Origin of the sequence: Paenibacillus chungangensis, from assembly GCF_042675905.1 — a bacterium.
Classification (GTDB): Bacteria; Bacillota; Bacilli; order Paenibacillales; family Paenibacillaceae; genus Pristimantibacillus; species Pristimantibacillus chungangensis.
Map to the genome: position 1 here is coordinate 230,686 of NZ_JBHTJZ010000005.1, position 57,671 is coordinate 288,356.

Sequence of the window (57,671 nt, forward strand, 5' to 3'; positions counted from 1 at the left end):
CCGTTCATCTGGCTGCTCTACAAGCTGAATTATATCGAGGGGAGACGAGACTAGTGAGGGACAACAAGCCTCGCACAGCCATTCAGCAGCAGATGTATACACGGGAGAGGCGCGGCATATTCCGGTCGACGGAAGGCTACGACACGATTGCCAAGTCGGATGGACTGGACTCCATCTTTGTGAAGAAGGTGCTCCATCCGCTCTGCGTCTACGATGCACCGGCTGCTCTGGCGACCGATGGGGTGAAGGAGGAGAGCGCCTACCCCGAATCGCTTCATCTGCTTCATCTGGACGGCGGCACCGTCGTGCTGGGCAGAAGCGTCTATAAGGGAGCCGATTTCACCGGTTTGCGCAGCACCTTCTTCACGCATAATTACATCCTCCCTGGCGGGGAGCTTCAAGCGAACGATTACCGAAGCTGGCTGTCGGCGGAATTCGTCGATACGTATGCCATCGAGAGCGGGACGGAGCTTCGTGAGCTGGACGCGCTGCCCCAAGCCGCTCCGGGCATAGAAGATGAAGCGGCCAGCTCCATTCTGGCGTCACTGGGATTCCAGGCGCGGGAGTTCAAAGCGCTGCTGCATGCCATGATGCAGTCATTGGCCGGGAAGAAGAAGGTCTATGTCGCGCTGGATGTGCCGATCTCCCGGCTGTCCCATGAGGCGAAGCGGCTGCTCGTCGTCTTGTATCGCTGCTTGCCCCGTGCGTATCGCGAGACACTGGGGTTCATGACCTATTCCAAAGAGCCTGTTAGCCGGAAAGGCATTCATCTGACGTTCGTGGAACCGGGCAGCCTGCGCGCCGGCGACAGAGAGACGGAGAAGGAATTCGTGTTCGATATGACAAGCGGACGCATCATGAATATTGATATGGAGAAGCTTCACTATCCGTTCCTTGTGTACGCATGGTCGGCTGTGGAAAGTAACTTCGAATGGGAAGGCTTTCATCCATTTGCGGATCAGATGCTGGAAGGAATGGACAGTACGTGCGCGCTTGCTCCCTCCACCTATCATGATCTGGCTGAGCTGTATGCTGCCGCGGAGTACGGGGAAGAGCGCTTGGGTGAGCTTGACAGTTCGTTGCTAAGTCGATCCCTTCCTTATTTGCGCACTCCTGGCGCGATGGAGAACAAGGTTCAGCTGCACGACTTGCTGTTGGCGCGATTCGATCTCCACTACGACAAGCTGCTGCAAGGAGAGATTCCGCAAGAGGACATTTTATCGTTATATCTCCAATACTACGGCATCGTGGGCAAGCTGATGGAGAACAAGCTTGTCGGATTCATGGTGCTGGCTGTCACCAATGCATACAAGACCGGGGATGAAGACGCTGTCGCCCGTCTCTATGACGTGATTGAGAGCGACGAGATGCTGGGCCTGGCCTTCTTCTCGAAGGTCGTGGCGGAGGCGAGGTTCGCCGACAAGCTGTTCTTTCCTTATCTGGCCCGGAAGCTGAAGGAAGTGCAGCTGCACAACTGGATCGGGCTGCTGATGGAATGGGGCCGAAGCTTTCCGCGCCTTTTCCAGTACGAGCAGCTGTATGCAACAGCCCGGCACAGCCTTGGCGCCAAGCTGGCGAAGGAGCGGCACAGACTGGCCGCGGCCGACCTGTTGGTTCAGCAGCTGCTGCAAGTCGAGGCAGGCGCCAAGCACGGCGGGAGCAAGGCGGATATTGGCGCAGTGGGCCTGGGCAAGGAGCTGGAGCTCGCCGTGTACGATACGCTGCTGGCGGGCATCTCATTCGACAGATTGACGAGACACGAGCTGGCCAATGCCGAATTTCTGGGCGATTCGGGTCGGCTGCGGCGCTGGAATGAAGGTCTGCAAGATCCGGGACGCATGGCGGCTTCGCGGAAGCTGAGGGCACTCTACGCTTGGTTCGTGCTGAAGGAGAGCGGAGAGTCGCTTCTTCGCGGATTGGATCAGGACGAGGCTTGCAGCTTGCAAGAGATTGGACGAGACCTGCTGGCAAGAGACTTGCGCGAAGACGAGTTCGAAGGACTGATTCCGGCCTTTCTGCAAGGCCCGTCATGGGATTTGGTCGATTTTGACGGCTTATTTCAGTTTTTGCATGAGCATTGCGCGGAGAAGGAGACGATTTACCGATTTATCCTTTGGACCGAGACGAGCCCTTACTTCATGCGAGCCAGAGGCTTTGTGCCCGCATACCGCACAGCGCTTCAACGCTACTTCACCAAGCATGACCGAACCGCTCTGAAGTCCAGGGCGAATTGGAAGAACAGCTTCAATGGAAGCGGAGATCGGCTGAAGGCGGCATTAAAGGAGATTCAGCTGGAGCTGTCATCGCCGCTCGTTCGCTTGCTTCGCAATAACCGAAGGGGTACGCTGCTGCTGTCCGTAGCCGGGGTGGGCGTCGCGCTGGTAGCGGCGGGGATCGTGACGGCGTTATCCGGCAAGGATGAACAGACCATGACGCCAGATCAGCCGTCCACCACGGAAGTCTCACCCGTTCCTACGCCAGATACTGTGCAGGAACCGGGAATAACGCAGCAGCCAACAGAAGGAACAGGCGCTTCGCCTACTCCTTCTGCAGGAATAAGGCGGCAATTCAACTGACACGCTAGTTGCCTGTTCCTGCATTGTCGGCGGGAAATCGCAGCAGGAACGATGCTCCGCCTTCTCTGCGATTGCTCGCCGTAATCTGTCCTCGGCTTCGTTCCACAATTGCCCGCGAGATCGCCAGTCCAAGTCCCGTCTCGCCGTGGGCACCCTTCGAGAATCGTTGGAATAATCTCGGCAGCAACGACTCAGCAATTCCTTCTCCGTCATCTGCAATTTCTAGCTGAACGTTGTGTTCCCCAATCCAGGCACGTACCCAGATCGTACTCTTCGCGTAGCGAGCTGAGTTGGCGGCAATATTGAGCAGAGCCTGCAGCAGCTTCTCCCGATCTCCGGCGATGCCCGCCGACGAGACGTTGTCAGCAATGTCCGTCTGCAGCTCTAGCCCCCTCATCAAGAGTAAAGGCTGAAGCCGATCCGCCAGTTCCTGAATCAGAGTGGTAACCTTCACGGGCTCCGTACGGAAAATCCCTTCTTCACTTTCCAGCTTGGCGAGAAGAATCATTTCGGTGACGATGCTTTTCAGCCGTTCGCATTCCTTGACGATGATATCCAGCCCTTTTTCTGCCTTTTCCCCCGTGAATATCCCGTCTTTCATGCCTTCCGCATAACCTTGTATGGACATGAGCGGCGTCTTCAGCTCATGGGATGCATTTTGGAAAAATTGCTTTTGACTCTTTTCATATTGTGCAAGCACGGCAGCCAACTGACTAACGCTTTGAGCGACTTCGCCAATTTCACCATCCGCTTTAATTAGCTTCACTTCGGAAAAACGACGGGTTTCTACTTTCTTTAATTCCTGCCTTAGACGGGTAAGCGGAGTGACAAGACGCCTCGTAATCAACATGCTGATCAGGAAGGTTAGCGCCGCACCGATTACCAATATGAGCAGCATGCGCCTGAACAGGGCTATCCACATCTCTTTAATCTCACTTAGCGGCATAGCGACAGTAAGTGAGATGGCAGGCATGACCTCGCCGTTGGCGGAAATCGCAGAAGCGGGTATTGTCTCCACGATGTAATCGCCATCCCCGCCTTGCCAGACATTCTGTTGCTTGTCCTGTATACCGGAATTGCCTAGCAACGCATTAGCTTTCTCCTCCGGCAACGTGCTATAGAGGACTTGGTTGGCGGGTGAGGTTATAATGGCCTCTATCTTGCTCCCCGATAAGATGTTCTGAAGCGGAAGCTGCTGTGCTGGCTTGGCCGGCGTCAACGGAATTGCCGCTATCTCGGGCAACGTCAATTCCATAAGCAGGCTTCCCTGCTCACGCATGTCCTTCCGTTGACCTTCAATTAACGTATTGAGCAGCAACGGATAGATCAGCACGACCGTGATGGCGAGAATGCAGACGATTAACAGTCCGATGGATAGATTCAGCCTGACCAGCAATTTCATCGTTGTCCCTGCTTTCCTTGATCCCGCAGCCGGTAGCCGTGGCCCCACACGGTATCGATCGGCAAGTCGATTATTTTTTTGCGCAGCCGCTTGATCAGATCGTCGATGGCTCTATCGCTGCCGAAATAATCGCTTCCCCACACAAGACTCAACAGTTCGTCCCGGGAAAACGCTCGGTTCGGATGCTCGGCGAGCACTTCAAGCAGCTTGAATTCCTTAATGGTCATAACGATTTCCCGTTCGCACCAAAAAACGCGCCGTTCCTCCATGACAAGCCGCAAATGGCCGCTCTCCAGCATCCGCTGCTGTGGCGTAGGATCTTCTTTACTCTGCTTGATGGAGTCGTATCGCTTGAATAGACGATTCACCCTGGCTACCAATTCGCGAGGGCTGAACGGCTTGGTCATGTAATCATCTCCACCTAGCTCCAGACCGAGAATTCTGTCTACTTCCTCATCCTTGGCAGAGATAATAATAATAGGCACCTCGGCCTCCTTGCGAATCAGCTTGCACAGCTCCAGTCCGCTCATGCCGGGCAACATGATATCCAGTATCCACATGTCTGGAGGGGTATTCCTCCATAGCTCAATAGCTGCCTCCGCAGTAGCCAGCCCGACTGTCCGGTAGCCTTCTTTCTCCAAGTAGGCTTCCACGATTTCCCGTATATGTGTGTCGTCTTCTACAACGACGATTCGGTGCGAGTTCACATTACCGTCCTCCACATCTGCATGCTTTCCTTTCTCCTCATTGTAGCAAAAATGAAGTGCTGCTTGTCCGATTCCACACTTTTTCCACACCATTTCCAAGCCTGTGCCAATTATGAAAGCTACACTGGACATGCGCAGTCGGGGAGAAAGGAGGGTTCCGCCATGTTCAAGCAGCGTCTGGCGCGCAAGGAGTTTGCAGTTGCCATATGGTTCCTGGCCCCAAGCTTTATCGGTTTTTCCCTGTTCTATCTGATTCCGTTCGGTCAGAGCATCTTCACATCGTTCGGGGATCGACTTGGCGGCGCTGGCGTTACATTAACCCATTACAAGGAATTGTTCTTGAGTGCATCGTTTCGGAAAGCCGCTGCAAATACGTTTTGGTTTACGCTCATTAGCGTTCCCTTGTTAGTGGCATTGTCGTTAGGTGCTGCCTTGCTGTTGAATCAACGGGTGTTCATCCGACAATGGCTTCGCGCCGCTTACGTTATGCCGCTGGTCGTGCCCGTCGCATCCATCGTCATGGTGTGGCAGATCTTGTTCGATTGGAACGGTGTGTGGAATGCGTGGCTTGATTCTCTGGGTTTCGGCAGAATCGATTGGATGAAGTCTCAATGGGCCGGACTGATTATTGTGCTGATCTATATATGGAAAAACATCGGGTACAATATCGTATTGTTTTTGGCCGGCTTGCAGAGCATACCGGGTCAATATTACGAGATTTCCGATTTGGAAGGGGCAAGCGCATTGCGCAAGCTGTTCGGGATAACGCTCGTTTATTTGACACCTACCGCATTTTTGGTCGTGCTAATGTCCGTGCTGGGCTCGTTCAAAGTGTTCAGGGAAGTATATCTAGTTGCAGGTGCCTACCCGCATGACCGGATATACATGCTGCAGCACTATATGAACAACATGTTCCTGTCGCTTGACATCCAGAAGCTTTCGGCTGCTGCGGTGTTGATGGCGGCATGTATTTTTGTGCTAATTGTTGGATTGTTCCGGATTGAACGAAAGTTCCGTTCATTTATGGAGTGACGGAGGTGAGGAGATGAGAGGGAAGGAAGCGGCTGGTCCTCTGCTGCGCTCCGCATTGCTCATAGCGGCAGCGCTTGTCATGCTGGTGCCAGTACTGTTCACGGTTGTTAATTCCTTAATGACGGAACGTGAAATGATGGCCAACTACAACATGCTGGGACGGAACGACACTAGCGAGTTTGTCAATATGAAGTGGATTCCGGATTGGGTGTCCTTCGCACAATTTCACAAAGTATTGATTGAGACACCGGTATTTCTGCGCATGTTCTGGAACTCCGCAGCTTTAACGCTGCCCATTGTGGCAGGACAGACTGTCGTAGCGGCGCTTGCGGCTTTTGCGCTTGGCAAATTGCGTTTCCCCGGGCGCGACAAATTGTTTTTCATTTACTTGATGACGATGCTGATGCCGTTTCAAGTGACGCTTGTACCCAACTATATGATGGCGGACAAGCTAGAGCTGTTGAATACGCCAAGCTCCATCCTATTACCGGGCATTTTCAGCGCATTCGGCGTCTTTCTTCTACGCCAGTTCATGCTTCATATTCATTTTGCGTTCATTGAAGCGGCCAAGATGGACGGAGCCGGTTACTTGCGTATTTTTATGTTGATTGTTTTGCCTATGGTGAAGCCGGGAATCGCCGCGCTTATCGTCTTATTGTTCGCCGATTATTGGAATATGGTGGAACAGCCGCTCATTTTTTTGCAGGATGCGGGAATGCAGCCCTTATCTCTATTCCTGTCGCGAATTCACGATGAACTGCTGGGCGTGTCGTTCGCTGCTTCCGTGGTCTATATGGCGCCGATGCTGTTATTGTTCTTGGTCGCGGAGCGACATTTTATAGAGGGCATCCAGCTTTCGGGCGTGAAGGGATAAGCTGCGATGCGAGATATGGATTGGCGCAAGCAAGGAGGACAGAGAGATGAATGTACAGATGAATCGGCAGCGTGCCGCAAGCATTGCTTTGGTGTTGTTCTTTGTTCTGCTGGCGGTTCTGACCTTGTTCAGCAATACGCTGCAATCATTCAACCTGCCCAAGGTCACGACCGAGAAGCCGGTGCAGAAGGCGTTGTACCATACCATCAAAGGGAGCGGCACAATATCTGCAAAGCATCAGATGGAGCTGACGGGCGAGAGCGGATGGAAGGTAAGGAAGGTGCATGTGGAAGAAGGTGATATCGTCGAGGAGGGCAAGGTGCTTATATCGTTCTCTAATGATGATGCGGAGGCAGCTCTATTGGATATGGAAGCGCAGTTGAAGAAGCGGCAGTTGCTGCGGGAAGCACTGCAGGAGCAATTCGTTGCGGCCAGTCAAGCCGGAGACGAGCTGGCGGTTCGCAAGGCGAAGCGAGATATTGAGATCGATTCGTTGGATATGGAGGTCGCAGAGCGTCAATTCGTACGGATGCGCGACGAGCTGAAGGCACAGCGGGAATTGACCGCTCCCTTCCATGGAAGGGTCTCCCTTCTACAAGCAAGAGAGGGAGTGGCGATTCCACAAGGGCAGTCAGCGTTGACCTTGTCCGCGATAGAGGAAGGATATCAGTTGTCCTTCCAGGTCAGCGAAGAGCAAGCGGAGCTTCTGGAGATCGGAGAGAAGGTGAAGGTGGCTGTTAGCGGAGCTAAGGAGTGGCAACTGCAAGGAGCCATTACCTCCATTGCGCAGTCGACGCCTAATCGGTCTGGAGGAGGCAGCGGATTGACAGGCGGGGATTCCGACAATGTCGGCTCTCCCCGAACAGTTGTCCTTGACTTGTCCGATAGTGAGATTACAGGAGGCGAGCGCGCTTTCGTATCCTTGCAGAAGCAGGCCAAGGAGCAAGGCTTGGTCATTCCGAAGTCGTTGCTGCGGCAAGACGGCAAGGGCAGCTATGTATTCGTCGTCCGCGAGCACAAGAGTGCGCTAGGAAATACGTATACAGCGGAGAAGGCCTATGTGACTACAGGCGATAAAAATGAAAACGAAGTTGTCGTGCTTGGCGGGCTGTTCCCGCAAGACGATGTAATCTCGGACATGAGCGAGCCGTTGCAGAACGGCAATCCAATCAGATTCCAATAGAGGTGAAGCAAAATGAAGAAAATGTGGACTCTTGCTCTGGCAACGATGTTGACGCTGTCAGCCTGCTCGGGAACGAATAATGGCAATGGACAGGGGAGTGAGGAAGATGGCAATGCCAAGGATGGCGTATCAACGGTCGAGATTGCTGTCATGCATACGAGCCGGTTCTTGGAATCTGCTGTGCAGCAGTTCGAGCAGGCTAATTCCAATATTGATATTGTACTGAAGGAACATATGGCGTTGCCGGAAGTCAGCGGCACGATGATGAAAGCTATATCGCAAGCGGATGTGGAGAAGTATGTCCAGAGCGTCACGACGAGCCTCTTGTCCGGCAAGGGCTCCGATCTTATTCTGATGGATAATCTTCCGGAGGACAAGTTAATCGACAAGGGATTATTAGTCGACTTGAATGGACTAATGGCGAGTGATGCCTCATTTCAGAGGAGCGATTATTATGAGAACATAATGGGAGCTTCCGAACATAACGGAGCGTTGTATGCGATGCCGTTCTCTTATACAATCGGTGTCGTATATGGGAATGCGGATCTGATGAATCAGTTCTATGTAGAAGTCGATGACGGCGCCTGGACATGGGAGCAGATGAGGGAGATATCTCATCAATTGAAGGAGCAAGCCGGCTCGGAATATCAACTGTTCATTAATTTGTTCTCGAATTCATTGCTTTATGAATATATCGCGAGCAATTATTCATGGCTGGTGCAGGACGAACAAGCTAATTTCGACAGTGACCGCTTCAGGTCAATAATGAAAAATATCAAGTCGCTTTATGATGAAGGGGTATTGAAAGAGGATTTTACGTATGATTATGATAAAGCGCTGTTCCGAATGGGAAGCTTGTCAGGGATAGGAGCCGATTCTTTCAATCAAACTATCCTTCGCGTTCCAGCCTTAGAGGACGAGGGGAGAGGGAGCAGATTCCAGCCATCCTTGGAACTGGGGTTGAATAGTCAGTCTACCGTACAAGCTGAAGCATGGGCATTCATGAAGTATCTCCTGTCGGAAGAGATGCAATCATCCTCGGAGTTTATCGGAATTCCAATGCATAAGGGCGTTGTTGCAGAGGAACTGCAGCAAGCTTCGGAATCCGTCGATGCGCATCAGAAGGAGCAGGTCGATGCTGTGAAGATGTTGTTGGAAGAGAAGGGAGAACGAATGGGAAGCGATAGTAAGGTGGCTTCCATTGCAATGGAAGAATTCGCGGCTTACATGAGCGGGCAGAAGTCTGCGGAGGCAGTCAGCGAGATCATTCAGAATCGGGTCATGACCTATTTGAATGAATAAACTAGAATAATAGGTCGCAATTGAAGAATACACCTTCTTTAATGGCATGGCATTTGTAACGGGACTTGCAATGCTATACTATAAAAGTAGGTGTATTTATTGTTGAATTCTACAGAAGTTGAGGTCATCCATCCAATGAGAGAACGATATATAGAATGTGCCGCTGCTTGGTACGAGAAGGCCGAACAGAAGGCTGCAGGCTATTTTGCGGCCCTATTCGACCAGGTACAACAGAGGGCTTATCAAGCTACCTTGAAGGAAGACATACAACAATGGAGGAAGTTGCGCGACCGGCTGCCTTTGCTTGCCAGAGGCTATCGCAAGCCTGACTCCAAGCACTACGACCGTTTTATACGATGGATGATTGAACAAGGGAAGCTGGACGATTATTTGGATCGAAGCGTCTCTTATATTTATATGCGAGATTTGGGGAAGTCGTTGGCTTCGCCGGATACGTCTGATCGTGTGCAGCGGGTCGTCGACAGCGTCAAGAAGCAGCTAACAAGTTCTGCAAGTGGGGAAGAGCATCCTTCCTTCTTCAGCTTGGCGGGATTTTATCGATGGGCGCAAAAGGAGGGAGTCGAGAATGCCGCCATCTGGGTCGTCGGTAAGCTTAAGGCAGTATCCGCGCACATTCCCAGGGAGATGAATGCGGAGCATGCACAGCGTAAACTGATCAAGATTATTGCTGGCGTCGTCCTGCATGTTATGGATGAGATGGATGGTAGAAGGAATCAAGTTGAACGTTCGCGACGGCTTGACGAAGCGATCAGGCTAGGTTATTCATACGGATTGACGTATCCATTCATAGACGATTTGATCGATTCCGGGATTCTCGGTCCCGAAGGGGGTGCGCAATATTCTGCGATGATTCGCGAAGCACTGCTAACAGGCGAAGTGCCGGAGACGGGGGAGTGGCCTGGCCCTCACAGGCAATTGATGCAATTCGTCCATTCGGAGCTATCGGAAGCCTTTCTTTACATGAAGGCGTATCAGCGTATGCCTGAAGCACGTCAGTCGTTCTTCGAGCAGACGTATGTTTTTTTTCAATCGCAGCATGAAGATCGGATTAGAAGCTTAACGGACGGAGATTTAACGAATGAAGAGCTGTATGTGCCGGTTATTTTAAAGTCCTCCTCCTCCAGATTGATTGTACGACATGTCATTGGCGCCACCGAAGATGAAGCTTTTGATTTGCATACCTTCTGTTATGGCATCTATAATCAGCTCGCGGATGATTTTACGGATTTATTTGACGACTTGGATGCCGAAGCAGTGACGCCATTCACGTATTATTGGACCTATCACGCGAAGCGCCCGGACTTGCTGAATCCGTTCGAGTTGTATTGGGCCGTTATCCATTATCTGATTCATCATGTGTACGATTCGGATGCCAAGACACGTTCCATCATTCTGGATCGCGCCTGCAATGGGCTCAAGCGGCGAAGGGATCGGCTGGGCGAACAGAAGTATAAGGAAGTGATGCAGGTATTCGCGCTTGAAGACAGAAGCCTGCAGGACTTGATCGAACGCGCAGCCGCAAAGGCGGAGAACGTCGATTTTTTCGATAAGCTGCTGCGTGACCAGATGGTGGCGGTGTTAAGAAAAAATCGGGAAGACAGAAGCAGATTTCTGGAAACGGTTGATGCAATTCGCGGACAAATAAATGATCAACTCCTGTTAGAAGAAATACGAGGCATCCCAGAAGCTGAGCATTCGCTAATCGACACAGCGAATTACAGTCTGGAGGGCTCTGGCAAGCGCCTCAGACCGATATTGGCGTGGGTCATGGCGGTCAATGAATACGGTCTGCACGCTTCGGCCATTGCTCCGCTTCTCAGATCGCTGGAGTATATGCACACCGCCTCACTTATTTTTGATGATCTGCCGACACAGGACAACGCCTCTACCCGCCGCGGACGTCCTACGCTGCATCAAGTCTATAACAGTGCAACAGCAGAGTTGACCGGCTTGTTCCTCATACAGAAAGCGATGGTGGAGCAGTCCTCGTTGACGATGTTCAATGCGAACGATGTACTCTCGCTCATACACTATTCGTCACAGAAGGCGGCGGACATGTGCATGGGGCAGGCGATGGATTTGCGTGCGAGAGGGCGCGCATTGACGTTGGAACAATTGAACCGGATTTGCTTTTACAAGACGGGCATAGCCTTTGAAGCCTCGTTGGTCATGCCCGCGATTCTAGCCAGAGCAGGCGAAGCGGAGATTGTGTCCCTGAAGAACTTCGCCTACCATGCGGGAATCGCATTTCAAATTAAAGATGACGTGCTGGATGCAGAAGGAAATGCATCCATGCTCGGCAAGCCGGTCGGTGCGGATATCCAGAACGAAAGCTCAACGTTCGTCACGGTGCTGGGACTTGAGGGAGCTCTAAAGGCAATGTGGGAACATTACTGCATTGCGGAGGAGGAATTGCGGCAGATGCCTCGCAAATCTACCTTCTTGTATCACCTGCTGGATTATATGGTGAATCGGGACAGCTAACACGCTAGCGCTGATGGATGACAAGTATAGGCCTATGCCCTGGCGGCATGGGCCTATACTTTTCCCGTTGTTCAGAATATTCGTCACAGCGCAATCCATTAAGGCCATGTTCCGTCAGTCTCCACTCTCCCCTCAAGCTTCAACACCCATTTAGTTCTATCTATTCAAAGTAGTATGACTTAGATAATAGATTGTCAGATCAATGAAAATTAATATCATAGACATCCTGAGCAAAGGGGAGAGTGTGGCGTTCCTACTAATGATACAGGGATTGGCGTCATATAGTTAATCTAGGAGCAGTGCAATCAAGCTCACGCAAATGAGTCATTCCGCGAAGAGGAGCCTGGAGAATATGACAAGGAGAAGCGTTATCGTCAGTGCGGCAAGAACTCCCTTCGGCAAGTTAGGCGGTTGCCTAAAGGATGTGTCGGCAATTGCGCTAGGCGGAATCGCGATTCGAGAAGCAATAAGCCGTGCCGGAATAGATGCTAATCTCGTTGATAAAGTCATAATGGGAATGGTGCTGCAGGGAGGAAGCGGACAGAATCCCGCCCGACAAGCGGCAAGGCATGCGGGAATGCCTTGGACTGCTAGCAGCGAGACGATTAATAAAGTTTGCGCCTCCGGCTTGAGGGCGGTTGCATTGGCGGATCAAATCATTCGAGCGGGAGATGCTGAAGTAACTGTCGCAGGCGGGATGGAGAGTATGAGCAATGCGGCATATTTTTTACCCCGATTCAGATGGGGGAACCGCATGGGCAATGCGGAAGCGATCGATGTTATGCTTCACGATGGATTGAGGTGCCCTTTCAATCAGGTGCAGATGGCGGAGTATGGGAATCTGACTGCGAAAGAATACGGCATTACCCGAGAACGTCAGGACGAATGGGCTTTGCGCAGTCATAGGAGAGCGTTGAAGGCCACGTCAGAAGGGAAGTTGCAAGAGGAGATTATACCTGTGAAGCCTCCGGACGGCAAAAAGCAGGTAAACCGGGCGATTCAGCTATCCACAGATGAGGCTCCTCGTCAGGATGCGAACCGCAACGCACTTTCCAGACTGCCTCCATTGTATGAAAGCGATGGCACGATCACGGCCGGCAACGCACCGGGGGTAAACGATGGCGCTGGAGCGCTTGTCGTCATGTCGGAGGAGCAGGTGAAAATACTGGGTAAGCAGCCATTGGCGACAATAATCGGTCATGCCGAGGTTGCTCTGGAAGCGCCGTATATCGCCAAAGCAGCCGCAGCCGCAGTGCAAAAGCTGCTGCGAAAGACAGGCTTGTCGCTCGGTGTAATCGATTTGTTCGAAGTCAATGAGGCTTTCGCATCGGTTGTGTTGACAGGAAGTGCGATTATCGGTTGGGACGAAGCCAAGGTGAACGTCAATGGTGGAGCTATAGCGTTAGGTCATCCCATTGGAGCAAGCGGAGCGAGAATTCTGATGACACTCCTCTACGAACTGAGACGACGCGGCGGCGGCTACGGCATCGCTGCCATCTGTAGTGGCACTGCCCAAGGCGATGCCATGCTTGTGAAGGTTGACCCATAATGAGGGGGGAATAGATGATCAGGAATAAAGCTGAAGAGGGATCAAAGGGGAAGGTCGTCATCAAGTAGCGGGAACTTTGTGCGAGAGGAGGCGGTCTATGGCTATCCGCATGCTGATGGTAGTGGGGGCGGGTCAGATGGGAAGTGGTATCGCGCAAGTGGCGGCTGCAGCAGGAACGGAAGTAATTCTGCAGGATAGAGATGCACAAGCGCTGCAGCGCGCATACGATCGAATGGCGCAAAATGCAGCCAGGGAGGCAGAGAAGGGGAGAAGGAGCGCGGAAGACAACTCAGCCATGCTCAATCGCATCGTCGTAACGACGGATATAAAGGCAGCCGCGCAAGCGGAGATGATCATTGAAGCAATCGTTGAACAGAAAGAGGAGAAGCTGAAGCTGCTGCGGCAATTGGACCGGATATGCCCGCCTCGGACGATTCTGGCCAGCAATACGTCGTCTCTGCCGATTACGGAGCTGGGAGCGGCAACGTATAGAGCCGACAAGGTCATCGGCATGCACTTTATGAACCCGGTACCGGTCATGCCGCTTGTGGAGGTCGTTCGCGGACTTGCCACTTCCGATGAAACCTACGATGAGGTAATGGAATTGGCAGCGCTTATGGGCAAGACGCCCGTTGCGGTGAACGACTGCCCGGGGTTCGTATCCAATCGTGTCCTGCTGCCCATGATCAATGAAGCGGTATTCTGCGTGTACGAAGGCGTAGCGACTCCTGAAGCAGTGGATCGGATATTGAAGCTTGGCATGAATCATCCTATGGGTCCGCTCGCGCTTGCCGACCTGATCGGATTGGATACTTGTCTGTCCATTATGGAGGTACTGCACGAAGGATTCGGCGATTCCAAATATCGCCCATGTCCGCTTCTGAGGCAATACGTGCAGGCAGGCTGGTTGGGCAGAAAGTCCGGACGTGGATTTTACATCTACGAATAACCCGCAGAGGAAGTGAGTGCGATGGAGCTGTCATTCACAGGTGAGCATGAAGCGGTAAGAGCGATGGCTCGCGATTTTGCCAGACGGGAGGTTGCTCCCTGTATCGCTGCGATGGAGGAGAAGGATGAATTTCCGATGGCACTGTTTCGCAAGATGGGGGAGTTGGGCTTGACGGGAATAGCCGTCCCGGAGAAGTTCGGGGGAGCCGGAGCCGATTTTTTGTCTGTCGTCATTGCGATTCATGAGATTTCCAAAGTGAGCGCAGCGGCAGGAGTCATCTTGTCCGTCCACAGCTCTGTCGGTACGAACCCCATCTTGCAGTACGGCAGCGACAAGCAGAAGAAGGCGTATGTACCCAAGCTAGCAACAGGAGAAATGCTGGGTGCATTCGCGCTTACGGAGCCGCATGCCGGCTCCGACTCCGGCAGCATACGCATGACGGCGGTGAGGCAAGGCGACGGCTACAGACTGAACGGCTCCAAGGTGTTTGTGACGAACGGAGGTTATGCGGATACGTACATCACCTTTGCTGTTACAGACCGTTCCAAAGGGACGAAGGGCATCTCGGCATTTATCGTGGAGAAGGGCACGCCCGGATTTACCGTCGGCAAACGGGAGAAGAAGCTGGGCTTGCACGGCTCCAGCACGACCGAGCTACTATTCGACAATGCAGAAGTGCCGGCAGATCAACTGCTAGGGAATGAGGGGGAGGGCTTCCGCATTGCGCTGGACAATCTGGAAGGAGGCCGAATCGGCATTGCCGCTCAGGCTGCGGGTATTGCGGAAGCGGCGCTCTCCTGCTCGCTGACCTATGCGAAGCAGCGGCGCCAGTTCGGGAGACCGATTGCGGAGCATCAGGCCATCTCGTTCAAGCTGGCGGATATGGCCACAGGGATCGAAGCGGCCAAGCTGCTGTTGTACAGGGCTGCGGCTCTCAGGAACAAAGGCTTGCCCTGCGGGAAGGAAGCGGCCATGGCGAAGCGATATTGCTCCGATATGGCGATGGAGGCCGCTACAGAAGCTGTGCAAATCTATGGCGGCTACGGCTACATGCGGGATTATCCTGCGGAGAGGCTGTTTCGCGATTCGAAGGTGACGCAAATTTATGAAGGTACGAATGAAATTCAGCGGCTGGTCATTGCGAAGCATTTATTGAAGGAGTAGGAAGAGGAGGTCAGGTCGGGGCTTCGGGAGTTGTACGGAGGGCGCGCGGGACGGGGCCAGAATGGATGTGTTGGAAGTGCCGAGCTTGAGATCATATGCGAGAGGAGTGTATCGCTATGTCGGACCCATCGTATGTGCCGGGATTGGAGAATGTGATCGCAAGTGAAACGGCCATCTCTTATTTGGATGTGGACAGGGAAGAAATCGTCTTGCGCGGCTATGAGCTTATTGAACTGGCGCAGCAAGTCGCCTATGTGGATGTCGCCGAGTTGCTACTGAACGGATCGCTGCCCGATGCGGGCGGACGGCAAGAGCTCGAGCGCAAGCTGGCGGATGAATACGAAATGCCGCAAGCGCTGTACGACATGCTGAGTGCGATGCCGGAGGAAGTGAACCGGATGGACTTGCTGCGTACCGGCATATCGGCTCTTGCCGCATTCGATAAGGAACTGGAGGATCATTCAACGGACGCGAATAGACGCAAGGCGATATCATTGCTCGCCAAAATTCCGCAGCTTGTCGCCAATGGTACGCGGGCGGCAAGCGGACAGTTTGTACGAGTACCGCGCAACGATCTGTCCTATGCGGGCAACTTCCTGTACATGCTGACGGGGACTAAGCCCAATGCGCTGGAGGAGCGCATATTCGACCAATCTCTCATCGTATACAGCGAGCACGAGATGCCCAACTCGACGTTCGCCGCTCGGGTAATCGCCTCGACGATGTCCGATATGTACGGCGCCTTGGCGGGGGCAGTGGCGTCGTTGAAGGGGTACCTGCACGGCGGTGCCAATGAGGCGGTCATGTACATGCTGCTGGAAGCAGGTACGCCGGATGAATTGGAGCGCCTGATGCTGTCCAAGCTGGCGCGCAAGGAGCGGATTATGGGATTCGGACATCGCGTGTATATGCGCAAGCCGGACCCCAGAGCCGTACTTATGAAAGCCTCGTTGGAGAAGCTTGCTCAAGCGAGGGGGCGGCGGGACTTGTACGATAAGTGTATTGCAGGCGAAGCGGTTATGCTTAAGGAGAAAGGGCTGTACCCTAATCTAGACTATTATGCGGCTCCCGTGTACGACCTTCTCCGTATTCCCATTCCGCTGTTCACTCCTGTGTTCCTGGCGGCGCGTACCGCTGGTATATGCGCGCATGTCATGGAGCAGCATGATCATAACCGGTTATTCCGGCCTCGGGTGCGCTATATGGGACCGAGAGGTCTGCATCCCTAGACCTTGCCCTTGCTGGTCAGGAGGCAAGCGGAGGAGAAGAGATAGAGGAGGAGAGACAGGTGAAGACGGGAAGAGATCGGTTGCTTGAAGAGATCGCCGAATACGTCTGCAGGTATGAAGTGAAGAGCGAAGAAGCGCAGCGGATCGCACAATACGTGCTGATGGATTCCATCGGAACGGCTGTGCTGGCCCTCAGATATCCGGAATGCGCCAAGCATATTGGGCCTGTCGTGCCAGGCGCAGAGCTGGATGGCGGAGCGCGCGTGCCGGGTACAACCTACCAGCTGGACCCCGTGCATGCTGCATTCAATATAGGCTGCATGATTCGTTGGCTGGATTATAACGACACCTGGCTGGCGGCGGAATGGGGACATCCTTCTGACAATCTGGGAAGTATTCTCGCCGTTGCGGACTATGTTAGCCGCATAAGGATTGCGGAAGGCGGCTCGCCGCTCTGCATGAAGGATGTGCTGGATGCCGCTGTGAAGGCGCATGAAATTCAAGGCGTGCTGGCGTTGAACAATTCCTTGAACCGTGTAGGGCTCGACCATGTCCTTTTCGTGAAAATCGCTTCCACAGCCCTATCGGCATACTTGCTTGGCGGCACGGAGGAGGAGGTTGCGGATGCGCTGTCACATGCGTGGCTGGACGGGGGATCACTGAGAGCTTACCGCCACGCGCCCAATACGGGCTCCCGCAAGTCTTGGGCGGCCGGCGATGCGACAAGCCGGGGCGTCAGGCTGGCTCTCATGACACTGCAAGGGGAGATGGGGTATCATACGCCGCTCTCGGCACCGGGGTGGGGATTCCAGGATGTGCTGTTCCAAGGGAACACGCTTGCGCTTGCTCGTCCTCTGGGCACGTATGTGATGGAGAATGTGCTGTTCAAAGTATCGTTCCCTGCCGAATTTCATGCGCAGACTGCCGTTGAATGTGCGTTCAAGCTGCACGGGACGGTGAAGGAGCGCTTGGCGGATATTAGCCGGATCACCATTACGACTCATCAGTCGGCGATTCGCATTATCGACAAGAAAGGCCCGCTCTACAATCCGGCGGATCGGGATCATTGCTTGCAGTATATGGTCGCCGTCGCTCTTCTCTACGGCTGCTTGACGGCGGAGCATTATGAGGATGAAGTCGCCGCCGACCCCAGAATTGATGCGTTAAGGGAGAAGATGATCATCGAGCACGATGAAGGCTACAGCCGAGATTATCTGGATGACAACAAACGATCCATCGCCAACGCGCTGCAAATTGATTACCAGGATGGCAGCGCAACAGAGAAGGTAGAGTGCGAATACCCGATCGGTCATCGCAAGCGCCGCGATGAAGGAATGCCAAAGGTGGTGGAGAAGTGTGAGGCCAGCTTGCTAACGAGATTTCCCCGCAAGAGGACGGCGACGATTATGCGGCAAGGCTTCGAGCTGGAGCGATTGAAAGCTATGCCCGTGAACAAGTTTATGGATATGCTGGTCATATGAACGTTATCGGTCAGAATGAAGCGCGAATAGAGGAGGAGATGTGTGTTGTCGCATCGAGGAGGCGCCTATGGGCTGGCTAGTTGAGAAGCAGCGGGAGCAGCGAGAGCTTGCGAGCGAATTCCGGCAGTTGGTGACGGCGGCGGGCGCATGTGTGAGAATACCCGGCGCGCATGACGGACTGGTCGCCAAGGCGGCAAAGCGTGCGGGATTCCAAGCTCTCTACTTGTCGGGAGCCGCTTATACGGCAAGCAGAGGCTTGCCGGACATCGGCATCGTCTATTCCAATGAGGTGGCGGAACGCGCACGCGAGCTGATACGCGCATCGGGCTTGCCGCTGCTCGTCGATATCGATACCGGCTTCGGCGGCGTGCTGCACGCCGCCCGGACGGCCAAGGAGATGGTCGAGGCGGGGGTGGCCGCTGTACAGATTGAGGATCAGGAGCTGCCGAAGAAGTGCGGGCATCTGAACGGGAAGCGACTTATCCCGACTGAAGAGATGGTGCGAAAAATTCAGGTAATCAAAGAGGTGAGTCCGGAGCTGTTCGTTATTGCACGGACGGATGCAAGGGGAGTGGAAGGGATCGAGGCTGCGGTGAATCGCGTAAGGCGTTATGCTGCGGCAGGGGCGGACGGCATCTTCCCGGAAGCGTTGGAGAATGAAGCGGAATACCACGCTTTCCGTGCCGCGATTCATATGCCGCTCTTGGCGAATATGACGGAATTCGGCCGGACGCCGCTATACACCGCAGAGCAATTCGCCAGTTGGGGGTATCAGATGGTTATCTATCCCGTCACTTCGATAAGGGTAGCGGCGAAGGCTTATGAACGTGTATTCCGTCAGATTGCCGACAACGGCACGCAGTCTGCGTCGGTACAGCATATGCAGACGCGCAAGGAGTTGTACGACTTGCTGCGCTACGGCGAGTACGAAGCATTGGATGACAAGATCGCCAAGACGGAATTGCCAGAGTAGAAGAGGATGGCCTTCGTTCTCCCCATTGCTTTACAGCGTAACCGGTAGAGTGGATATGGACGGGAAGGCGTTAAATATACGGTGGAGCATATAAGACGCAGCTCTGATAACAAGAACGCCAATGGGGAGAGAATTCCGCATTGGCGTTCTTGTTATGCCATAATGGCAAAGGTGACCAGCATTCTGCCTGCCTACAGCGTGGCAAGATTTCTGTAGCGGCACAGCGCCAATAGAGGCCATATGACGCGATAGCTCTCATAATGGGCGTAGAAGTGGCCGGGAAGGCCTGCTCCGGTAGGGTAGACCGTCCTCCAATCGTGCTCGCGCAGTAATGCTATCAATCGGCCAACCCCTCGATGAATGGCATGAGCGGGCTGCTCCCGGCATGCCATAAGCGCGTCCAGCGCCCAGGCTGTCTGGGAAGGCGTGCTGCCGCCAAGCGGGACATAGCGCCTTCGCGCATCGCTGCTGCAAGACTCTCCCCATCCGCCATCCTCGTTCTGGATACGCAGCAGCCACTCCGTTCCTCTTGCGATAGAGTCGTGTCCGGCGGGAACGCCTGCAGCTCTCATCCCCGTCAATGCCGCCCATGTGCCATAGATATAGCATATTCCCCAGCGTCCATACCACGAACCGTCCTTCTCCTGATGCCGAATCAGCCATTCCATTCCCCGTCGAATGAAGGAATGCCGGATATCCAGTCCCGCATACCGCCCCAAATATTCCAGCGTGCGGCCCGTCAAGTCGGGAATCGAAGGGTCAATTGCCGCTGCCTTGGCTCCGTCTATCGGTAGCAAGGTAAGTAATTGCTTGTCGTTGTTCTTCTCGAATGCTCCCCACCCGCCGTCCTTATTCTGCATCGACAGCACCCATGCCAAGCCTCTGTTCCATGCTTCCCGATTGCGCGCCGAGCTATGGCGGGAAGAATGAATGGCACGCAGAGCCGCGGTGGTGTCGTCGACGTCGGGGTGAATCGTATTACTCTCCGAGAACCCCCATCCGCCGGGCTCGGCATTGGGGTTGCGAACGCTCCAATCTCCCCGAATCCGATGCTGCAGACGAAGCAGAAAGCCACGCGATCGTACAATCGCCTCATGGTCCGGAGGCAGTCCCGCTTCTTGCAGAGCGTGAGACAGCAGTGCGGTGTCCCATATGGCAGAAGGTGAATTCTGTATGGTCGACGTGTCGCCATGCGCCTTGCAACGCATCGCCGCCAAGCCGGCTACAGCCTTCGTAATAACAGGATGATCGTTCTCGTAGCCAAGAGCCACCAAGGCGAAGATCATCAGGATCGTGCAGCTTGCGTAGCTGTATAGCGTTCCGTCCACTTCTATTCGGTCCAGCATGAATTGCTCTGCTCGCTTGATGGCCGTCTCGCGAATAAGAGCCGGTCGGCCAATCAGTCTGCTCAGCCCGGCTTGCATATTGGCTGCAATATCGCGAGCTTGAGCATCCGTATCGTTCATGGCAGGGGCGTCAAGCGCCAAGAGATGCGACAGATCGGGAGTCGTCTCCGTCCGCAATGCCAGCTTGCTCTCAGCCATAACGAGCATCGGAACGAGATGGATTCTGGCATAGCTGGAGAAGTCGTACAGACTGACGGGGAAGGAGGGAGGGAACAATACGAGCGGCAGTGGAATCAGATTGATCGACTTCGGCCACGGCCGCTGCCCCGTAGCGGCAAGAATTGTCTTGCTCAGCACGCTGGTAACGCCGCCGATACCGCCGCCCGCCGTAATGAAGCGGCGACCAAGACGCATATGCCCGTCGTCATGGCTGCTGTAGCCGGAGTATAATAGCGCATAATATGCATCTACGGACGACGATAGATTACCGGCTGCCTCATCCTCATAAAGGCTCCAACCGCCGTCTTGTCGCTGGCGGCGGACGATGCGGTCATGCAGCCTGCGAACAAGAGGCTCATACTTATCGTTCTCAAGCGACCGCAGCAAGATGATGAACAAGGCGTCGATCGTCGTACCGTTGTCAAAGCAGAAGCGCCATGATCCGTCAGACTGCTGCTGATGCAGCAGTTCTGCGGTCAGGCGCTCGATCTCGCTCTCCGTATGATGAAGCAAGCCGTTCATTCATTCCGCCCCCTCCTCATCCTGTATGAGACATTATATGAGAAGGGGGAGCAGGTCATGATAGATTGGCGGCGGTTTATCCGATTTTGAATTGGTTGACGATGGCCTGCATTTGTTGCGACATGTCGCGCAGCTTGCCGGCGGAACTGGAGATCTCTTCCATGGCAGCCAGCTGCTCCTCCGCTGATGCGGATACAGTCTGCGCTTCGCCTGCGGCTTGAAGCGCCACCTTCTCAATCTCATGGATCGAAGCCGTTACTTCTTCCGTGCCTGCGGACATTTGTTCTGCGGCGGCAGAAGCCTCTTGTATCTGGGTGACAATGGTTTCCGTAGCGGTAACGATTCGCGCGAATCCTTCTCCTGTGCGGCTGATCGATTGCACGCCGGCTTCCACCTCTGACCGTCCCTTCTGCATGGACAGATAGGTAGCGTCGATGCCCACTCTTACTCCATCGATAAGGGAGGCAATCTGTTCCACAGACTCGTTCGTCCTCGTGGCAAGTTTGCGAATCTCGCCGGCTACAACGGCGAAGCCACGACCATGTTCGCCAGATCTCGCGGCTTCTATGGCGGCGTTCAGCGCCAGCAGATTGGTCTGTCCGGATATCTCTTGAATCGTACCGACGATTTCAGTAATTTGCTCGGACTGCCCGTTTAATTGCGAGACGACCGATTCCAGATCATGCATCGTCACATTAATTTCATTCATCTGTCCGGTGGACTGTTGTATAAGCGCATTGCCCTGTTCTGCTTCCTGAAGTGTCTGTACCGAGAGTTCGTACGCTTCGCTTGATGCGTCAGCCACACGTCCGATGCCCGTAGCCATCTCTTCCATGGCGCGGGAAGTCTCTTCCGTGGACTGTGCTTGCGATTCATTGCCCATGGCTACATTGGCTATGGATGCGGAAGTCTGTTGAATCGCTTCGGTAGTGCTGCTAATCGTCTGGGACAGTTGATTAGCTGATGAGGCCAGAATATTGGAGCTGAGCGACAGATTGCCAACCAGTTGACGAACACTCATAGTCAGCTGATTGAAGGATTGTCCCAGCATGCCTACTTCGTCCCGATTGCGAATATGCAGTTCCTCTCCACGCAGATCGCCTTGCGCGATTTGCTCAGCGCGCTGTGTAATCTCCTTGATCGGACGAGCGATATGCTGGGCGAACAGAAGGATACCGATCGTTCCTATTGCCAGACAGATTCCAAGTGTAGTCAGGATACTTTTGAATATCGTTTTCTGACCTGCATCGTAGTCCTGCATATAGGAACTTGTTGCGACAATCCAACCCCATTCAGGCGCTAGCTTTGCATAAGACACTTTTAGCGCTTCTTTCCCTTCCTCATTGTCCGTTCCGTCTTTATGGGGGAGTGGCCATTGGTAATAAGTGACGCCCCCTCCTTCCATTGCGGTTTTGATTAATTCCTGAATGTAGTGAACACCGTTGGATGCGCTGTTCCAGATGTTCTCTTTTTCCTTTCGTGGATGTGCGAGCAGAGTTCCTTGCTCGTCGATAACGAAAAAGTAACCGTTAGGTCCCAAGTCGATGTTCTTGTTGATTGGCCGAGTGCCGTCATCCTGCAGATCGCCCAGCATCATCGCGGTAACTTGCTCCTTGGCTTCTTCTTCTGTTAAGAATCCGGCTTGCACAGACTTGTCCATATTCGCAATCATCTGGAGAATCATATTGACGCTCAAATCCAGCTTGCTCTCAATTAGCGCGTCTGTCTCGTCCACTGAAACCTTATAGGACACAAGACCTAAAGATACAATCGGTACGACCAGTAATATAAGTGACATGCCTAAAAGTTTTTTACGAATAGTTAAACGCAACTTCTTCTTTACACTGGTGTTGTTCATCGTGGTTTTCCGACTCCTCCATTTGGTGTGCCATCTAATACTAGAGTACTAGATTCACATACGGAAATCAAAAAAAATGCTGGATTGTGTCGTAGTGCGTCGAGCAATTGGTTTGAGCTATCATTTTTTAAAAATAATTAGCCGACAATATATATATTAGCTATACTAATAACTAGCGTATGAACAGCTTGATCTGACATATACAGGAGGATTACCATGCTACTGAGAAAAAGACCTTATTCAGGAAAAGAATTGAAAACGATTTCTGGCTCCGATATTTCTGCTAATGACAAGCTTGCCCAGAAGTTGTTCTTCCTGCAGATCACTTCGGATGATGTGAAGCAGTTGAAAAAGCTGGATGGCATTATCGAAGAGCAAGCGGAGAGCATCACAAAACGCCATTACGGCTTGCTGGCGGAAGTAACCGACATGCGTAGCATTGTCGAGAAAAACAGTACATGGGAGAGGCTCTCCCAAACATTCGTAGATTACTTGAAATCAATCCCGCGCGTGGCGATCGACGACGATTATGTTCAGTACAGAATACGCATCGGACTGGTGCATAGCCGGATCGGACTAGCACCTGAATGGTATATCGGGAGCTTCACAAGAGTGTATGAATTTATGGTTCCGTCTATATTAGAGCGGTTCCCTGCGAAGGAAGCGGCGGCCATTCTTGTAGCGCTGAACCGATTGTTGACGCTTGATGCTCAGATTACACTGGAAGCCTATCAGCAGGCGCATGAATTTCAATTCATTGAGACGAACAGCGAGATTGTGGAGGAATTGATCCGTATGGATAAGGTGAAGCCGCTGCTTGCGTCCGTTCACTTATCCATGGACGAGGCGACCAGCGTGAGCGCGGCGGCAGAGCAATTGTCCGCTTCCATTCAGGAAGTGGCGGATCATGCCGTGCAGGTGGCTGAGGATACGGATCTGCTTATTGAACAAGCCAGAGTCGGGCGCAGCATTATTGACGAGTCGCTGAACGGATTCATGTCGATGGCGAAGCAATTCTCTGAGGCGCAAGCGCAATTCGACGAGCTCATGGCGGCTATCAACAATGTAACGGAAGTCGTCCAGCTTATCCGCGAGGTGGCGGATCAGACGAAGCTGCTTGCGCTTAACGCATCTATCGAAGCGGCGCGTGCGGGAGAAGAAGGAAGAGGTTTTGCCGTCGTAGCGTCCGAGGTGCGCAAGCTATCGGAACAGACGACGAATTCAGTAGAAGAGATAGCAGGCTTGATCGAGAGAGTGATGGGCAATGCCAGCGCCGTCGGCAAGCAGACGCAGAGAATGGCGGATGAGATGGGCGGGAAGGCGGAGCAGTCCAAGGAAGCGATCACCAGTCTGGACAAGATCATGGGACAGGTGACGTCGATTGGGGGTTCGACTAGCAATATTGCGGCGATCGTGGAACAGCAGTCCGCTGCTACTGATGATATTACCTCTCGCATTCATGAAGTGCTCAATCAGATGGAGCTAATCGGGCAAAATGCGAAAAGTACAGGGGAAGATATTTATCAGGTGAGTGTGAAGGTGAACGAGCTTCGTCAGCGTTCTCTACACTATATGCCGGAGTTATCCGACGCTCAGACGATCAGAACGGTCAAGACGGACCATATGCTATGGCGCTGGTGGGTGTACAACAGCATTCTCGGCTTTCATCGTCTGGAGGGTGAGACTGCCGGAGATCATCATCTGTGCCGATTGGGCAAGTGGTATGACAAGAACAAGGGAACGTCAACGATTGCAGCCTTGACGCAATACCAGCAGCTGGATGAGCCTCATCGCGCCATCCATCATATCGCCCGCCAAGTGGCCGAGTGCATGGAACAAGGCGCTGAGGAGCAGGCGCAAGATCTGCTGGAGCAGATGGATCAAGCGTCAAGACACGTCGTCGAGCTTCTGGAGAAGCTCGAGGCCGAATTGAAAAACCATCGGAAATAGCGGCTACAGCCCCCGAACGCCAACTGAGAGTGAATGGCGGTCGGGGGCTGTGTCTATTCTATCTGCTGCAGCCTGGGCCTACGTTGCATGCTGTGACGTTTCCGCTTACAATGAACGTGAACCCTAGTCGTTACTGGAGAGGGAGTGTGAGGGATATGACAGGCATTGTCAATCGGTATGAAGTTGCTGAGGTTGAAGTCATAAGGCGGGCAGGATTGGTAATTTATTCGGTCGAAGGCAATGAAATCGGTGTATTCGCAATAGGCGATTCCTTCTACGCATGGCGCAATCGATGTCCGCATGCCGCTGCTCCCGTCTGCGAAGGAGCAATATGCGAATCCGACAGACGTCTTCCGGTTTTCGGAACGGTCTCACCAGCAAATGAATGCGATGAGCGAATCATTACGATTAAGTGCCCGTGGCATGGCTGGGAGTTCGATCTACGAACGGGTCAGCATATCGTATCGGAGCATGTGAAGTTGCAAGGCTACGAGGTGGAAGTGGAGAACGGTCGCGTATATGTCTATATGTAAGTTCACGCTGTGCCATATTTTCAAATTTTTGTTGCTCGCAAGAATAAATTCCATTATACTGATATGGGTACTATTACCTAATGATAGTTTGGTATAATAGAACTATTTTCGGAGATTGCGAGGTGGATATATGCCTTACTTTTACTTCAAAGAAATATGGACACCATTGAAGCTAATAGGCATCAAGTTTTATAGGGACGAATCTGAACACTTGTGGGTAAAGTTCTGGAACAGAGACCGCAGGAAAGTGTTTAAATAACCTTGCAACGCTGGAATTGACATCATAGATGAATGGAAGAGGCCTCCCCAACCGCCTGAAGGCCGGTTGGGGAGGCTTTTTTGCTGTAAATGAAAAGAGCACATTGAGGAGGTGTGAAACTTACACCTTAGCATATTAAATCCAAAAATGGGAAAGTTAACGGAGTCGAATCGGGTGACATTTGTAAGTGCCGGATCATGAGGAGGGGATAGGAGTGGAGGCAACGTTTTCTAATAAACAAATCACATTTCTATTATTACTTTCGCTTGGCATATCCAATCATGTTATCGTCATTCCGCATCTGCTTCAAGCGGCTGGACGAGATGCATGGATGAGCATTCTGGTTACTTATGTATTTCTGATTGCATGGAGCTTGCTGTTGCACAAGGTAATAAAGTCCATGAAGCATACTTCGATGATTCCATGGTTGCGATCGCGAGCAGGACGTGCAGGATATTGGATGATCGGCGGTACGATGGCTTGCTATTTTTTGTTGATGGGTCTCATTATCGTTTACGATACAACCAAAAATGTGAGCATTTACTTCTTGCCCAATACGCCTATTGAAGTGACTGTTGTCTGCTTCGTGCTGGTCGCATACAGCGCAGCCAGAACCGGGCTGAAGACGATTGTATTTGTTGCGGCCGTTACGCTTCCCATCGTCTGGATTCTGGGAGTGGCCGTGTCGCTAATGACCAAAGGGAGCAAGGACTATGGCTTGCTGCTTCCTCTCTTCACCGACGGATACATGCCTTACTTGTATGGAGGGGTTGTCATATTCGGTGGCAGCATTGATCTTATTGCCCTGCTGATGCTGCAACACCGAATGGAGAAACCGATCAAGTATGGTACGATATTTGTTATTCTGTCTCTGCTTGTAGGCTTGATTCTTGGACCGTGCATGGGATCATTAGCCGCCTTCGGTCCTGCTGCGGCAAGCAATCTTCGCTTTCCTGCATTCGAACAATGGCGGCTTGTCATTATAGGCAGATATATCAACCATGTGGATTTCCTGGCTGCGTTCCAGCTTATGGCGGGAAGCTTGGTGCGTGCGGCGCTATGCATTCATGTATGGAGCGAGTTGATCGGCAATCAGTTGTCAGCGAAGACACGTCAGTTCGTCATCATCGGAGGAACATTACTCATGGCACTGCCTTCTCTTCTCAAGCCAAGTGATATTATGTTTCAAAGCATCATGCAACGCTATTACTATAAGTTGTCGCTCCTGTACGGTGTGCTGTTCGTAGCCGTTCTTTACGGCTTAACCTACATCCGGCCCAAGAAAGAAGGAGTGGAGAAATGAACAAGAATCAGCAGGAAGAGATGCTGTATGCGGGTATGGAATCGTTGCTTCAGGAAGGGGAATTGACGCTGGCCGCGTTAAAGCGGCAGCTTGATTTATATGCCGACGTTCACTTTCCTCCCCTTCCTCAGCTGGAAAAGGCGAACAAGTTGACCGCTTTATACTGTCAGGGGATGACGGACAAGGTGCAGTTGAACGAATACTTCGTCCGCATATGCCAATTTGTCTTGCATGCAGAAGCTCATCGGGACAGCCAGAATACAACGGATGAACACCATGAACTTCCGCTTATTGAACAAGTCTCTTCCTTTAACGGGATGATGAAGGAATTGTTCTCGGGAAGTTTCGTTCTCTATATGGAGGGATCACGATACTTCTGGTCGGTAGACGTGTCGAAAGTGCCCCAGCGCGCGCTTGAAGAATCCAATACGGAAATATCCATTAAAGGACCTAAGGATGCGTTCACAGAGGATATTTATACGAACATATCCCTGATCAGAAAACGGCTGCATACGGGACTGTTGTTCTGTGAGGAGTTTGTACTGGGCAGCTTGAGCAAGACAAGTGTAGCGCTGATGTATTTGCAGGATAGAATTAAGCCGGAAATTGTGACGGAAGTCAGAAAGCGCATCGAAAAGATTGAAACAGAGAGTTTGCTAAGCAGTGGGCAATTAGAACAGTGGCTGGCTGACAGAACGTTCTCGCTTGTTCCGCTTATTGATTACATAGGCCGGCCTGATTTTATCGTCCAGACGCTGCTTCGGGGCAGATTCGCCGCCATTGTCGATGGATCCCCCATGGTGCTGATTGGTCCGAGCAACTTCACGGAGTTACTCAAATCACCCGAGGATGCTCATTTTCCTTATTATTTTGTTATGATACAGCGGGTGCTGCGATTGTTCGGTCTGATCCTCAGCATCTTGCTGCCTGGCTTCTGGATTGCGATTGCGACCGTCAATTTGGACCAGCTTCCGTTCTCACTTGTATCTACCGTCGTTATTTCCCGCGAAGGCGTACCGCTGCCAACGTTCCTGGAAGCGTTCCTGCTGCTCTTCTTATTCGAGCTGCTTAGGGAAGCGGGCATAAGACTGCCGAAGGCGGTCGGACAGACGATCGGTATAGTTGGCGGTCTCATTATCGGAGATTCCCTTATTAGGGCGGGTCTTGCTTCTCCGACGTTGCTCGTGGTAATCGCTGTCTCTGCGGTTGCTACGTTCGCTTTGGTGAATCAGTCGCTCTCCGGCAGCGTCAGCTTGCTCAGAGTGCTGATCATGGTCGTGTCCGCCTATCTAGGGATATATGGATTTATTTTGGCCATGTTTTCCATATTAATCTATTTGTGCAGATTGGTGTCATACGGATTCCCCTATCTGGAACCGATTGTGTCACTGCGTTTCCGGGAATGGCTATCGGCCTTTCTGGTCAATCCATTCAAGCGCAAGCGGTTCGCCGCAGATATGCTGAAGAAGAAGGAGTGAATCGGGATTGCGACGGTATATATTGATTGCGACGGTTTTTGCAGCGACGGCTTTATTGATCGTTAGCTGCGATACGGATACGAAGGATATCGAGAAATTGAATTATGCCACCGCAATCGGGATTGACTTCAAGGAAGGAAAGTTCATCGGCTACGTCCAGTTCGTCAACCTCCCTTCCATTGCGAAGCAAGCAGATGGCAAGAAGGAGCCTGCGAAAATATGGATAGGAAAAGGGACCGGCGAAACGTTCGAGGAGTCGTTTTTTGATATCTACCGTACTTCGCAGGAAAGAATTTATTGGGGGCACTTGACGGCTATCATTATTCATGAATCGGCCATTAAGCAAGGAATTGATTCGATCTACGACAGTTTTAGTCGTTATTATGAATTTCGCTTGACACCATGGGTATTCGGAACGAGATCATCGATCGAAGATATATTAAACGCGAGAGGATTCTACGAGCAATCTCCGCTAAGCACGGTCCTTCAAGACCCTGAAGGCATCTATACTCAATCGTCGCAGATTCATTCCATCCGGCTTCATCGACTAATGAGCCAGGTGAACGAGCCGGGCTATACGACCGCCATACCTACGCTGTCCATCAACAGAGAAACTTGGAGGAGTAATGGGAAGACGGAGCCGAAGCTGATGATTGACGGAGCAATCTTCCTTGAGAATGAGCGGTATACGGGCTATATGCCGATCAAGCAGTTGCAGGGACTACGCTGGATACAGCCTCAGACCGTAAGAGCGGCGGTTGAAGTGCCCACTGCGAAAAAACCGATAGTTGCCATCGTTATAGACAAGCCGAAAGCTCACATAACGATGCGGTCGGATTCGGAGAAGCCGCGGTTTGAGATCCAATTGAAAGCGCAAGGGTACATGACGAATCGTGCAAAGAATCAGATGCTGCAGCTGCACGAGCTGGAGAAAGCGACGGAGGAGGCCATTGCAAAACAAATTCAGGAGACCTACGAAAACGCAAGAACGAAGGGGATCGATATCTATAATTTCGAATACTTCATGTTCCGCCATCACAACTGGTTGTGGAAAAAGATTCATTATAGCGATAAAAAGCTTATTGCAAAGGATACGATTCAGGATATATCGGTGCGCTTGAAAGTGAAGCATACAGGATCCGAGAAAAACACGCGGGTGCAACAGGAAGAAAGGTAAGTGCAAAGCGCCTGCGACATCACGATATCGCATATCGCAGGCTTATCCGCCCATTGCTATAGCTGTCTCATATAGTCCGAAGGTGTGACTCCAGTCATTCTCTTGAACATGCGGAAGAAGTAGGATGCATCATAATAGCCTAAATATTGGGAAATGTCCGATACGTTCAAATCTGAATTGCTCAGCAGATTGCAGGCCTCCAAAATTCGCAGGTGATGCATGTAACGAATGGGTGTCTGGCCGTACACTTCTTTGAACAGAGCTGTTGTGTAGCCGGGTGAGCGCTGAATGAGCGATGCCAGCTGCTCCAGTTCGATCGGCTCGCGATAATGGTTCAACAAATAGGCGTGAATTGTCTCCGCGAACACCATTCTGTTGGGCGCAAGCTCAGGATTCTCAAGCGCTTGCCCCAATAAGCCGATCAATTCCTGAACGATGCCCTCGCATACCCATTTGCGGTAATGTCTACTCCCTCTCCATTCTTCAATCATGCGGCGGAAACGGCTATGCACATATTGGAAATCAGTTACTTTTACTTTGCGAGTTATCCCTTCCTTCAGGTAAGGGATAACTCGATCATCGCAGTCATCGTTCTCTACTGTAAATAGCAAGGTATGCTTCTGATGGGGGGTATCCTCATAATTGCTGCCTTCACGAAGAGTGTCCTGCGGTATAAACAGAAAATCGCCTCGCTCTGCGATCATTTCCGTTCCGTTCAGCACATATCGCACTTTCCCGTCCTGTACAAGCACGAATATATGGTATGGAATGACTTCGGGGTGCGTCCGCCAATTGGGAATGCGATCGTCATAGTTTGCGCTATGAATGTTAATCATCGTTTCGCCTCCTTCGATACATGCAGTCAATCAGGATACATAGGAATGGAAATGTACAATTGCTATTGGAATTGTACGTAGACGATGCCTGGAAATATAAACTATCATTATTCTATATTTACATGTTGGAAGGGGAAATGTACAGTGAGAGTATTGCTTCTTGATTTGGATGCGACAAGACCCGATCATCTGGGCTGTTATGGTTATCATCGGAACACATCGCCCAATATTGACCGGATTGCGGCGGGCGGTGTCCGCTTCAATCATTATTATACGTCGGATGCGCCTTGTTTTCCTTCTCGAACGGCGCTGATGACAGGAAGATTCGGCATTCATAACGGCGTCGTCGGACATGGCGGTACCGGTGCGGATGTCCGTCATGATGGGGCGAACCGCAGCTTCCGCTCAAGTCTGGACAAGGAGAGCTTCCCGTCCATGTTCCGCAGGGCGGGCATGCGGACGGCGCTGGTTAGTCCATTCGGAGAACGGCATTCCGCCTTCACGTTCTACGCCGGATTCAATGAAATATACAATCAGGGCGGCGGCGGCGCGGAGTCTGCCGAAGAAGTGAATCCTATTGTGCTGGACTGGATCGATCGCAATGCGGCGGATGACAACTGGATGCTCTATGTCAATTACTGGGATCCGCATACGCCATACCGCGCGCCGGAGTCTTTCGGCAATCCGTTCCAGAATGATCCGCTTCCGGAGTGGATTACGGAAGAAGTGCTGGAGCAGCATATACGCCATGTCGGTCCGCACGGAGCGAACGAGATCAATATGTACGACAATGCGACATTCCCACAGTTCCCCCGCCATCCCGGAGAGATTAAGTCCATGGCCGATCTGCGCAAGATGATTGACGGCTATGACTGCGGCATCCGGCATATGGACGAGCATATCGGAGCGCTGTTCCAAGCTCTGGAGAACAAAGGGGTGCTGGATGATCTGTATATTATTATTACCGCGGATCATGGCGAGAACATGGGCGAGTTGGGGCTTTACGGCGAGCATGGCACGGCTGATCACTTCACTTGCCGCATTCCGATGATTATAAAGGGCCCTGGATTGCAAGAAGGCTTGACTGACGACGGACTGCATTACCATCTGGATCTACTGCCTACAATGGCGGAAGTGATGGGAACGAAGCCTGCCGCAAGATGGGATGGAAGAAGTTATGCACGCACTCTTCTGAAAGGCGAGGATACCGGTCGGGACTTTCTCGTTGTCTCACAGTGCGCTCATGTATGTCAGCGTAGCGTCCGATTCGGAGACTGGATCTATATCCGCACCTATCACGATGGCTATCATCTCTTCGAGAAGGAAATGTTGTTCAATCTGGTTGATGATTATCACCAGCAACACAACTTGGCGAATGAACGTCCGGAACTGTGCAGGGAGGCCGTCTATTATTTGAACGAGTGGCATGACGAGATGATGAGTACGATGGAACATGATATTGATCCGCTCTGGACTGTTATGAAGGAAGGCGGACCTTACCATGCGAAAGGCCATCTTCCCCAATATGTGGAACGACTGAAGGCGACGGGCCGCAGCGAAGGAGCGGAGGAACTGATCAAGCGACATCCGCGAGAGATGGCCGGACATCAACAGAGCTGACACATGAACCGAATGATATCGGAAGTCACCGGTAAGTCCATACACCGGGATGACGATAAGAGCGTAGGAATAATGGTAGAGATAAAGTAAGGCCATGAGAAGAGGACCACATACCCGATTCCTGTCGGATATGTGGTCCTCATTTGACCGTTTGCTTCTTATTTAGCCGTTACGCCGCCGTCAACAGCCAGCTCGGCGCCGGTAATGTAGGAAGATTCGTCGGAAGCCAAGAACAGTACGGCTTGCGCCACTTCAGGAGCCTCGCCAACTCTTGGAAGAGCGGTCTGAGACAGGAACCATTGGTGCATCTGCTCATTCTGTATGAGTTCCTCGCTCATAGGCGTCGTAATGAAGCCGGGATGCACGGAATTGACGCGGATGTTGAACTTTCCGTAGTCGACCGCCGCCGCTTTACTTAGAAGTCGGACACCGCCTTTGGAAGCTGTATAAGCACCAGCGCCGCTACCGCCGGTTAAGCCTGCGATAGAGGAAATATTAATAATGGAGCCTTGCTTGCTCTCAATCATATGCGGGATGACATGTTTCATGCCGAGAAATACGCTCGTCATATTGATGGATATGACCCTGTTCCATTGCTCAAGCGTCGACTCCAACATACTGATTGCCAATGAGATTCCCGCATTGTTCACAAGTACGTCAATCTTGCCGAATTTGCTCATCACTTCGTTAACGATAGTGGACCATTGTTCCTCAGAAGCGACATCATGCTTATAAGCGATAGCTTGGCCACCAGCAGCCTGAATGTCGGATGCAGCTTTCATCACGTTGTCTTCATTAATGTCAGTCAAGATGACTGTCGCGCCCTCCTGAGCCAGAAGCTTAGCCTCTTCCAATCCCATGCCGCTGCCTGCACCTGTGACGATGGCTACTTTTTCTTTAAGACGATTCATAGATGTAACCTCCCTGAGGATAGATGTGTAAATCAATTTGATAGTGATAGTTTCAACTATCACTATGTAAGCTTATTATATCACGACTGCAGGTGTTGGACAAATTGTTGTGAGACCTGGAGCTGACGGGTATAATTTGGAGTAAAGGCCGAGGTAGGGAAGGATGACATAATGAGACCAAAGGAACGCTATAAGCGGGAAAGAGAAGAGAGAAAGAAGAAGCGCTCCCATCATATATTGCAAGCAGCAGAGACGGTGTTCTTTCGCAAAGGGACGGAATTTACTACAATGAACGATATTGCAGAGGAAGCGCATATCGGAGTGGCGACCGTCTTCAGATATTATGCCAATAAAGAGAGCTTAATGGCCGCCATCGCCAGTAATATGATGGGAGAAATTCTGGATAGCTTTCAAAATATCGCGGATAGGCCTGTAACTTGCCTGGAGAAGATGGGGGAGCTGTTCGATTATTTCAGATCACTTCTGGAGAAAAATCGCAGCTCCTTCATCAAATTCATGGAGGACTTGCACTTGAACGTATCTTATTCCCGCCAGTCGAACGGAATGCTGGAGGAGAGCGAGACGGTGGGACGCCGAATATATGAGGTATTCTGTTCGATTATAGAGCAAGGGGAACACGATGGCTCCTTGCGTAGCGACTTGGACACACGAGATGTCCTTCTCACGGTCGTGAATGCGTTCGGATTGTTCTCAAGCAAGCTTTCGTATCAGAAGAACGTGCTGTTATTACCGACCGAAGTAGAGCCAGAGCGACAGTTGGCCATTATGAAGGCGATCATACTGGATTACTTGAAGCCCTGACAGCCGCTCCGCATCGGCATAGTTGCATTCGCGCATGTTAGCCGCCATGCTGCTTCAAGACGGTATCCACCTTGGACAGATGCTCCAGAAGGCGCCGCACTGACAATTGAGCGTCGCTTGCGGCAATCGCTTCGTAGATTGCCCGGTGTTCGTCTAACAAGCGAGTCGATGTGGCTTGTTCCCGATAGAACCACAGCTCCCGGGTTCGACCGATCGTCTCGGTCAACCGCTGTGTCAGGGAGTTCATGAGCTCATTAAGCAGCGAATTATGGGAAGCTGCCGCGATGGCAGTATGAAAGTCCACATCGGCTCGTTCGCTCTCGGCTGTGTCGTTGTGCTCCGCTGCCCAAGCCATTCTTGACAGAATAGCTTCCAGCCTCGTCAAATCTTCTTCCGTTCGTCTACTGGATGCCAGCTCCGCCGTTCCAGCTTCAAGAACTTTCCGTACCTCCAATATTTCGCGCAGCGATTCCGCTTCACGGAACAAGGAACCCACTCCGTTCTGTTCCCCGGCAGGCAGCGTCTTGCTGACGAATGTGCCCCCTCCATGGCGTATATCCAGCCATCCCATCGCTTTCAATGCGCTTAGCGCCTCACGGATCGTCGATCGTCCGACGCCGAACGATTGCGACAGATCAACGACCGACGGGAGCTTGTCACCAGGCAGAAGTTCTCCTTCTTTTATCCGCTCCATAACAATTCGGCTCACGATTTCGTGACCTTTCTCCGTCTCGATTTTCATCTTTCGCATAGACCTTTCTCCAACCTCCCAATACTTCCGTTCCGGATCGAAATGAACGATTTCAAGTTTCATTGCTATTTTCTCTGTTGCTTTAGTATAAGCATACGTTATAATGAATGAAAAGTCATCAGATGACCTGATCTATATTCACGGGAAGCGGAGGGATTGTCAGTGCAAGCAGATGTGATCAATAAACTACGGGCTATTGTCGGGGAGAAGTGGTTCAGGAACGATCAGGAAGCGCTCGTCGCGCATTCGTATGACGGCACGCCGATGCTGCAATCGCTACCTGAAGGGGTGGTCTATCCTTCCTCGACCGAGGATGTGTCCGCCATTATGAAGGTGCTGTCGGAGGCGCACATACCGCTTGTCAGCAGAGGCTCAGGATCGAATCTGTGCGGTGGAACTGTGCCTGTGCAAGGCGGGATCGTCATGGTCATGCACCGGATGAATCGCATACTGGAAGTGGATGAAGAGAACTTGACGGCGACCGTTCAGCCGGGGCTGATCACGGCGGAGTTCATTCATCATATCGAATCGAGAGGATTATTCTATCCGCCCGACCCCAGCAGCATGAAGATCAGTACGATCGGCGGCAACATCGCGGAATGCTCCGGCGGACTGCGCGGCTTGAAGTATGGAACGACGAAGGATTACGTTATCGGGCTTGAGGCGGTGCTGGCGGACGGCAGAATCATTCGCACGGGAGGCAAGTTGATGAAGGATGTGGCCGGCTATGATCTGACGAAGCTGCTCATCGGATCCGAGGGTACGCTTGCCGTCATTACCGAAGCGACGCTGAAGCTGATTCCGCCGCCGAAGACGAAGAAGACGATGCTGGCGATGTACCGTGATTTATATGGTGCCGCCAGGACGGTATCGCGCATTATCGAATCGCACATTATTCCCGCTACGCTGGAATTCATGGACAATCCGACGATCCGTGTCGTGGACGACTTCGCAGGGCTCGGACTGCCGCTCGATATGGAGGCCATCTTGCTGATTGAGCAGGACGGCGATCCCGAGACGGTAGAACGCGATATTGCTCGGATCTCGGAGATATGCGCGTCGGAATCGGCCGACCGCATCGAGGTGGCGGCGACGAGGGAGGAAGCGGAGAAGTTGCTGACGGCTCGCAGAAGCGCATTCACGGCGCTGGCGCGTCTGCGTCCGACGACGATACTGGAGGATGCCACCGTGCCGCGCTCCAGGATTGCCGACATGGTGCTGCGCATTAACGAGATTGCCAATAAGCACCGTGTCACTATCGCCACCTTCGGTCATGCGGGAGATGGCAATCTGCACCCCACAGCTACGACGGATGCAAGAGATGCGGAGGAGATTCATCGCGTAGAAGCCGCGTTCGAGGAAATATTCGAGGCCGCGATTGCGCTGGGAGGTACGATTACCGGAGAGCATGGCGTAGGTATGGTGAAGGCGCCTTATCTGGAATGGAAGGTGGGAGAGCCGGGCATCGCGATGATGAAGGGGATTAAAGCGGCGTTCGACCCGCATCATTTGTTGAATCCCGGCAAAATCTTCGCCAAGGAAACAAGGAAAAGGGTGGTGATTCAGCATGGGTGAAGTCGTTGCGGGGAAGAAGCCCAACGTTCAGCACAGCAATCCGCTTGCTCAGACGCTGCTGAACAAGCTGGATTACGACCAACTGACCAATTGCATGCGCTGCGGCTTCTGTCTGCCTGCTTGCCCCACCTTCCGGGAGACGGGAGTGGAGCCGGAATCGCCTCGCGGAAGAATTGCGTTAATGAAGGCGGTTGTTGACGGCGTCATGGAGCCGGATACGGCTTTCCAAGATCAGATGAACCACTGTCTTGGCTGCCGCGCATGCGAGCCCGTCTGTCCTGCGGATGTGAAGTACGGTCAGTTGATGGAGCAAGCGAGAGATGCGATTGAAGATCACGCGCCTCACAATGCAGCCGTACAGGGGCTGCGCCGACTCATGTTCAAGGGGGTCTTCCCGAAGCGCGGGGCGTTGAAGCTGCTGGGCGGCTCCTTAAGCTTGTATCAGAAGACGGGGCTTCGGCGGCTGGCGCGCGGGACCGGCGTCATGCGCTTGTTCCCGCAGCACTTGCGCGAGATGGAGGCGGTATTGCCGGAGGCTTCCGCAAGCGGCGTCGTGGAGCGGCTTGGCGCCTTCTATCCCGCCAAGGGCGAGCCGATTGCAAGGGTAGCCTTATTCAGAGGCTGCATTATGGACGTTCTGTTCGCAGGTACGAATGTGAATACGGTCAAGCTGCTGTCGGAAGCAGGCTTCGACGTCGTTATTCCGAAGGAGCAAGGCTGCTGCGGCGCGCTTCATGCCCATAGCGGCGAGATGGACGCGGCGAGGGAGCTCGCCCGGCACAATATTGCGTCATTCAAAGCTGCCGGCGTAGACTATATTGTGTCCAATGCAGGAGGCTGTGGCGCACTGCTTGTGGAGTACGGGCACTTGCTGCATGAGGACGACAATGATCAAGTGCGCGAGGACGCGAAGTGGTTCGCGGAACGGACGGTCGATGTGAGCCGTCTTATCGTTGAGCAGGGACGCATTCCCGCATTCGCAGATCATGGTGAAGAATGCACCGTTACGTATCAGGATTCTTGTCATCTTCGCAATGTGATGAAGAGCTCCGATGCGCCAAGACGGCTAATGCGAAGCGTAGACGGAGCTTCATTCGTGGAGATGAAGGAAGCGGATCGCTGCTGCGGATCGGCGGGCATCTACAATGTGACGCAGCCTGAGATGGCAGGACAGATTCTGGAGCATAAGATGGAGCATGCCACTGCTACGAATGCCCGCTATATGCTGACTAGCAATCCCGGCTGCTTGCTTCAGATGAAGCTGGGCATCCAGAAGCATAAGCCGCCTTACCGGATGGAGGCTCTTCATATCGTCGATTATTTGTATGAGCGCGTAAAGAGCGGCAATTCAGATTAATTTCGCTGAAGGCGAATTGAGGTGAAGCGTTCCTTTGAAGATTAAAGGAATGAGGCGCTAGCGCTGTTTGCTGGAATATGCGGATGTGGAGATTGATATTCGTGATGCGACTTCGCTCACAGTCTAACTGGATTTATAGCTATTATTGATGGATTGAATCATACTTGTGATACAGATAAATGGATTTCTTGTACTAAAATTGAGCTATTCGACGTATTTGTTGCGAATGATGACGATTCAACTGGATGAAATCCATTTGTTTGGAGCAACTTCGTTCATTCGATGAGAAATAAAGGCATAAAATCCACTTAGCGAGTGTTATCGTTCAGTTGAAACTCAACAAACAGGGTTGTTCCCAAAGTCGCTACAATGACTAAGGGGACAACCCTGCTGCATACACACCTATCATATGGACTAACTTGCCCGAACATGTTGAATGACTAGCAAGCTTTGAGCCCAATAAAGTTGAAGTGGCTGCAGAAGCCGAAAATGCGCCTCTATGCTGAAGGCTCCAGCAACGCGCGATACCCATCAGCGTCACGTCCATCAATCGGCACCACGTCATCTGCGTCATACAGAAGCGTGTCGCAATGGCGCTCTAGAGCTCTAGAGCTTAACGGGTTGACCGGACTCCACAGAGCGGTAGCCTGCAAGCGCCACTTCAGCGGAACGGAGACCGTCCTCGCCGCTGATCGGCACCGGTTGTCCACTTGCGATCGCCTCGACGAACGCTTTCACCAGGTAGAAGTCCATATTGTCGCCCCAGAAGCTCCATTGCCCTTTGCCCGCGGCGCTGCTGTACAACTCGTTGGACTGGGCGAAGCCGTCGACGGAGATGACGCCCTTCGTGCCGACGATCTCCATCGTCACGTCTCCCCAAGTCGGGAAGGGGGACTGCCTCGACCAGCTCGTATCGATCGTGCCGAACACGCCGTTCTCGAACTTCACGTTGATCATGCCCGCATCGTCCGTCTTCAGACCTTCCTTGAACAGGTTGGCGGCATGAGCGAATACTTCATCTACCTTGGAGCCAACGATCCAGTTCATCAAGTCCATCACATGAACGGTATGATCCAGCAGCGCGCCACCGCCGGACAACTCAGGCTCTACGAACCAGCCTCCCGGGAATGAACCTCGGTTCGTCCCCTTGATCGCGATAATGTCGCCGATCTCGCCTTGGTCTACCGCCTGCTTCGCGCTGGCGGCAGAAGCCAGATAACGGCAAGGGAATGCCGTCATCAACTGAACATTGTGATCCCGGCAGACATTGATCATCTCATGCATCTCGTCGACAGAGATGCCCAGCGGCTTCTCGCACAGCACGTGCAAGCCCTTCTTCGCGGCAGCTATCGTTAGCTCGGCGTGGTGCACGTTCTCTGAACAGATGACAACCGCGTCCATCTCTTGCTCCAGCAGTTCGCGATAGTCGGCGTAGTAGGCCAGACCGTGTTCTTCAATGAGTGCGCTAACCCTGTCCTTCACGGAATCGGCGATACCAACGATCTCCACCTGATCAAGCTTGTGCAACGCCTGGAAGTAGGAGAAGGCATGGCCATGGGCAAAGCTGATCATTCCGACTTTTAGCTTATTCATCATATATTCCTCCTTGCAACCTTCACGGCTTTACCTGTCTCGGCGCTCCGTACAGCGGCTTCGGCAATTTCCAGCGCGCGGTAAGCGTCAATGGCTGTGACGCGGGCTTCCGCCCCCGTCTCGATACAGGACAGGAAGTGGCTCAGTTCCAGCTCGAACGGGCTTTGGAAGCCGGGACTGCCGGGTACGGCAACGACTGCGCGACCGACTTCTCCAGACGGCTGCTTAACGATATTCATGGAACTGCTCTTCAAGCTGTTCGCCCTTACAATGCCCGCAGTACCGGCGATCTCCGCCTTCGTATGGAACGGCCCCGGGTAACCCCAGTGCGCTTCCACATTCGCCATGGCGCCATTCTCGAACTTCAGCGTCACAAGGGCGTACTCCACGCCATCCCGATTCGTATGCTGCGTATAGGCTGTGTCGACCTCTCCAAGCGTCCAGCGCAGGAAGTCCAGATCATGAATCATCAGATCCTTAATAATACCTCCGCTAAGCTCCTTGTCGTAATACCATTGCCTTGCCTTGCCTGGATGGTCGCCAATCCGACTGGCATGAGCGACACCCGGATTGCCCAGTTGTCCTGCGTCAATCGCTGCCTTCATATTGACATAATCCGGGAAGAAGCGGACGACATGTCCGATGTACAGCTGTACATCGTTTTCTCGGCATGTAGCGATCATTTCCTCCGCCTGTTCAGGCGTTAGAGCGATCGGCTTCTCGCAAATGATATGTTTTCTTGCTTTTGCCGCCTTCACAGTATATTCTTTGTGTAAATACGTAGGCAGAACAATGCTTATCGCATCGAATTCTGCACCGCTCAGCATCTCTTCGAAGGAAGCAAATGCAGGAGCTCCGGTCTCATTCGAAATGTTCTGAACGACTTCCGGCCTGATGTCGCATACGCCGGTCAATTCCACGCCGTCAAGCTTGGCATAAATATTGGCATGAATCGAGCCTAGTCCGCCGCAGCCCAATACCGCAACTTTCATGTATTCATCTCCCTATTAGTATAAGTAGATTAACGCTTACACGTAGATCTTACCGATATATTGCGTTCCAGTATATGCGGGATTTAACGCATTTTATATCCATATTCAACCTGACGCTCAGTGAGGAGGAGTAACGTGCACATCTATCAGGAGCCTATTCATTACCAGAATCCACAGCTTTGTCTGAAAGTGTGGCAATTCGCTGCGGCAGGCGAGGTGGACCCCGCTCATCAGCTGCAATGGCATTATCATAAAGAAATCGAATTTGTTCTTGTACTGGACGGGGTTCATGAGATCCACACACCGTCTCAAAATTATGTGTTGAAGCCCGGTGAAGTTATGGTGCTGGGCTCTTCGCAACTGCACAGGGGCGTAACCCGCAAAGGACAGTATGTGAATTATATCGTGCTGCATGTGGACCTGGAGCCGTACTTCGATGCCGCCATGATGAATTATATGGGCTACTTCATGGAAGTGTTGAAGCCGCTTGATGAGCTGAACGATATACTCATGCGCAATAAAAGTCTGCAGGAGGAGATCGGCTCCATTATGCGGTTGATTCACGATGAAGTGATGGGCAAGGAGAAGGGGTATGAGATTGCCGTAAGCATGCACATCAAGCACCTCATGCTTGCGATGCTGCGGCATGACGACCGCAATGTGCTGGCCGCCCATCAGCAAGTGGACGCTTCCGTGATTAAACCTGTCGTTCAGTATATTGATAATCATCTTGACGGCAAAGTCGATATGGCGGAAGTGAGCAAAATCGCCGGTATGAGCTATGTTTATTTCTCCAGATATTTCAAGAAGAAAACGGGTGTATCCTTTACGGAATATGTAAACCGCAAGCGAATCGCAACCGCGAAGCGGATGCTTGTCATGACCGATCGCACCGTCTCGGATATCGCCAGCTCAGTGGGACTCGACAACATGGCGCACTTCTATGAGCTGTTCAAGCGATTCAATGGCTGCACGCCCAAGCAGTTCAGGGATCGGATGTTGAGCTGAGCGAGAGGAAGTCTGGATAATTATATCCCCATTGTAAACGCTGTAATAGAGAGATTTGACCGAATTTGAGAAAAATCAGCTCTCAATGGACTTTTACTTTTGTGTTTGATAGGAGTAGAGTAAGGCTTAACTCAATAATTGAATATACGGAACGCTTAATCTTGCATAGAGCGGGGGAACCATCGCGGCACACTGCCGCAGGGGTGAATCCACAATTGTGGTAGGGAATTCTCGAATCCCGAATCCGACAGCTAACCTCGTAAGCGTTGTTCGAGAGAGGAAGTGTATACTTGTGATCGTTTTCGACCACAGAGGACCTTTGCCTCTGTGGTTTTTTGCTGTTCTTTTTTTGCTCTCTACTCCAATTCAGTCCGGAAAGAGGATGTGTTTCGAATGAAAAAAAAACATTTTGTAGTGATCGGTCTCGGCAGATTTGGCGGAAGCGTAACAAAAACGCTGCTGTCTCTCGGATTTGAAGTAATGGGCATTGACCAGGACGAACGGAGAGTGTCGGAGTTCGCTTCCATATTGCCGCATGTGTTCCAGGCGGATTCCACCGATGACAGCGTCATGCGAAAGCTGGGCGTCAAAAATATGGATCACGCCATTGTCGCGATCGGCGGCGATCTGCAGGCCAGCATATTGACGACGCTGATCTTGAAGGATATCGGCCTCAAGCATATTACAGCCAAGGCGACAAGCGATTATCATCAGCGCGTGCTGGAAGGAGTGGGGGCCGATCATATTGTTCATCCGGAACGGGATACGGGCATACGCGTCGCGCATCGCATTACCTCCCAAAATATGGTGGAGTACTTGGAGCTGTCGCCGGAGCACAGTCTGGTAGAGATTATCGCCCCTCAGCGATTAAATGGGAAATCACTAGTCCAATCCAATATTCGGGCAAAATTCGGCTGCAATGTGATGGCGATCAGAAGAGCCAATAATGAGCTGGTTGTGTCGCCTCATGCGAACGATATGATCTACACCGGCGATCTTCTTGTCATCATCGGCAACAATCGCGATATTAACCGTTTCGAGAAATTTATCGGGGAATAAGAGGGGGCTGCCCCATGACGCAATCATTCAAGGTATACAAAAAGAAGGAGCTTAGTCCGCACCAATGGATGGTTATCGGCTTTGCCGTGATCATCGTGATGGGCGCCTTTCTGCTGGATTTGCCGACGGCTTCATCCGATGGCGAATCGATCGGTTTTCTCAATGCACTGTTCACCTCTACATCAGCAGTTTGCGTAACGGGACTCGTCGTGCTGGATACAGGCAGCGATTTTAGCCTATTCGGGCAGATCGTCATTATGCTGCTGATTCAAGTCGGGGGCTTAGGCTTCATGACCTACGGCGTCATCATTGCGGTCATTCTCGGCAAGCGGCTGGGTCTCAAGCATCGGATACTTATACAGGAATCCACCAAGTCCGCTTCCATTCAAGGGCTGGTCAGGCTCGTATTCAGCATTGCGGCCATCGCTTTTGTCTTCGAAGGCATTGGCGCGCTGCTGCTATGGCTGCGCTGGCTGCCGGAGATGGGTGCTGCGGAAGCGGCGTATTATGCCTTATTTCATGCTGTCTCCGCCTTTAACAACGCCGGTTTCGCGCTTTGGCCGGATAGTGTTAGCGGCTTTGTGGGCGACCCGGTCGTCAATATCGTTCTTTCATTGCTGTTTATCGGCGGCGGCATCGGGTTCGTCGTCATTGTGGACTTGCTGAAGCACAGGAGGTGGAGTCGTTATTCTCTGCATACGAAAATTGTCCTTTTAATTTCCACCTTCCTGTCGCTGGCGGGATTTCTCGTCATTTTCTGCCTGGAGCTTCTCAATCCCGCCGTATTCGGCGATCTGAGCTGGAGCGAGCGATTATGGTCCGCTTACTTCCAGAGCGTGACCACAAGAACAGCCGGCTTCAATAGCATTGACCTTGCCGGCATGCTTGCCGCCACGCAGTTCTTCATGATCTTCCTGATGTTCGTCGGAGCTTCGTCAGGATCTACGGGCGGCGGAATCAAGACGAATACGCTTATGATTCTGCTGGTGGCGATGTACAGCAGTGTCAGAGGCCGAACGCAAGTGCAGCTGTTCGGCCGCCGCATCGGCTACGATATCGTATTAAGAGCGCTTGCGGTCATTATTATATCGCTTGGCGTCGTGATGGCGGTATCCTTCCTGCTGACTATCACCGAGCAGGGGGTCCCATTCATCGACCTGCTGTTCGAAGCGACGTCGGCATTCGGGACGGTAGGCTTGTCGCTGGGCGTGACGCCTTACCTGTCGGTCGCGGGCAAGCTCATCATCATTGCGACGATGTTCATTGGCCGGCTGGGGCCTCTTACATTGGCTTACGCACTGGCGCGCCATAAGCAGGAGAGCAAGATCGGCTATCCGGAAGAGAAGGTGCTTGTCGGCTAACGGCATCTATGAGATTGGAAGGATAAGAAAGGGTCTGCCGACGTCTCTTCCTTCAGGAAGCGGCGAGGCAGACCCTTGATAGAATTGGCAGCCAGCTGGCAAGCTGACAAGCCAGTGAGCAGTTAGTATGGTCGGCGCTTCACGTGAAGCCGATTATGGTTCTACAATAACAGTAATCGTGTCACTGCGCGTTACGCCCGCATCGTTCACAAGCTCGCAGTAATAGACGTATGTGCCTGCCGGTTTGTTTACTACCGCCGTTACCACATGCTGGGCGTCAGGGGTAGAAGAGGCGATGGATTGCGTATCGATTAGCGTATCGTTCTCATACAATCGGTACACGGAGCCGTTCGTGCCCCACCACATGTTCATATCAATGATGAACTGTCCGTCTCCGTCCCAATTGTCGTGAGACAGAATCGGCTTGGCGGGATTCGCATCCGTTACCGTTACGACCAACTCATCGCTAGTCGTCTCGCCGTATGCGTTGCTTAATACTGCATAATAGTGATATGTGCCGTTGCTTCTGCCATAGACGGAGGTGGTGACGGATTGAGCGGACGTCCCCTTGTCAAGCAGCCACTCTGCATCCAGCAGCTTTCCGTTCTCATACAGCTTGTAGCTAGTCCCATTATTTCCCCACCACATATTCATGGCGATATTGTAGCGGCCGTCCTTGATGCCGTGGTCATGCCCGTTGTCGTGGGATAATACAGGCTTCCCAGGGGAGCTTGTACTTCCAGCGGCAGCGATAGGCTTCAACACGAGCGCATCATAGATGCCGGCGTAGTAACCGGAGGACTGGCTGTTCTTGCCTGTAATTTCGTACGTAACCGCGTGCGATCCCTCTGCAAGCACGCGTGTCCCCTGATCAATGCCAAGAACGTTCTCATGCTGCGCCCATTGAGGCAGAGCGGCTGTCGTATAGCCGTCAATAACGGCGCCTTGCTGCAAGCCGTCTAACTGCATCGAGACGATGCCGCGGTTTTTTGCTTTGGCATAATTGGCCAGCACTTGATATTCTTGCTCCGGCGCGGGGAGCGGGAACTGGAATGTAACCTGATCGCCGACAGCATTCGCTTGGAATAACTTCCCTCTGTCATTGTAGAAATCATCAACAATGACATCTCCGCTAGTCGAATGGGCAGGCATGAGCGATTGCACCGGATAAATATACTCGCTGGCGTGCAGCGGGCCATCGGCGGCTGGAGCCGTATACGGCTGAGCGGCCGGCGCAGGCTGCGGCTGAAGCGTTACCGCAATCTCGTCTTCCAGCGGGAATAGAAGTCGGGCGCTGTAGGACAAGAAGTTGTCCGCATTCAAGCTGAGCGATAGACGGAGCGGCATCGTCTGCGCATGAGGCCTATTGCCGCCCGAGCCGGAGGTTGAGCGGATGAAGAGGGCCCGGTTGGCGCTGTCGATGTTCCAGCCGAACAGTTCGGCGTCGGTGTCCTGCGCTTCCAGACGATTGAATGAATCGAGAGCTGTCAGCTCATACGATATTTTCACGATATCCCACTTCTCCAGCTCGAAAGGAACGGATACCCCTTCCTGCAGTTCCTCGGACGAGACGGTCCATACGATATCGTGCTCCGGATCGATGCTCCAGTAAGGCTGCTCCGCCGCAGGCGGCAGCACCTTGGACATGCGAACATTCAGCTGCGCCGGTACGTGGAAGTCGGATGCGGATATGATATCCTTGAAGCGGGCATCCTGCAGGCCGTCATTCGTTATTTGCGCATAGGTAGTGAATGTCAGCGTTTCATTCGGAGCCGGCGTTCCGTCGTACAATTTGAACACCTTCATCCAGGAGCGATTTTGCAGGAACGCCCACATCTCGTTATACTCCTCTTCTACGTCTGAGAAGCCTTCCAGCAGGTCCGATATGTCCATTCCCGATTTGTACATGTACACCATAGCCAGATAGGCGGGAATAAGTACAGCCCTGTCATGGCTGACCGCGCGATCCTTATTGTTCGGAATCTCCGCGCCATAGTAATAGAAGCGGCCGTCATACGCGTATTCTCTTACCAGGTACCATAGCAGGCCGCGGGCAAACTCCAAATATTGACGCTTCAGCTGCTCATCCGTCTCGTAATAAGCGGCCATTGCGATCCCGGCAGCGACCAGCGCCTGTATATTGTCGATCGCATCATTGGCGGGCACGTCAAGCTCCCCACCGCTTGGATTATATTCCGTCCAGTAATAGGCGCGATTGTTCCAGACGCCCTTATGGAAGCCATAACGCGGAACTTGATGATAGAAGAAGGTGCTCGCCATGTCCAGATAATCCTCATCGGCTTCCAGCATCTCATAGGCGTACATGAGCGACATCGCTGCCGAGGATAAGACGTGATGGTCCGGCTCATGCAGCTCCCAGGTATAACCGGATGCGTCTGTCCATCTCCAATCGAACAGGAAGTCCCAGCCGCCTGCCCACTCCGGACGCGGCGAATACTCCTCAGGATAGAAGTCCTCGACGAAGGCATTGCTTCCGTCCTCCTTCCATTGCGAATAGTCCATGAATGCAATTATCTCCTGCGCTCTCTCCTTGAAGGATGCATCCCCGGTGAGTACATAGGCGGGGAAGTATTCCTTCAGCAGATGATCGCTGGGACGACGCGGATAGTAGCGGTCGCTATGATAGAAGTGAGACTTCATGAACGGACGATGGGGAATGTCGCCCGCAATCGCCAGCGATGGACCCGAGCCGACAGGCTGCCCCAGCAGTCCGTCCAGCTCCGGTATGGACTGGTCCCGGCTGGCTACGGTCTCGGAGATGCTTAGCGGATATTCGATCTCCAGGTTCAGCGACGGCCCGAAGAAGAAGTTGCGCAGCACATCCTGACTCCATACCGAAGCATCAGGGATATCCAATTCCGATGTGGGGAATTTCGTCCAGAAGTCGGCAGGAACCAGCTCCTCGCGAATATCCTCAACATCGGTTACGGGTATGAGCTCCTTGTACCCGCTAATGAGCGTCTCGCGCAGCTCGCCATGCCTGATGCGAAGCTGTCCCGCTCCTTGGGCGAAGTCAACGGCCAGCAGCGCATAGCTTGCTCTCTTCGGCGCGAACTGCACGGCAGACAGCGAAGTCCAGTCTGACGAGAGCTCTCCCTTCTGGCGGACAGTGCCTACCGTTTCCCCATCCTCATTCAGCCAGAAGAGAGACAATGCGGGTATCGCTGTTCCGTCCGTTTGAACGGAGAAGCTGGCGGCATACATTTTCTCCGGTTGAATGCTCATCACCGGCGAGAGGAGGGCCGCCCGATCCTCGCTGCTGCTGTCCGGAGACGAGAGCAGAACGTGCCGGCTTGCACCGATGGATTCTGTCGATGCCTGTCCTGCGCCGCCGGTCTCCAGCGACCAGAAGTAAGGAGAGTCTTCTCCGTTCGCAAAGTATGGATTGCCCAGCTCATTGCGGGCTTGGAATACGACGTCATCAAATGATACTGCACCTGAGCTTTGTGCTACCTCTATGGAGATGATGGCCGAGACGGCATCGGTAGGAGCAATTTGCTCATGATACAGCTTGGTCCAAGACTCTGCTTGCCCCAGTCCTTCCGCCACGGCTTCCGATAGGATGCCGCCTGCCGCATCCAGCCACTGCATCTTCAGCGCCGGAGCGCCGTTAGCCATATGGCCGCGATATTGCGCGGACAATTGATAGGCAAGTCCGCTCCGAACAGGGTGCTGCTGACTGAGCGCCAGCCGTCCCGTTCCGTCTTCCGATACAAGCTTGACGGCTTTGCTTCCTTCTGGCACATCTGCAGATTCCCAGCTCCAGTAGCCGTATGCTTCTCCGCTGATATTCCATCCCTCGGGAGCAGTCGTCCCGTTCTCGAAGCCGGGATTAAGCGCCAGATTGGACGTCTGAGACTCCTCCTCGATGACGGTAAGGCTATAGGGCAGAGTACCGCCGCTGCTCAGGCTGAGCAGGAGCTCGTGCTGTCCGGCCGGGAGTGTGTTCATGAAGAGCGGAGAGAGACTGATTATCCTTCCGCTTCGCTCATAATCTGTGCCTTCCTGCAAGAGAGAACCGTTATATTGCACGGTCTCGATGACATGATTGTTCACCGGCATGTGCCATATGTGAAGCGGCAATGATGCGGCAAGCGCCTTATTGTGTGTTCCGCTGCGGGGAGCAATCGTATCGGCGGACGTGTACGGCTCAAGCCGGATATCGTCGTACCACACCTGTCCCGTTCCCTTCCAGGCATGCAGCTGCACATGCGCATAAGCCGCATTGGACGGCGCGGTTACGATCAGCTCGTGCTTGCTCCAATCCGACCCCAGTCCGGTAAGCGGCAAGTGCTCCTGCCACGGAATGTTTTGCTCAGTCCGAATGAGCGTTTTGTCCGCATCGTACCAGTACATGACGGAGAAGGCTTGTCCCGTGAATGATTCCGTTTTGGCGTAGTTGATGAACCGGTACGATTGACCTGCAGTGACGGAAATGTACTTCTGATCCATTACTGCCCTGTCGGTCGTTGCGGATAAAATCAGCTTTGCAGATTTGGATCCATCATGCGAGGATGCTGGATCCCATTGCCAGCTGCCCGAAGTTGCGGCAGAGAGGAAGGTCCAGTTATCGGGATTGCTGACACCGCTTTCAAAACTGTGGTTGGCCATCAGATTCGCCGGCGAGGCCTTCGCCAGCTCTTTCCCCTTCATAGGCAAGAGAGAGCATAGAAGACTTGCAGTAACGATCAGTGCAATGCATTTCAAGTATAGCGGCTTGCGGCTTGCGATTGGTACGAACATGTTTTCAATCTCCTCCTCGTTGAGTCATGGAATTGGTGGGTTGTTCAGCTCCTTTCGTGACATTATCATAAGAGTAATACAGCTTGAAGCTGATGTATTTGACACTTTCGCCGATCATTGTACACTATTGGCATACCGTTACCAGCGATGGGAGATGACGAGATGGAATTCCAAAGCTATAGCTTGCACGAGGAATTGGTCATAACCAAGCTTTATTCTTTTCACTATTTCGAATTGGAAGCTTCTTTTATTGCCTCGCAGGAGCGGCATGATTTCTGGGAGATGGTATATGTGGACAAAGGGGAGATTGAGGTTGCGACCGATTGCGACCGACGCCACTTGAAGCAAGGGGACATGATTTTCTACCCGCCCAATGTCGTTCACGAAGGCAGAGCCTGCAACGGTTCCGCGCCGGTGCTGCTGATCGTGTCGTACGAGTGTCACGCCGCATGCATGTCTTACTTCGAGAACAAAACGCTGCAGCTGGATGACCGCGAGAGGGAGCTGCTGTCCGAGCTGCTGGAGGAGGGGATTGCTTCCTTCGATCCCGCCGTCGATTCCCGCGATACCGTCAACCTGGCAGGGCGAACGCCACGTCCGTTCGGCTCTGAGCAATTGGTGAAAATCTCGCTGGAGGCGCTGTTGATTCGTCTCATCCGGAAGGGGAAGCAGGAGAGGAAGGGAAAAGCTTCCCTTGCCGTGAAGCAGAATAGGGACAAGGATATTGTGGAGAGCATAATGGCTTATATGGAGCAGCATATCGCATCGGATTTGTCCCACGCTCAATTGTGCCAGGCATTTGCGATAGGCAGATCGCAGCTGACCGCGATCTTCTTCGAGAGAACGGGTTATGGCGTCATGGATTACTTTAGCCGGATGAAAGTGAAGACGGCGCAGACGCTTATTCGGGAGGAGAAATATAATTTTACGGAGATTGCGGGGCGGCTGGGCTATAGCAGCGTGCATTATTTCTCCCGCAGCTTCAAGCGGAAGACAGGAATGACGCCGACGGAATACGCCCGCTCGGTGAAGGCGAGACTGCGTCCGGGAAGATGACGAAGGGGCTGCTCTCTCCTGATTGCTCCTGAGAGACAGCCCCCGCTCCTGCGGAATGATGAGATTATTGAACAGAGCCGGCGGATGCGGCGGCCACTTCGGCCGTCCAGTCCTCGTCCAGTCCCAGCCCGCGCAGATCCGCCACCGTATTGCTGCGCTCCGCTTCGTAGAGCCGCCATATCACCCGGAGCCCCTGCAGGCTGCGAGGACCGTCCGTCACAGGCTGCTTGCCGGTCTGCACGCAATCCAGGAAGTGCTGGATTTCGAAGTGAGTGAACTTGCCGTGTTCATCCTCCTCCATCAAGACTTGCTTGTGTGATGCCGTATCCAGATTCGCCTGCTCCTTCTTCATGCCGGTATGGGCGATGAGCTGGCGGTCCGCCAGGTTGATCTCCAGCATCCCTTCCGTACAGTGAGCATGAATGCTCCAGCCGAGACGCGTGCCCCGAGCTCCCCATGTGCCGAAGTGATACCCTAGCGCGCCGCTTTCGAATTCGATCGTTACATTGCTGGTGCCTTCCTTCTCCATCCAAGGCGTTCCCTTGTTCGTGCCGATATGCGTTCCCTTGACGGGGCGGCCGAGCATCCACAGCATAATATCCACATAATGACAGCCATGGCTGAAGAATTGTCCTCCGCCCAGCGTATCTGCGGAATGGGCCCAGTGGCCGTCATGGTACTTCGTGAATTGCTCCGTCCAGATGGACAGCTGGAAGCATTCCCCATAGGTCTTGGCGTCCAGCAGTTCCTTCAGCCTTGCGACCAGCGGCCAGTGACGCACGGGATATGCAGTCATAAGCACCCGCTTCTCCCGCTCCGCGGTCTCGATCAGCGTCAGACAGTCCTGTTCCGTATTGCACATCGGCTTCTCCATGAGCACATGCTTGCCTGCCTCAAGACAAGCCATGCCCACCTCGAAATGCAAGTGATGCGGCAGCACGATCAATACGGCGTCCACATCATTCAGAAGCTCCCTGTAGTCTGTTACAGCCTTATCCGCGCCGATCGCTTCACGGGCTGCCTCAGCCAGCTCTGGTACGATATCGCACACAGCCGTCACCTTCATCCTGTCAGACAGCTCTGCATAGCTTTTTGTGTGCGCATTTGCCATGCCTCCGCAGCCGATGACGCCTAATCTTATTTTTTCCATACTATTGGCAGTCCCCTTTCGGTTTGATGTTTCTTTCTTCCAAGCTCATTACTATAATAGAACTAACTGCAGCAAGCAGGCTTTATCAGAAAAGCCATAAGTTTTGCACAATAGAGCAGCGGAGCAGGGAGGGGCGCGGCAATGGTCTATGAACATCGATTGCAGCTGCAGGAAGGAATCCGGCTTGGCCGGCTGGTCACTTTCCATTATTTCGAGTTGGATCGCACGTTTACGTCCAAGGAGGAGAAGCACGACTTCTGGGAATTCGTCTATGTGGACAAGGGGAAGGTAGCCATTTCGACAGACAGCGGCAAGCGGCTGCTTGAGCAAGGGGATATCATCTTCTACAAGCCGAATGAAATGCATAGCGGCGGCGCGAGGGAGGAGACGGCGCCCAACCTGATCATCCTATCCTTTGAGTGCGAATCAGCGGCAATGCGCTTCTTCGAAGACCGCAGCTTTCGCTTGAATGACGGGGAACGGGCGCTGCTGGCGCAAATTGTTGAGGAAGGGCTGACCGCATTCGAGCCCTCTATCACCATTCGACAAGCGAAGGAGCTGGGTCGCAGGGCGAATGCCCCCTTCGGATGCGAGCAGCTGATCAAAAATTACTTGGAGATTTTGCTTATCGGTTTGATTCGGCGTGCGGCTACGCTGGATACAGAATGGAAGCCGTCGCTAATCGGCAAGGAGAACAGGGATCGTCATCTCGTGGCGGAAGCGATTGCCTATATGGAAGAGAATCTGCAGCATAATTTGACGCTGGAGGAGGTCAGCGCCGCATGCTCCGTCAGCAAGAGCCTGCTCAAGACGCGCTTTAAAGAGGCGAAGGGCATGGGGGTTATCGAATACTTCACACGAATCAAAATCGATAAAGCCAAAGTGCTCATTCGCGAGGAAAGCTTGAACTATACACAAATGGCGGAACGACTCGGCTACAGCAGCATTCATTATTTCTCCCGTCAATTCAAGCTGATAACCGGGATGACGCTGACGGAGTATGCGCGTACCGTGCATGCGCGAGTGGCGGGAGATGGAACCGGCAATAAAGGGCGATAGCGCTCCCGTTCGCGCCACCGCCCTTTATTGCCGGCTTTCAAGCTGTCATTGCGGAGCTGCCATAGCTTCCTCAATAGCTTCGTTTACCGAGTCCATATGAATCGTTTCGATAACCGCATCGGTTAGCTCGTACTTTTGCTTCAACCTAAGAATGCGGTACACGCTCTCATCCAGCCTCTCCTGCGACAATTGTCCGTTATCCACGCTTTGCTTTATAGCCTTCCATGCGGCCAGCTGATCCTTGCTGTTATGGCCGATCAGTACAAGATCGATGCCGGCTTGGATCGACTTCACAGCGGCGTCGGCTACGCCGTAGCCATCCGTAATGCCTCCCATGGTCATATCATCGGTGACGACGACCCCGTCGTATTGCAGCTGCTCGCGCAGCAGCCCCGTTACGACTGCCTCAGACAATGAGGAAGGGGAATCCTTATCCAGCTGCGGCAGAAGCAGATGCGCAACCATAATGACGTCCGCATCCTGCCTTATCGCTTCCCGGAAGGGAACGAGCTCCAATTGCTCTAATTGCTCCAGTGATTTGTTCACCACTGGCAGATCAATATGAGAGTCGACGGATGTATCGCCATGACCCGGGAAATGCTTGACGACAGGCACTACGCCTTCCGAACGAAGTCCTTCCATCGCAAGCAGACCATGCTTCGTCACGGCGGCGGCATCAGTGCCGTAGGCTCTGTCGCCGATGACGGGATTGTTGGGATTGCTGTGAATGTCAAGCACCGGTGCGAAGTTCATATTGAAGCCAAGCGACTTCACGGCTACGCCTAGCGCTTGTCCGGTGGATCGGGAGTAGCGCTCGTCGTCCTGCCGGCCTATTGCCATCGCTTTCGGGAAAGAGCGATATTCATCCGGCAGCCGGCTTACCCGTCCTCCCTCCTGATCGACGCTCAGCAGAAGCGGGATCCCGTCATCGGCGGCGTTCAGCTCCTTCAGTCCGTCGAGCAGCGCGAGCGTCTGCTGTGCATTGTCGATGTTGTCCCCATATAATATAAATCCGCCTACTTTATAGGTTCGTATCATCTCTTCAGTGAATGCGTCGGGCGATGTTCCATTCAATCCGATAATCATAAGCTGCCCGATCTTCTCTTCCAGCGTCATGCTGCCGATCTGTGCCTTAATCGCATCTTCCGGGGAAACCTCTCCTGCGTTGGTCCCGTTGATTAACGCATCGTTGCTGTTGGGCTGAGTGCTGGTGCTGCTTGCTTGATTTCGTGCCTCTGCTGGCTGCTCGATGGAGCCCCCGCTGTATTCCGCCTTATTTTGCATGGCGCCGGAGCAGCCTGTGATGATGATTAGCGCAATCAGCATGAATCGCGCTAATGTTAGCTTCATTTGCCGCGCAGCGTAATGCTTTATTGTCATCATACCCCCATCTGGTTATTGATTGGCCGTGCCAATCGTTAATCTTTTCATTTTTTTATTGTAGAGCGACGTGGGCTAAAGGTCAAACATGTGAAAGAATCACTATTTATTTCCGTTTATTGATGTGATAAGCCCTCAGTTGAATGCGGAGATAATCTTCTTCGATGCTGGTGTCGTACCAGCGCTCCTGGTATTCATATCCGATCATTTTGCTGTTGGCGCACAGGCTGTTCAGAGCGTCGGTAAGCTGAATTTCCTCCCCGTGCCCGGGCTTCGTTTTTCTGATCAGCTCGTATACTTCCGGCATGAGAATGTAGCGCCCCATAACGGCGAGCTCTGAGGGAGGCTGCTGCTTGGGCTTTTCTACTATTGCACGGATGTCATGCAGACGGCCGCCAATCGGAGCTGCGCTTACAACACCGTAGTTTTGAAGCAGCTCTGGCTTCACCCGCTGCAATCCAATGACATTGGCCGCATGTTGCTCATACGATTTAATCAGAGGGATCAGCATAGATGTCGTCTCCAGACTTACCTGATCCGGCAGCAGTACAGCGCAAGGCTCTCCCGCAGCGAATGATTCCGCGAGTTGAACAGCATGTCCCAGCCCGAGCGCTTCATGCTGGCGAATATAATGGATCTCTGCGGCTGGCGGCTTGATGGAGGGAATAAGATGCTCCTTCTTGCGACTTGTCAGAAACCATTCCAGCTCGATCGAGCGGTCAAAGTAGTTCATTATACCGCTTTTCTTCCGGGACAGGATGATCAATATTTCTTCTATGCCTGCCTGAATGGCTTCTTCCACGATATAAGCAATAGTAGGCTTGCCAGAGATCGGGAACATTTCCTTCGGTACGGCCTTGGTAGCAGGCAGATTGCGAACGCCGTAGCCGGCGGCGGGAATAATGGCTTTGCGAATCAATCGGTTCACCTCTCTTCTGACGCGCTATTGCTTCATTATACTTTTAGACGCTCTATATGAAGCATGTCCGTCATGAAATCGGGCATCCATACAGTCTTTTCCCCAACTATGGGCGCAGGCCCCCTCAATAAATATTTGTAAAAGTGCTGAGCAAATGCCGTTTCCCTTTCCCCCGTGTCCGCACATGATAGTGTACAACTTGGATGCAACAGAGGAGATGCTGCTTCATGAACATATGTGTTGCAGGTGCGGGCTATGTAGGCTTGACGACTGCCGCCGTGCTGGCAGAGCTGGGGCATTCCGTCTGCTGCGCCGATCCTGACAAGCATAAAATCAAGGGCTTGAACGGTGGCGTTATACCGATTCAAGAGCCCGGTCTGCCGGAGATGGTTCAGCGCAACAGCGTGTGCGGGCGGCTGCGATTCTTTCACGATGTCCCGGCCGCAATAGCGGGCAACGACATCCTTATCATCGCTGTAGGCACGCCTCCGTCTGAAGACGGTCGTGCTGATATGACATACGTGAAGAGCGTGCTGGACATGGCAGCTGGAGTCATGAACGGACATTTGACTATCGTAATGAAGAGTACGGTACCGCCGGGAACCGGCGATTGGGCGGATGCTTATTTGCTCGAAAAAGGGATTGGAGCTCAAGAATTTGACGTCGTCTCCAATCCGGAATTTCTAAGGGAAGGGACGGCGCTCTACGACTCCCTTCATCCGGAGCGAATTGTGATTGGAGCCGCGCATGAAGGAGCCGCAGAGAAGGTATACGGCATGTACGATAGACTTGAAGGGGAGGTGGTGCGCACGGGACGAAGGGAAGCCGAGCTGATCAAGTACGGTTCCAACTCGTTCTTGGCGACGAAGCTGTCTTTCATCAACGAGCTCTCCAGAGTATGCGACGCTTACGGTGCTGATATTACGCAAGTGGCAATCGGCATCGGGCTGGACAGCCGGATCGGCCACAAATTTCTCGGCCCCGGCATCGGATACGGCGGATCGTGTCTGCCGAAGGATGTCAGCGCATTGATCGGCGCTGCGGCCGCCAAGGGAGTGGAGATGCCGCTGCTAGGGGCGGCTGCGGGCGTGAATGCATCACAACCCGATATCTATGTGAGCAAGCTGGAAGCGGAGCTGGGTGAACTGAAGGATGGAACGCGCATCGCGGTGTGGGGGGCCGCATTCAAGGAAGACACTGACGATATCCGCTCTTCCCAGGCTATTGTGCTGATGGAGAGGCTGCAAGAGAGAGGCTGCGCCATTACCGCATATGATCCCGTCGTCGCTCCTGTCCTACCGGGTGTGGCTTGGGCCGGGTCGGCCCTTGACGCTGTCCAGGGAGCAGAAGCTCTCGTCCTGGCGACAGGATGGTCGCAATTCAAGTTCATCGACTGGAAGGAAGTGAAGGCGCGCATGAGCGGCACGATAGTAGTGGACGGTCGCAACATGTTAAACCGCAAGTTAATTGAGGAAGCGGGATTGCGGTATGTGGGGGTAGGCCGGCCATGAAAATCATCGTAACGGGCGCAGCCGGATTCATTGGATCCCATCTATGCGAAGCTTTGGTACAGTCCGGGCGCCATGATGTGATTGGTGTGGACAGTCTCGTTCGAGATGAGCTGTCGACTATCGGAACGGCGCATCTGGATGGTATTATGGATCACCCCCGATTCGCCTTCCTGCAGGAAGATTTGGGAGACGCGGATTGGGATACCCTGCTGAGGAATGTGGATGCCGTCTATCATCTGGCGGGCGTGCCGGGGGTAAGAGACAGCTGGGGCGCGTCGTTCCAGAAATACTTGCATCATAACATCGCCGTCACGCAACGGCTGCTGGAAGCTTGCCGAGGCAAGGAACAACTGCGTAAATTCGTGTTTATTTCCACCTCATCCGTATACGGCGAGGTGCCTGGACGCGTATCGGAGAAACGGCTGCCGACTCCTCTGTCTCCATACGGCGTAACGAAGCTGACAGCGGAGCATTTATGCCAGGTGTACAGGCGCGAAGCGGGCGTGCCGGTCGTCATCTTGCGTTATTTCACCGTCTATGGGCCTCGACAAAGGAGCGATATGGCTTTTCACCGGTTCATTAAAGCTATTCTGCAGGATCAGCCGATTACACTGTTCGGCGATGGCTGCCAGACGCGCGATTTTACCTTCGTGAGCGATTGTGTTGCGGCAACGGCCGCCGTAATTGAGCAGCCGGACGTGGTCGGCGAAGTAATCAATGTAGGCGGAATGGAACGCGCCTCAGTCCGGGAAGTGATCGCTATGATGGAGGAGCTGATTGGCAAGCGTGCACGAATTCAGTCGGGCGGAGGGCTGGTCGGCGAGCCTGTCCATACATGGGCCAATATTGCGAAAGCGAAGAGACTGCTCGGCTATAAGCCCCGGATAAGTCTGAAGAAGGGCATTATGGAGGAAATCCACTATATAAAAGGTTTGCTGGATCATCATAATTAGCATAATTCAAGCCTCCTATGAAGAAACTGGATACAAAGGGGGCTTGAGCGGTATGAAGCAAGTGTCACAGGTGTTTTGGATTGCGCTGGCGATATCCATCGTATTTGTTATGTGGGGGGTTATCGGTCCAGATGGGCTAAAGTCGGCGATGGCTGTCATGCAACGTTTTTTTCTGGTTAATTTCGGGTGGTTTTTTCAACTGGCCGCCACCTACTTTCTGTTTTTTGCCTTGTTTCTTATTTTCAGTCGTTACGGTAAAATCAAGCTCGGCAAAAACGAAGATAAACCCGATTTCAATCGGCCTACATGGTTCGCGATGCTCTTCAGCGCAGGCATGGGCATCGGTCTGCTGTTCTTCGGCGTATCGGAGCCCATCTCGCACTTTGCCAGTCCTCCGGTAGGTGAAGGGGGGACTGGGGAGGCGGCGCGTATTGCCCTTCGCTATACATACTTGCACTGGGGCTTCCACGCCTGGGCCATCTATGCTGTAATTGCCCTTGCCTTGGCTTACTTCAAATTCAGAAAAGGCCATCCCGGACTGATGAGCGCAACTCTGTATCCACTTCTTGGCGAGCGGACGAAGGGGGCGGTGGGAACCGTCATTGATACGATCGCCGTCATTGCGACGATATTCGGGGTAGCGGCTTCCTTGGGACTGGGAGCGGCGCAGATCAACAGCGGTCTTCACTACTTGACCGGCTTGCCCAATACATACGGTGTGCAATTAGTTATTATAGCGATCGTCACCGTTCTGTTCCTCATCTCGGCAGGAACGGGTGTGAAGCGGGGCATCAAATATTTAAGCAACGCCAATATGGGCTTGGCGCTTGTGTTGCTCCTCCTTGTTTTCGTGTTGGCGCCTACCGTTTTTTTGCTGAATCTGCTGACGACGACGTTCGGGGAATATGTGCAAAATTTGCTGGTGATGGGAACTCGGCTCGCTCCCTTCAATAAAGAAAACGCGGAGTGGCTGCGCAACTGGACGATTTTCTATTGGGCGTGGTGGATTGCCTGGGCGCCATTCGTAGGAACGTTCATTGCTCGTGTATCGAAGGGAAGAACGGTAAGGGAATTCGTCATCGCCGTCCTGATCATCCCGACGCTTGTCTGTGCCGTCTGGTTCGGTATATTCGGCGGAACCGGAATATATATGGAATACCAGCAGGGCTTTGACGTATCGGGACAGAGCCTGGAGACGGCGTTGTTCTACGTCTATCAGCATCTGCCGCTGTCCATGCCACTCATTATCGTTACTCTGCTTCTCGTGAGCACATTTTTCATTACATCCGCAGATTCCGCCACATTCGTGCTGGGCATGCAGACGACGCGGGGCAGCCTGGAGCCGCCGACATCCGTCAAGTTCGTCTGGGGCTTCGTCTTGTCGGCTTCCGCCGCGGTATTGATGGCTTCCGGCGGCTTGTCC

43 protein-coding genes and 1 riboswitch (2 of these 44 only partly in view) are annotated in these 57,671 nt (G+C 52.9%); of the genes, 30 read left to right on the forward strand and 13 right to left on the reverse strand.

Going from position 1 to position 57,671, the window contains the following annotated elements; all coding sequences use genetic code 11:
• Window positions 1–54: the final stretch of a TRAFAC clade GTPase domain-containing protein gene (locus ACFQ2I_RS03475; RefSeq protein WP_377562211.1), read on the forward strand. The gene continues 1,206 nt to the left of window position 1, outside the view; the window shows 54 of its 1,260 coding nt (coding positions 1,207–1,260); its start codon lies off the left edge, out of view; its stop codon occupies window positions 52–54.
• A complete protein-coding gene (locus ACFQ2I_RS03480; protein WP_377562212.1) occupies window positions 54–2,576 on the forward strand; it encodes a GAP1-N2 domain-containing protein in 2,523 nt (840 codons plus the stop codon). The genes ACFQ2I_RS03475 and ACFQ2I_RS03480 overlap by 1 nt, the downstream gene beginning before the upstream one ends.
• Window positions 2,577–2,580: 4 nt before the next feature.
• Here the strand turns inward: ACFQ2I_RS03480 and ACFQ2I_RS03485 are convergent, their stop codons facing one another.
• Complete coding sequence (locus ACFQ2I_RS03485; protein ID WP_377562214.1) at window positions 2,581–3,978, reverse strand: sensor histidine kinase; 1,398 nt, start codon at window positions 3,976–3,978, stop codon at window positions 2,581–2,583.
• The gene (locus ACFQ2I_RS03490) at window positions 3,975–4,685 is read right to left on the reverse strand and encodes a response regulator transcription factor (RefSeq protein ID WP_377562215.1); all 711 of its coding nucleotides are present in this window, start codon (window positions 4,683–4,685) and stop codon (window positions 3,975–3,977) included. The genes ACFQ2I_RS03485 and ACFQ2I_RS03490 overlap by 4 nt, the downstream gene beginning before the upstream one ends.
• 162 nt (window positions 4,686–4,847) lie before the next feature.
• On the opposite strand from ACFQ2I_RS03490, the gene ACFQ2I_RS03495 reads away from it, so the two are divergent.
• From ACFQ2I_RS03495 to prpB, 11 genes are all read left to right on the forward strand, one after another.
• A complete protein-coding gene (locus ACFQ2I_RS03495) occupies window positions 4,848–5,717 on the forward strand; it encodes a carbohydrate ABC transporter permease (protein WP_377562217.1) in 870 nt (289 codons plus the stop codon).
• A gap of 13 nt (window positions 5,718–5,730) precedes the next feature.
• The gene (locus ACFQ2I_RS03500) at window positions 5,731–6,591 is read left to right on the forward strand and encodes a carbohydrate ABC transporter permease (protein WP_377562218.1); all 861 of its coding nucleotides are present in this window, start codon (window positions 5,731–5,733) and stop codon (window positions 6,589–6,591) included.
• Between the two features lie 46 nt (window positions 6,592–6,637).
• Complete coding sequence (locus ACFQ2I_RS03505) at window positions 6,638–7,774, forward strand: efflux RND transporter periplasmic adaptor subunit (RefSeq protein WP_377562219.1); 1,137 nt, start codon at window positions 6,638–6,640, stop codon at window positions 7,772–7,774.
• Window positions 7,775–7,786: 12 nt separating this feature from the next.
• Complete coding sequence (locus tag ACFQ2I_RS03510) at window positions 7,787–9,076, forward strand: ABC transporter substrate-binding protein (RefSeq protein ID WP_377562221.1); 1,290 nt, start codon at window positions 7,787–7,789, stop codon at window positions 9,074–9,076.
• A gap of 135 nt (window positions 9,077–9,211) precedes the next feature.
• A complete protein-coding gene (locus tag ACFQ2I_RS03515) occupies window positions 9,212–11,581 on the forward strand; it encodes a polyprenyl synthetase family protein (RefSeq protein ID WP_377562222.1) in 2,370 nt (789 codons plus the stop codon).
• Between the two features lie 352 nt (window positions 11,582–11,933).
• Window positions 11,934–13,130, forward strand: coding sequence for an acetyl-CoA C-acetyltransferase (locus ACFQ2I_RS03520; RefSeq protein WP_377562223.1), 1,197 nt, complete (start codon window positions 11,934–11,936; stop codon window positions 13,128–13,130).
• 97 nt (window positions 13,131–13,227) lie between these two features.
• Window positions 13,228–14,079 carry a 3-hydroxybutyryl-CoA dehydrogenase gene (locus ACFQ2I_RS03525; protein ID WP_377562225.1) on the forward strand — a complete coding sequence of 284 codons (852 nt, stop codon included), beginning with the start codon at window positions 13,228–13,230 and terminating at the stop codon, window positions 14,077–14,079.
• Window positions 14,080–14,100: 21 nt separating this feature from the next.
• Complete coding sequence (locus ACFQ2I_RS03530; protein WP_377562227.1) at window positions 14,101–15,243, forward strand: acyl-CoA dehydrogenase; 1,143 nt, start codon at window positions 14,101–14,103, stop codon at window positions 15,241–15,243.
• A 116-nt stretch (window positions 15,244–15,359) separates the two neighbouring features.
• Window positions 15,360–16,472, forward strand: a complete 1,113-nt coding sequence (mmgD, locus tag ACFQ2I_RS03535; protein ID WP_377562228.1) for a citrate synthase — start codon at window positions 15,360–15,362, stop codon at window positions 16,470–16,472.
• A 59-nt stretch (window positions 16,473–16,531) separates the two neighbouring features.
• A complete protein-coding gene (locus ACFQ2I_RS03540) occupies window positions 16,532–17,953 on the forward strand; it encodes a bifunctional 2-methylcitrate dehydratase/aconitate hydratase (protein WP_377562229.1) in 1,422 nt (473 codons plus the stop codon).
• 67 nt (window positions 17,954–18,020) lie between these two features.
• A complete protein-coding gene (gene prpB / locus ACFQ2I_RS03545) occupies window positions 18,021–18,926 on the forward strand; it encodes a methylisocitrate lyase (protein WP_377562230.1) in 906 nt (301 codons plus the stop codon).
• 191 nt (window positions 18,927–19,117) lie between these two features.
• Here the strand turns inward: prpB and shc are convergent, their stop codons facing one another.
• Together shc and ACFQ2I_RS03555 are read right to left on the reverse strand one after the other, a co-directional pair.
• A complete protein-coding gene (shc, locus tag ACFQ2I_RS03550) occupies window positions 19,118–21,013 on the reverse strand; it encodes a squalene--hopene cyclase (protein WP_377562231.1) in 1,896 nt (631 codons plus the stop codon).
• Between the two features lie 76 nt (window positions 21,014–21,089).
• Window positions 21,090–22,871, reverse strand: a complete 1,782-nt coding sequence (locus tag ACFQ2I_RS03555; RefSeq protein WP_377562232.1) for a methyl-accepting chemotaxis protein — start codon at window positions 22,869–22,871, stop codon at window positions 21,090–21,092.
• A 216-nt stretch (window positions 22,872–23,087) separates the two neighbouring features.
• On the opposite strand from ACFQ2I_RS03555, the gene ACFQ2I_RS03560 reads away from it, so the two are divergent.
• The 5 genes from ACFQ2I_RS03560 to ACFQ2I_RS03580 all read left to right on the forward strand — a co-directional run bounded on the left by ACFQ2I_RS03560 (window position 23,088) and on the right by ACFQ2I_RS03580 (window position 29,571).
• Complete coding sequence (locus ACFQ2I_RS03560) at window positions 23,088–24,821, forward strand: methyl-accepting chemotaxis protein (protein WP_377562234.1); 1,734 nt, start codon at window positions 23,088–23,090, stop codon at window positions 24,819–24,821.
• Between the two features lie 155 nt (window positions 24,822–24,976).
• The gene (locus ACFQ2I_RS03565) at window positions 24,977–25,354 is read left to right on the forward strand and encodes a Rieske (2Fe-2S) protein (protein ID WP_377562235.1); all 378 of its coding nucleotides are present in this window, start codon (window positions 24,977–24,979) and stop codon (window positions 25,352–25,354) included.
• A gap of 473 nt (window positions 25,355–25,827) precedes the next feature.
• Window positions 25,828–26,916 carry a GerAB/ArcD/ProY family transporter gene (locus ACFQ2I_RS03570; protein WP_377562236.1) on the forward strand — a complete coding sequence of 363 codons (1,089 nt, stop codon included), beginning with the start codon at window positions 25,828–25,830 and terminating at the stop codon, window positions 26,914–26,916.
• Window positions 26,913–28,394 (forward strand): spore germination protein, encoded by a 1,482-nt coding sequence (locus ACFQ2I_RS03575; RefSeq protein WP_377562237.1) that lies wholly within the window; start codon window positions 26,913–26,915, stop codon window positions 28,392–28,394. Before ACFQ2I_RS03570 ends, ACFQ2I_RS03575 begins: the two co-directional genes overlap by 4 nt.
• Window positions 28,395–28,401: 7 nt before the next feature.
• On the forward strand, window positions 28,402–29,571 hold the full coding sequence (locus ACFQ2I_RS03580) for a Ger(x)C family spore germination protein (RefSeq protein WP_377562239.1): 1,170 nt from the start codon (window positions 28,402–28,404) through the stop codon (window positions 29,569–29,571).
• A 56-nt stretch (window positions 29,572–29,627) separates the two neighbouring features.
• Here the strand turns inward: ACFQ2I_RS03580 and ACFQ2I_RS03585 are convergent, their stop codons facing one another.
• Complete coding sequence (locus tag ACFQ2I_RS03585; protein ID WP_377562240.1) at window positions 29,628–30,407, reverse strand: helix-turn-helix domain-containing protein; 780 nt, start codon at window positions 30,405–30,407, stop codon at window positions 29,628–29,630.
• 144 nt (window positions 30,408–30,551) lie between these two features.
• On the opposite strand from ACFQ2I_RS03585, the gene ACFQ2I_RS03590 reads away from it, so the two are divergent.
• Window positions 30,552–32,027, forward strand: coding sequence for a sulfatase family protein (locus ACFQ2I_RS03590; protein ID WP_377562241.1), 1,476 nt, complete (start codon window positions 30,552–30,554; stop codon window positions 32,025–32,027).
• Between the two features lie 158 nt (window positions 32,028–32,185).
• Here the strand turns inward: ACFQ2I_RS03590 and ACFQ2I_RS03595 are convergent, their stop codons facing one another.
• On the reverse strand, window positions 32,186–32,938 hold the full coding sequence (locus tag ACFQ2I_RS03595; protein ID WP_377562242.1) for an SDR family NAD(P)-dependent oxidoreductase: 753 nt from the start codon (window positions 32,936–32,938) through the stop codon (window positions 32,186–32,188).
• A 171-nt stretch (window positions 32,939–33,109) separates the two neighbouring features.
• On the opposite strand from ACFQ2I_RS03595, the gene ACFQ2I_RS03600 reads away from it, so the two are divergent.
• Window positions 33,110–33,760, forward strand: a complete 651-nt coding sequence (locus ACFQ2I_RS03600) for a TetR/AcrR family transcriptional regulator (protein WP_377562243.1) — start codon at window positions 33,110–33,112, stop codon at window positions 33,758–33,760.
• Window positions 33,761–33,797: 37 nt separating this feature from the next.
• Here ACFQ2I_RS03600 and ACFQ2I_RS03605 read toward each other — a convergent pair whose 3' ends face one another.
• Window positions 33,798–34,511 carry a FadR/GntR family transcriptional regulator gene (locus tag ACFQ2I_RS03605; protein WP_377562244.1) on the reverse strand — a complete coding sequence of 238 codons (714 nt, stop codon included), beginning with the start codon at window positions 34,509–34,511 and terminating at the stop codon, window positions 33,798–33,800.
• A gap of 162 nt (window positions 34,512–34,673) precedes the next feature.
• On the opposite strand from ACFQ2I_RS03605, the gene ACFQ2I_RS03610 reads away from it, so the two are divergent.
• On the forward strand, window positions 34,674–36,086 hold the full coding sequence (locus ACFQ2I_RS03610) for an FAD-binding oxidoreductase (RefSeq protein ID WP_377562962.1): 1,413 nt from the start codon (window positions 34,674–34,676) through the stop codon (window positions 36,084–36,086).
• Window positions 36,079–37,443: a (Fe-S)-binding protein gene (locus ACFQ2I_RS03615; protein ID WP_377562245.1), complete on the forward strand. Its 1,365-nt coding sequence runs from the start codon at window positions 36,079–36,081 to the stop codon at window positions 37,441–37,443. Before ACFQ2I_RS03610 ends, ACFQ2I_RS03615 begins: the two co-directional genes overlap by 8 nt.
• 606 nt (window positions 37,444–38,049) lie before the next feature.
• Here ACFQ2I_RS03615 and ACFQ2I_RS03620 read toward each other — a convergent pair.
• Entirely contained in the window at window positions 38,050–39,036 is a 987-nt protein-coding gene (locus ACFQ2I_RS03620; protein WP_377562246.1) for a Gfo/Idh/MocA family protein, read from the reverse strand.
• On the reverse strand, window positions 39,036–40,028 hold the full coding sequence (locus ACFQ2I_RS03625; RefSeq protein ID WP_377562247.1) for a Gfo/Idh/MocA family protein: 993 nt from the start codon (window positions 40,026–40,028) through the stop codon (window positions 39,036–39,038). The genes ACFQ2I_RS03620 and ACFQ2I_RS03625 overlap by 1 nt, the downstream gene beginning before the upstream one ends.
• 135 nt (window positions 40,029–40,163) lie before the next feature.
• Between ACFQ2I_RS03625 and ACFQ2I_RS03630 the strand changes: the two genes are divergently transcribed.
• From ACFQ2I_RS03630 to ACFQ2I_RS03640, 3 genes are all read left to right on the forward strand, one after another.
• Window positions 40,164–41,036, forward strand: coding sequence for a helix-turn-helix domain-containing protein (locus ACFQ2I_RS03630; RefSeq protein WP_377562248.1), 873 nt, complete (start codon window positions 40,164–40,166; stop codon window positions 41,034–41,036).
• A 142-nt stretch (window positions 41,037–41,178) separates the two neighbouring features.
• Window positions 41,179–41,318: riboswitch (cyclic di-AMP (ydaO/yuaA leader) on the forward strand.
• Between the two features lie 111 nt (window positions 41,319–41,429).
• Window positions 41,430–42,095, forward strand: coding sequence for a potassium channel family protein (locus tag ACFQ2I_RS03635; RefSeq protein WP_377562250.1), 666 nt, complete (start codon window positions 41,430–41,432; stop codon window positions 42,093–42,095).
• 14 nt (window positions 42,096–42,109) lie between these two features.
• Complete coding sequence (locus tag ACFQ2I_RS03640) at window positions 42,110–43,456, forward strand: TrkH family potassium uptake protein (protein WP_377562252.1); 1,347 nt, start codon at window positions 42,110–42,112, stop codon at window positions 43,454–43,456.
• 153 nt (window positions 43,457–43,609) lie between these two features.
• Here the strand turns inward: ACFQ2I_RS03640 and ACFQ2I_RS03645 are convergent, their stop codons facing one another.
• Window positions 43,610–48,220: a hypothetical protein gene (locus tag ACFQ2I_RS03645; protein ID WP_377562253.1), complete on the reverse strand. Its 4,611-nt coding sequence runs from the start codon at window positions 48,218–48,220 to the stop codon at window positions 43,610–43,612.
• A 162-nt stretch (window positions 48,221–48,382) separates the two neighbouring features.
• Between ACFQ2I_RS03645 and ACFQ2I_RS03650 the strand changes: the two genes are divergently transcribed.
• Window positions 48,383–49,276 carry a helix-turn-helix domain-containing protein gene (locus tag ACFQ2I_RS03650; RefSeq protein ID WP_377562255.1) on the forward strand — a complete coding sequence of 298 codons (894 nt, stop codon included), beginning with the start codon at window positions 48,383–48,385 and terminating at the stop codon, window positions 49,274–49,276.
• Between the two features lie 64 nt (window positions 49,277–49,340).
• On the opposite strand, the gene ACFQ2I_RS03655 is transcribed toward ACFQ2I_RS03650, so the two are convergent.
• Complete coding sequence (locus ACFQ2I_RS03655; protein WP_377562257.1) at window positions 49,341–50,426, reverse strand: Gfo/Idh/MocA family protein; 1,086 nt, start codon at window positions 50,424–50,426, stop codon at window positions 49,341–49,343.
• A 141-nt stretch (window positions 50,427–50,567) separates the two neighbouring features.
• Here ACFQ2I_RS03655 and ACFQ2I_RS03660 point away from each other — a divergent pair, with 141 nt between their 5' ends.
• Complete coding sequence (locus ACFQ2I_RS03660; RefSeq protein WP_377562259.1) at window positions 50,568–51,485, forward strand: AraC family transcriptional regulator; 918 nt, start codon at window positions 50,568–50,570, stop codon at window positions 51,483–51,485.
• Window positions 51,486–51,530: 45 nt separating this feature from the next.
• Here the strand turns inward: ACFQ2I_RS03660 and nagZ are convergent, their stop codons facing one another.
• Window positions 51,531–52,865 carry a beta-N-acetylhexosaminidase gene (gene nagZ / locus ACFQ2I_RS03665; RefSeq protein WP_377562261.1) on the reverse strand — a complete coding sequence of 445 codons (1,335 nt, stop codon included), beginning with the start codon at window positions 52,863–52,865 and terminating at the stop codon, window positions 51,531–51,533.
• A gap of 106 nt (window positions 52,866–52,971) precedes the next feature.
• Window positions 52,972–53,784, reverse strand: coding sequence for a UTP--glucose-1-phosphate uridylyltransferase (locus ACFQ2I_RS03670; protein WP_377562262.1), 813 nt, complete (start codon window positions 53,782–53,784; stop codon window positions 52,972–52,974).
• A gap of 227 nt (window positions 53,785–54,011) precedes the next feature.
• On the opposite strand from ACFQ2I_RS03670, the gene ACFQ2I_RS03675 reads away from it, so the two are divergent.
• The 3 genes in view from ACFQ2I_RS03675 to ACFQ2I_RS03685 are tightly spaced (at most 52 nt apart) and all read left to right on the forward strand, a layout consistent with a single transcriptional unit that may run on beyond the window.
• On the forward strand, window positions 54,012–55,295 hold the full coding sequence (locus ACFQ2I_RS03675) for a UDP-glucose dehydrogenase family protein (RefSeq protein ID WP_377562263.1): 1,284 nt from the start codon (window positions 54,012–54,014) through the stop codon (window positions 55,293–55,295).
• Window positions 55,292–56,248 carry an NAD-dependent epimerase/dehydratase family protein gene (locus ACFQ2I_RS03680; protein ID WP_377562264.1) on the forward strand — a complete coding sequence of 319 codons (957 nt, stop codon included), beginning with the start codon at window positions 55,292–55,294 and terminating at the stop codon, window positions 56,246–56,248. Before ACFQ2I_RS03675 ends, ACFQ2I_RS03680 begins: the two co-directional genes overlap by 4 nt.
• Window positions 56,249–56,300: 52 nt before the next feature.
• Window positions 56,301–57,671, forward strand: the 5' portion of a protein-coding gene (locus ACFQ2I_RS03685) for a BCCT family transporter (RefSeq protein WP_377562266.1). 186 nt of this gene lie beyond the right edge of the window; the window shows 1,371 of its 1,557 coding nt (coding positions 1–1,371); the start codon lies at window positions 56,301–56,303; the stop codon falls past the right edge of the window.

What these genes read in the sequence shown, in the direction of transcription:
- ACFQ2I_RS03485 (WP_377562214.1), bottom strand. Translation starts at nt 3,978, where the DNA reads ATGAAATTGCTGGTCAGGCTGAATCTATCCATCGGACTGTTAATCGTC.
- ACFQ2I_RS03495 (WP_377562217.1), top strand. Translation starts at nt 4,848, where the DNA reads ATGTTCAAGCAGCGTCTGGCGCGCAAGGAGTTTGCAGTTGCCATATGG.
- ACFQ2I_RS03500 (WP_377562218.1), top strand. Translation starts at nt 5,731, where the DNA reads ATGAGAGGGAAGGAAGCGGCTGGTCCTCTGCTGCGCTCCGCATTGCTC.
- ACFQ2I_RS03505 (WP_377562219.1), top strand. Translation starts at nt 6,638, where the DNA reads ATGAATGTACAGATGAATCGGCAGCGTGCCGCAAGCATTGCTTTGGTG.
- ACFQ2I_RS03510 (WP_377562221.1), top strand. Translation starts at nt 7,787, where the DNA reads ATGAAGAAAATGTGGACTCTTGCTCTGGCAACGATGTTGACGCTGTCA.
- ACFQ2I_RS03515 (WP_377562222.1), top strand. Translation starts at nt 9,212, where the DNA reads ATGAGAGAACGATATATAGAATGTGCCGCTGCTTGGTACGAGAAGGCC.
- ACFQ2I_RS03520 (WP_377562223.1), top strand. Translation starts at nt 11,934, where the DNA reads ATGACAAGGAGAAGCGTTATCGTCAGTGCGGCAAGAACTCCCTTCGGC.
- ACFQ2I_RS03525 (WP_377562225.1), top strand. Translation starts at nt 13,228, where the DNA reads ATGGCTATCCGCATGCTGATGGTAGTGGGGGCGGGTCAGATGGGAAGT.
- ACFQ2I_RS03530 (WP_377562227.1), top strand. Translation starts at nt 14,101, where the DNA reads ATGGAGCTGTCATTCACAGGTGAGCATGAAGCGGTAAGAGCGATGGCT.
- mmgD (WP_377562228.1), top strand. Translation starts at nt 15,360, where the DNA reads ATGTCGGACCCATCGTATGTGCCGGGATTGGAGAATGTGATCGCAAGT.
- prpB (WP_377562230.1), top strand. Translation starts at nt 18,021, where the DNA reads ATGGGCTGGCTAGTTGAGAAGCAGCGGGAGCAGCGAGAGCTTGCGAGC.
- shc (WP_377562231.1), bottom strand. Translation starts at nt 21,013, where the DNA reads ATGAACGGCTTGCTTCATCATACGGAGAGCGAGATCGAGCGCCTGACC.
- ACFQ2I_RS03555 (WP_377562232.1), bottom strand. Translation starts at nt 22,871, where the DNA reads ATGAACAACACCAGTGTAAAGAAGAAGTTGCGTTTAACTATTCGTAAA.
- ACFQ2I_RS03560 (WP_377562234.1), top strand. Translation starts at nt 23,088, where the DNA reads ATGCTACTGAGAAAAAGACCTTATTCAGGAAAAGAATTGAAAACGATT.
- ACFQ2I_RS03565 (WP_377562235.1), top strand. Translation starts at nt 24,977, where the DNA reads ATGACAGGCATTGTCAATCGGTATGAAGTTGCTGAGGTTGAAGTCATA.
- ACFQ2I_RS03575 (WP_377562237.1), top strand. Translation starts at nt 26,913, where the DNA reads ATGAACAAGAATCAGCAGGAAGAGATGCTGTATGCGGGTATGGAATCG.
- ACFQ2I_RS03585 (WP_377562240.1), bottom strand. Translation starts at nt 30,407, where the DNA reads ATGATTAACATTCATAGCGCAAACTATGACGATCGCATTCCCAATTGG.
- ACFQ2I_RS03595 (WP_377562242.1), bottom strand. Translation starts at nt 32,938, where the DNA reads ATGAATCGTCTTAAAGAAAAAGTAGCCATCGTCACAGGTGCAGGCAGC.
- ACFQ2I_RS03600 (WP_377562243.1), top strand. Translation starts at nt 33,110, where the DNA reads ATGAGACCAAAGGAACGCTATAAGCGGGAAAGAGAAGAGAGAAAGAAG.
- ACFQ2I_RS03605 (WP_377562244.1), bottom strand. Translation starts at nt 34,511, where the DNA reads ATGCGAAAGATGAAAATCGAGACGGAGAAAGGTCACGAAATCGTGAGC.
- ACFQ2I_RS03615 (WP_377562245.1), top strand. Translation starts at nt 36,079, where the DNA reads ATGGGTGAAGTCGTTGCGGGGAAGAAGCCCAACGTTCAGCACAGCAAT.
- ACFQ2I_RS03620 (WP_377562246.1), bottom strand. Translation starts at nt 39,036, where the DNA reads ATGAATAAGCTAAAAGTCGGAATGATCAGCTTTGCCCATGGCCATGCC.
- ACFQ2I_RS03625 (WP_377562247.1), bottom strand. Translation starts at nt 40,028, where the DNA reads ATGAAAGTTGCGGTATTGGGCTGCGGCGGACTAGGCTCGATTCATGCC.
- ACFQ2I_RS03635 (WP_377562250.1), top strand. Translation starts at nt 41,430, where the DNA reads ATGAAAAAAAAACATTTTGTAGTGATCGGTCTCGGCAGATTTGGCGGA.
- ACFQ2I_RS03640 (WP_377562252.1), top strand. Translation starts at nt 42,110, where the DNA reads ATGACGCAATCATTCAAGGTATACAAAAAGAAGGAGCTTAGTCCGCAC.
- ACFQ2I_RS03645 (WP_377562253.1), bottom strand. Translation starts at nt 48,220, where the DNA reads ATGTTCGTACCAATCGCAAGCCGCAAGCCGCTATACTTGAAATGCATT.
- ACFQ2I_RS03650 (WP_377562255.1), top strand. Translation starts at nt 48,383, where the DNA reads ATGGAATTCCAAAGCTATAGCTTGCACGAGGAATTGGTCATAACCAAG.
- ACFQ2I_RS03655 (WP_377562257.1), bottom strand. Translation starts at nt 50,426, where the DNA reads ATGGAAAAAATAAGATTAGGCGTCATCGGCTGCGGAGGCATGGCAAAT.
- ACFQ2I_RS03660 (WP_377562259.1), top strand. Translation starts at nt 50,568, where the DNA reads ATGGTCTATGAACATCGATTGCAGCTGCAGGAAGGAATCCGGCTTGGC.
- nagZ (WP_377562261.1), bottom strand. Translation starts at nt 52,865, where the DNA reads ATGACAATAAAGCATTACGCTGCGCGGCAAATGAAGCTAACATTAGCG.
- ACFQ2I_RS03675 (WP_377562263.1), top strand. Translation starts at nt 54,012, where the DNA reads ATGAACATATGTGTTGCAGGTGCGGGCTATGTAGGCTTGACGACTGCC.
- ACFQ2I_RS03680 (WP_377562264.1), top strand. Translation starts at nt 55,292, where the DNA reads ATGAAAATCATCGTAACGGGCGCAGCCGGATTCATTGGATCCCATCTA.